Here is a 48,685-nt window from a genome sequence, read left to right as displayed (position 1 = left end):
AACCCGAAATTGCTACCCACCTGCTCTTCCAGTTATCCCCAGCCTCCTCGTCATCCGGCCAGCACACAGCGACAAGAGATCTTGGATAGCGCAAACAAGAGATCTCCCGGTACCATCGAGACGACTAAAGGGTTTCTGCTTCACATCAAAATAACTTCTTCACACTTTATACACACATCATTCACAAATAATACACAAACAGGTACCTTTTTGTGAATAAAGTGTGTACAATGTATGTACCATGTGAGCAGATGCTATAGCCAAAGAGGCTATTGAGTAGCCTCTACTATACTACAAGATATTGACAGGAATAAAGCTTCGGCATTCAAATGACTCAAACATTTAAACCCTGCGATAAGATGTTTTGAGAATAAAGGTCTTATTGTAGTATAGTATATATAGCCTTTCGAATTTTTTGGGGCCAAAACAACAACTTCACACTGCTTTCCTATTTAAATATTGGCAGTCAAGTTATAAAACAACAAATTCCCGCCTAAACTAAGGTTCATAATTTTCCGGCAACATAGTAGATATGCCATAAGCGAAGGAAAAAAAGCCATCTAAACCAAGTCCGTTAGAAATAACATTAACTTTAGCGTTAAGTACAATTTCTTTATTGGGTACAAACCTAATTCCAGATGTAATCAGCAATTTGAATGCACCAGACCGATTAACGAAACGACGCATTACAGGCAACAAAGGCTTATTATGAATAACTGCCAGCAACGTGTCGGGCGACTTGAATATGGTCTCTCCTTTTTCATTAACACCTTTTATGGCTTCTGCTTTTACCAAATTCGGTGATAGCACGTCCGGAAGATAATCCCTCTCAAATAAAAGTTTTCTGATATAATCAGATGAATCACCAAATAGATTCATTGTTTTGTTAATTAAAAATGATCTCTTTTGAGCTTGATCTAGTGTATTGAGCCTAGCAAGTGCCCGTTGTTTTTCGGTGTTTATTTTTCTTTCAATACTTCTTATTTCAAAACCTTCGATCTCATTAGTATTATTGTAAACAGACCTTAGAAAATGAGTTACGGAACCATAATAAGCATTTTCCCTCAACGTTAATACTTCATCTGATAGTTCCTTCTCATTTAAACCCTGAAAAAATGCCTTACCATAAAAATATCTTTTCCCTGGCGACATGCTGAAATGCTGCAGGTCATATTCAATAATGTATCCCAATGCTTTATTTATCACTATAATAGCGCCTTTTGCGGTAGCAAACATTTCCTGTGTATTTTTATTGAGCCTCAATTGTATGTCATCAATATTTTTTATGATACATTCCTCAGAGAAAGGAGTAACACCCAAAAACGCATTTCTAAACTTTTTTAAAACTTCGGGGTCACGTATATCCAGCTTTACAAAATCGCTTTTGATGGTAATCTCCTTCAATTCCTGATTTTTTTGTTTCATTTTAAAACCGACTTTCAAAGGCAATTGCATAGAGGAAAACGAGTATGATATAGTTTCATATCCTATAAAACTGACGGCAAGATCTTGCTTACCTTAGGGAATATTATCCAATTTAAATAAGCCATTGCTATCGGAGATCGTACGAATAGTTGTATTGTTGATGTAGATGTTTGCGGCAACTACAGCTTTTCCGGTTTCACTATCAGTTATTTTTCCTGAAATTATTTGCTGTGCATTAGAAACACCTATATTAAATATCAGGAAAAATAAAATGAGTGCGCTACGTGAATTCATGGGACAAGCCTGGTTTTTATTATTGAGCTATATTGAAGGGAGAAATTTACAACTTTTGTATATAACTAATAGCTGGTAAGATATATTTTATGACTAGATCACTGGTTCTGCCTATACTCTAAACCTGTTTCAACTAAAGCTTTGCGCCGTATTTGCTTAAGGGTTGCTGCGATTACAATCGCAGCAACCCTTAAGCAGGTGTGCAGAAACTCTTAAGCGGAAGCAAAGGCACAGCGTAATAGAGCCTTAAAAAGACGTACTACAATTGCTTTTGAAGAGCTTTTATAGATTTACCAACCATAAACACCTTGCTGCTGTCTGAAAGTTTATAATTGAGTCTGGCAATTTCGGCATTGTTCAGTTCCAGGAAACTCCCTCCCCTAATATCAAAGGTCGCAGTATCTATCTTGTTCTCCTTCATTATCTGCAAGGTGGAACTTCTGCCTTTATCACCAACCACAGCTTTAAGAGACCTGAATTGACAGCTGTCGAGTACCATTCTAAACTGATCACTAAGTACGATATCAAATTGCTTTTCTTTTAAATTTTTCAAGTAAATTTCACCTACCCTATCGCTGATCGCCTTATCATACCTGGGGTAATCGAAGGTGCGCAGCTTGTTCAAATGATTTAGTATGATCACGATTTCACTGGAACTATTTCCAAATTCCTTGTTCTTTTCATTCATGACCACGTCGATAGTCAATGATGCTCCGCTCTGGACTACTTTAACATCATCTCTGATCCTGTTGCCCAGCCAAATGCCTTCTTTCGCTCCGTACTCAACCTGTATATCCAGCGCATTTCCAGTTTTGACATATAGTTCACTTATCCCGCTAAGGGCCTTAAACTGGTGATCGTTGAAACGCTTTTTATGATTTCCACTCAGGTAAGTTGTTTTGAGCGAAAAATTATGTGCGGCCAAAGTTCCAATATATAAAAGGAATGCCGCAATAAATAACATAGTACTTAATTTCATATTCGTTATGTTAAAATGTCTTTAATTATTTTGATCGATAATTGTCGCCCACATACTGCCTGTAAAGGGTAGCAATATTGTCTATATCAATATCCAACAGGTATATGCTTTTGAAAAACTCGGGCAGGTCCTGACTTAGAAAACGTTCCTTATTGTACTCCCGGATCTTCTTTTTGGCGTCTGTTTCCACAAAAAACCCTATTCCTCTTTTATTGGATATTACAAACCTATTCTGCAAAAACTCATAGGCCCTGACAACCGTATTTGGATTTACCTGCAGCTCAACAGCTAGATCTCTTACTGAAGGTATCTTCTCCTCAACCGGCCATTTGTCCAGGGTAATCTGTTCGCCGACATACGCCGCTATCTGCAGGTATATCGCTTCTTTTTCTCTGAACTCCATCTTAAACCTCCTTTTCTTTCAACCTGTAATAAGTAGCTGACCAGATCAGACCGGCTACAATAAAAAAGATGTAGGACGATGCAGAACTGATGATGGGAGATTCATTAATGTGATAATAATCGTTGCCATCGATGAAAGAAACGCTACTAAATAATTGTCCTACATTTACTTCTGTATTGAACATAGCGGTCAATACAGCTGCATTTACATAGATCATTCCAAAATAAAGGACCAGCAATAGTGATCCTATTTTCAGAATCTGATGTTTCCTGAAAAAGACGGCACCAAAGAAAGACAGTGCATGCAATAAGGAAAATATTACCAGATCACTAATTAATCTATGTTTAGGGTCAAAAATATTGACCAGTTTTTGCGGTTGCTTTAAAGATGCATTGGCGATCTGAAGTACTACAGCATCGACCACATAAAAACACGCTATATATACTACAAGAAAAATTACGAAAGAATAGACCCAGGCTACCAGCCATTTCTCCAGATTAGAAGCAGGAAGCATCAAAAAACTGATTGATTTGCTTTGGCTGCCAAGTTCGGCAAAAATACCGGCTGTAAAGATAGGCGCGGACACAAATAAGCAGAGCTGAAACATAGTATACTGTTCTATGCTAATGAAACTGTTTGCGTTCATACTAGTATAGCCCAACGCAATAGAAAGTCCGCCTATCAAAATCAGCAACAACATGAGGTAAGGTTTGTAATTGGCTATTGAATGTCTTTTGAAAAGCTTTATAAACCGACTGAGATTAAATGTATTGTTCATCATCTTATTGTTAATGCGTTTAATAACTATTTATGGCCGCTGATGGCGGAATTGAATAGCACTTCCATATCCAACTTTGCGGAGGCCTCGCCGCGACTGATGGCCATTTCCTGTAGCTCATCAATACTTTTGTACAGTACGATCTCCTGCTGATCCAGCACCAGCACCACGTCAATCAGACTATCGAGATCTCGTACCTGATGAGTAGAAATGATGATACAACGATCTTCATTAAGCGCAGCTGCTATCGCTTTTCTGAATTGTACCTTAGAAGGAATATCCAGACCATTGGTAGGCTCGTCCATGATCAATAAGGAAGTATTGGTGGCCAGTCCGAACGCGATCATGATCTTTTTCTGCTGACCATAAGAAAGGTGCTTAATTTTGCTGATTTCAGGAACATCAAAATCGGACAGCACCTTGTAAAATGCGGCTTCGTCAAACTTAGGATAAAAGTGTGCCGTACTTTTTACAAATCCTGAGACGGTAACATCAGGAAGATAGAGCTCCTCGGGAATGAAAAATAGTTCCTGGAGAAAAGCCGGTGTGCGGGAGTCAGCAGACAATCCGTTGACTTTACAGTGGCCTTCCCGGGGATGCAACAGTCCGGCAATGTTTCTTAATAAAGTTGATTTTCCTGCTCCATTCTTCCCTAGCAAGCCATAGATATGGCCTTTGGACAGCCGGAGGTTAAGGTCTTTGAAAAGCAGCTGGTTCTTGCTGTATCCAAAAGTTAAATTAGATATTTCTATCATATTGAGTCTGTTTTAGTGTATTACTTAACTAGTACACAGCAAATGTATATATTAAATTGAATTGTACAAAAAAATATGTGATTTGTTAAATTATGTTAACCACTTGACAGGATGAATGCCTTTACATAGCTTAGCGTCCTATTATTTTTAATTGACGGTATCGTATTATTAACTTATCTTTGCAGAATGTTTAAAATTAAACACGTTTTATTATTAAGTTTCACCATCATTGCCCTTACTATTGCGGGTTGCAAAAGCCAGTTTGAAAAGCTCAGACTAAGCAACGATACCGGCAAGAAAATGAGCGAAGCATTAAAGCTCTACAACAAGAAAAATTATGCTAAGGCTTTAATCTTGTTTGAGGATCTTTCACAAAAATACAGGGGAAGATCAGAAGCAGAGGAGTTGAACTATTACTATGCAATGACCCTGTTTAAACTGAGGGATTATACTACTGCAAGATTTCAGTTTAAAAGCTTTGCAGATACCTATCCAACCAGCAGATATGCTGAAGAATGCAGGTATATGGGTGCTTATTGTTTTTACCTGGAATCTCCTAAACCTAGCCTGGATCAGGAAAACACAGTTAAAGCTATAGATGCACTTCAGTTATTCATCAACTTTTATCCAAAAAGTGAGCGTGCTGCTGAGGCAAGTAAATACATTGGCCTGCTTCGTGCTAAACTGGAGGACAAAGCTTTTTCAAATGCGAAAATGTACTATGAGCTTGGTGGTTATGACATCAGTAACTACAAAGCTGCCGTTGTAGCCCTTAAAAATGCTCAAATAGATTTCCCGGATATTAAATATGCTGAAGAGATGGACTTGCTAATTGTGAAGTCGCAATTTGCTTATGCAAAAAACAGTATTGAGGAACGTCAGGAAGACAGGTACAGCGAAGCCATTGGTTATGCTGATGAGTTTGCTGAAAGTCACCCGGAAAGCAAGTTGCTTGCTGAGTCTAAAGAATTAAGAAAAGATAGTGAAAAAGGAATTGCCAACGCTAAAAGTGTTTTAGCAGCAAGAAAAGCTGACTATGAAAAATATAAAGCGCAGTTAGATAAAGAAGGTAAAAAAGATACTACTACAATTAAAACCCCCAACAAATAATGAATACTAATAAACCCGCTATACCGAACACAACGGTTACCAGAAATGTTAATGATTTAGATAGTAAAACTCAAAACATTTACGAGTCTTTAGTCATTATCTCAAAAAGGGCTAATCAGATTTCAAACAACATGAAAGAAGAATTGCACGGTAAATTAGCCGAGTTTGCTTCTTCAAATGATAATCTGGAAGAGATCTTTGAAAACAGAGAGCAAATTGAGATCAGCAAACACTATGAGCGCTTACCTAAGCCTTCCTTGATTGCTATTGATGAGTTCCTGAATGATAAAGTTTATTACAGAAATCCTGCTAAAGAGCAACAATAATTGTATGCATAGGGATTAAATTGCATTAATGCATTAAAAACCATGCTAAAAGATAAAAACATTATTTTAGGCGTTTGCGGCAGCATTGCGGCATACAAATCAGCAACACTGGTACGACTACTGGTAAAGGCTGGCGCAAACGTCAAAGTAATCCTCACGGCCGATGCGGCCAACTTCATTACGCCACTTACGCTGGCAACATTATCAAAACATCCTGTATATACACAATACTTCGAAGCCGAAACCGGAGTATGGAGCAACCACGTAGAACTTGGTCTTTGGGCCGACTATATGCTAATTGCACCGGCCAGTGCCAATACTTTAGCAAAAATGGCAACAGGACTGTGCGACAATTTATTGACAGCAGTATACCTTTCAGCTAAATGTTCTGTCCTTTTTGCTCCGGCAATGGATCTGGATATGTGGAAACATGAAAGCACCCAGCAAAATATAGTACAGCTAATTTCTTACGGCAATCTCCTGATTCCTCCGGGAAGCGGCGAACTGGCCAGCGGTCTCTACGGAGAAGGCAGGATGGCTGAACCGGAAGAAATTGTAGACTTCTTATCATCAACCATAAAAGAAGACCTCCCCCTGCTTGGCAAAAAAGTACTGGTCACCGCTGGCCCTACTTACGAAGCAATAGATCCGGTGCGTTTCATTGGAAATCATTCTTCAGGTAAAATGGGTTTTGCTATTGCTGATCAATTCGCTTTACTCGGTGCAGAGGTAACATTGATTACGGGGCCTACTGCAGAAAAAAGTCATCAAACAGTAAACAGGATTGATGTAGTTAGTGCTGCAGACATGCTCAAAGCTTGTTTAAGCGAGTTTACCCATAGTCAAATTACAGTAATGAGTGCTGCTGTAGCGGACTATACACCTGTAGTTACCGCGGATCAGAAGATAAAGAAAACTGAAAATCAGTTTAGCCTGGAACTGAAGAAAACTGAAGATATCCTAGCTACTTTGGGTAAATTGAAAACTGCTGATCAACTGCTGATTGGCTTTGCCTTAGAAACTGAAAACGAAGAGGAGCATGCAAAAAGTAAGCTGATTAAGAAGAACCTCGATCTGATTGTCCTGAACTCCCTGAACGATAAAGGCGCAGGCTTTAAGAAGGATACCAATAAAATCACTATATTTAATAAAGCATCTGAGAAAACTGTTTTTGAAATGAAGTCAAAGACCGAAGTTGCAAAAGACATTTGCCTTGAAATATTAAAGCTGGTTTAAAAGCATGAAACGCTACTTATTTATCTTAATATCCTTTGCATTTTATCAAACTGCCGCGACAGCCCAGGAATTGAATTCCAGGGTGCAAATTCAAGCTCCTACGGTTGCCAATATAGACAAGCGGAACATAGAGGTACTCCAAACTGCCGTAAGGGATTTTTTGAATAATAATAAGTGGACAAATGAGACTTACACCCCTCAGGAGCGTATCGAATGTAATTTTGTTATCACCATAACAGACTGGGACGGAAACTCAGCCTACAAGGCGGAAGCTCAACTGCAATCCAGCAGACCAGTCTATGGCTCTGCATATAACAGCACACTACTGAATTTGAGCGACAAAGACTTCGATTTTAACTATACTGAAGGACAGTCACTCGATTTCTCAGACCAGAATTTCATTTCCAATCTCAGTTCTTTGCTTGGATTCTACGCTTATACCATTATCGGACTCGATAAAGACAGTTTTAGTAGTCTGGGAGGAACCCCATACTTCAAAAAGGCACTCACTGTGGTAAACAATGCCCAGACGTCCGCCAATAAGGGATGGAAGGCTTTTGATGGCCTGAGAAACAGGTATTGGCTAAACGAAAATCTGTTGAATAAAGGTTTTGAAGAACTACGCGCCTTTATCTACGATTATCATTTTAACGGTCTGGATCGTTTACAGGACAATGCTCCCCGCGGTGTAAAGAAAATGATCACCCTACTTTCTGGCTTGAAACAGATGGACAAGCAAAAGGTAGGTTCTATTTTCCCTAACTTCTATTTTGCCAGTAAGGCAGATGAAGTGGTAAATATATTCTCCATTCCTACGGGAGATGTTTCTGATAGCATTAAAGCTTATAACCTCCTTGCGGAAATAGACCCCGCAAACCTCAACAAGTATGAAGCTTTAAAACAGCTCAATAGTACTGCAAAGCAAGGACTTAAAAAATAATCAGTTAAATTTTGTTAAAACATTTTGTTTATACGAATAGATTCGTACATTTGATTACGAAACAATTCGTATAAACAAATATGAGTACAGGAGAATATATTAAGCCGACCGAAAGTGAACTGGAGATCTTGCAGATCCTGTGGGAAAAAGGTGAATGTACGGTAAGGGATGTTCACGAAATTTTAGAAAAAAGTAAAGATGCCGGGTACACTACTACCCTAAAGCTCATGCAGATCATGCATGAAAAGGGCCTGGTGTCTCGCGACACATCAGCAAAAACACACATCTATAAAGCATCGGTAAATCAGGAAAAAACCCAGCAGCAACTGGTGAATAAAATGATAGACAATGTATTTAACGGCTCTGCTGCCAGATTGGTCATGCAGGCCCTTGGCAACCACAGTGCGAGCAAAGACGAGATTGATTCTATAAAAAAATATTTAGATGAACTAGAGAAAAAATAAGGTTATGGAGGTAATAGTAAACAACCTGATCAAAGCAATTGGATGGAGCATATTCCATTCATTATGGCAAGGAGCCATCATTTATGGAATACTCCTGATGCTATTGAGTCTTTTTCCCAAACTAAACGCAGGAGTAAAGCATAACCTGGCCTACGGCACACTGTGTTTAATATTTGTAGGATTTTGCATTACCTTTTCTTCTGTGTTCAAATTGCCGGAAGAAAGTCAGACAATGACCGCTCAAATCCTTGTTGAGGGAAATTACACGGAATCAGTTTTTACCATCCCTCAGCAAATTAAGAACAGCACCGAACACATATTTCCCTACCTATCGGGCATATATATAATAGGCTTGCTTTCACAATTATTCATATTAACCGTAGGCTATAAGAAGGTTTTGAGGCTAAAACAAGCAGCAAGGATTGCCGTACCGAATGAATGGCAGGTTGTATTCTCCAGTATGATCGACCGCTTAAACATTCGGCGAAACATTAGCTTTTATTTATCAGACAAAGTAAACGTGCCCCTTGTAATTGGTTATTTGAAACCTGTGGTATTGTTTCCGGTGGCTCTTGCCACACAGCTTGACATCAAGCAAGTTGAAGCAATATTGATACACGAGCTTTCGCACATTCGCAGAAATGATTATTTGCTTAACCTGATCAAAACAGGAATTGAAACTTTATTGTTCTTCAACCCTTTCATCTGGCTGACCAGTAAACTCATCGGTGTTGAAAGAGAGCATGCCTGCGATGATCTGGTACTCAAGTTTACCGGCACTCCTCTGACCTATGCCCATGCTTTGTTAAAATTAGAAATCCTTAAAGATAAAACCACGCCTACCCTGTCGATGGCAGCTACGGGCAATAACCAACATTTGTATCAACGCATAAAAAGAATCACAGATATGAAAACGAACTACATGAATGCAAAGCAAAAATTCTTTGCGATCACACTGACTATGGCCACCGTAATTTCACTGGCCTGGATCAGTCCGGAAAAAACAACTGCAGCTTCAACAAAAAGCCAGCCGCCTAAAAATGCAACTCTTGAGGTTAAATCAACACAGTCTAAACCTTTGGTAAAGCTCGTTGAAATTAAACCTGCCACAGGTGAAAAAGTCCCGGCTGATACGACTAAGAAAAAAAGAAAGTTTAAAATTGTGACTATAGATGCGCAGGGCAACCAGAAGGAGTACAATTCTGTAAAAGAAATGCCGGACAGCTTAAGAATCGATGTCATCAAAGACACATTCACCGACAATGACCTGAATGCAACTTTCAAAGCGCTTCCTGCAGATTTAGATAAAGCACTTATAAATTTTGAATCCAGTTACAACTTTAAGTTTGATACCATTTTAAACTCCAAACAAAAGGGAAAAATGAGCCCTGAAGAGCAAAAGCGACTAAATTCGATCAGGGTAGAATTAAATAAATCAATAAAGGCGGGAACTGCAAGATCCCTGTCAAGTTCAAAAGAACTGGCAGAAGCTTACAGAAAAGTTGCGAGTGCTGCGTCAAAAACAGGGGCTTATACTTACAGTTATAAAATGAAACAAAATTCCGATAAGGACGGCGACATTGTGATTATGACCAAACCAGGTAATGACACTATAAAAGTAAGGGGTTATAGTTATAAAATGACTCCAAAATCTGATCATGTTGTTACGGTATCTGGAATTGAAAGAGCGGTTACATCAGATCTTTTGGAGGCCAGAAAAAGAGCGGTGGAAAACACGACAGTAAGCTTGCAAAGGCGGCTCAGTAGTGCTGAATATAAAAAAGAATTTGAAGCCATGAAAGAAATCAGGGAGTCCGAAGAATATAAGAAAGCAAAAAAGAAATTCGATAGTGAAGTAGAGAAGATGAAACGGAAAAAAGGTATTAAAACAGATAGCAAGACCAATATTAATGGATTAGATATCGATGCCTATCATGAGTATATGTTACACAACATAGAGAAACCGTAAAATCGAGAACCCCCACAATAGTTTTTGGTTTAGGCAGAAGTATCATCTTCTGCCTTTTTTGTTTATAAGATTGTTAACACCCATTGCTTAAGTTTTCCTAATTTAGCAGTGTAATATGCTACAAAAACTTTCGATTCGTAATTACGCTTTGATAGACAGTGTTGATCTGGAACTCGACAAGGGTCTGAACATCATCACTGGCGAAACTGGTGCTGGTAAATCCATCATGCTAGGGGCACTTTCATTGATATTGGGCCAGCGTGCAGAAACCAGGTACTTTTTCAATCAGGACAAGAAATGTATTATTGAAGGCTTATTTTTAGTGAATGATTCACTTCAGTCCTTCTTTGAAGAAAACGACATTGATTTCTATAAGGAAAGTATTTTAAGAAGAGAGATTTCTACCGATGGCAAATCCAGGGCTTTCATTAATGATACCCCGGTTAATCTGACGATCATGAAGCAGGTTGGAGAAAAACTGATCGACATACATTCTCAGCATGCCACGCTTGAAGTAAATGACGCTGGATTCCAGTTGTCGGTAGTAGACACGCTGGCTAATCATCAACCTGTACTACATCAGTATCACGAGCTTTACAAGACTTTTAAGAAGAAACAGCAAACACTTCTTGTGCTGCAGAACTCGGCTACTGAGGCACGCAGCAAGCAGGACTATGAACAGTTTTTATTTAACGAACTGGATGCTGCAGCACTCAAAGCCGATGAACAGGAACTTCTGGAAACAGAACTCCAAATGCTCAATAATGCAGAAAATATAAAAAGAGGGCTGCTAAACAGTCATCAGTTGCTAAGTGAGCAGGAAACGGCGGTGCTCCCTGTTTTAAAGGAAGCAATTTTACAATTGCAGGGTATAGAGAAATTTAATCCCGATTACACCGTATTGGCGGAACGTATGCGCTCTGTTTCCATAGAATTAAAAGACATCGCTCAGGAAACAGTAGCACTGGAAGAAGGAATTGTATTTAATCCTGCCAGAATAGAAGAAATTACCGCCCGTCTTGATTTAATTTACAGCTTGCAGCAAAAGCATAGGGTAAATAATATTCAGGAACTTTTAAGTATTCAGGATCAGCTCTCCAACAACCTGAATGATTTGTTAAACAGTGATGAAGAGATAGAGAAACTATCAAAAGAAATTAGCCAGATCAAAGGTGTACTGGACGAACAGGCAAATCTACTTTCTAAAAACCGCAGCAAAGCGATAGTGCTCACAGAAAAGCAAGTTGGAGAAATACTGGTTCAGGCAGGCATGCCAAACGCCCGCATTAAAATAGAACAAACCCTATTACCAGACCTGAATAAGGATGGTAAAGACCAGATCGCCCTGTTATTTTCTGCGAATAGCGGTCAGGCTCCCGCACCTGTCGGCAAAGTTGCTTCGGGCGGTGAGCTATCCAGACTCATGCTGGCAATCAAATCTATTATGGCGAAACATACCTCATTGGCTACCCTGATTTTTGACGAGATTGATACAGGCATCTCGGGTGAAACTGCAGTACGTGTAGGTGAGGTAATTGGCAACCTTGAAAAGAACATGCAGGTCATCTGCATTACTCACCTTCCTCAAATTGCCGCCAAGGGTGATTCACATTATTTTGTTTACAAAAATGAACAGACCAACCGGACTACTACGGGAATCAGAAAGCTAAAATCTGATGAACGTATAGGCGCTATCGCTGAGATGCTTAGCGGCAAGGATCCAGGTGCCTCAGCGATGAAAAATGCCCAGGAACTGCTTGGCTTAAACTAAATTGTCTGTTCATCTTACTTTCTTTCCATCAGATATTTTGTACCTGATTGCTTTTATAGCTATCTTAAATTGATAAAATAAAAAAAGCACAACAAAAACAACAAATATGTATAATTTACTAAAAGGTAAACGCGGTATCATTACCGGTGCATTAGATCAGAATTCAATTGCCTGGAAAGTGGCAGAAAAAGCCCATGAAGAAGGCGCAGAATTTGTGTTGACCAACGCCCCTATCGCTATGCGTATGGGAGAGATCAATGCTCTTGCAGAAAAGACAGGTTCTCAGATTGTTCCTGCCGATGCAACAAACATGGAAGAGCTTGAAAACCTTTTTACCCAATCGCAGGAAATATTAGGTGGCAAGATAGATTTTGTTTTGCATTCAATAGGCATGAGTGTCAACATCCGTAAAAAGATACCTTATACAGAGTCAAACTACGATTACTTCATGAAAGGCATAGATGTATCGGCCATGTCGTTCCACAAGATGCTTGCTGCAGCTAAAAAGCTGGATGCCATAAGTGAAGGTGGAAGTGTTGTAGCCCTGACCTATATGGCAGCGCAAAGAACCTACCCTTTCTATACAGATATGGCAGATATCAAAGCAATGCTTGAATCTATAGCCCGCAGTTTTGGTTATCACTATGGACTCGAAAAGAAAGTAAGGATCAATACCGTATCACAGTCGCCTACTAAAACTACTGCCGGTACTGGGATCAAAGGTTTTGGAGATTTTTATGATTATGCAGATGCCATTGCGCCGCTTGGTAATGCAGATGCCGAATCATGTGCAGATTACTGCATCACCTTGTTCTCAGACCTCACCAGAATGGTTACCATGCAAAACCTTTTCCACGATGGCGGTTATTCATCGACAGGAGTAAGCGACATAGTCATGCAGAAAATGGGATTGGAATAATAAAGCAGTTATTAAAAAAGGGGATTTAAAAAGATCCCCTTTTTACCAGACTAATGAAGTTTTTATCAATTAACAACACCCGCAAAGGCCTGGTTTGATTTTACAGACAAACTTCCATTAAGTCCTTTTGCAATCACATAATAGTAATTGGTGGCATCTCTTTCAAACGTAGTATCGTTGAAGCTCACATTTTCACCACTATTTTCTGCTATTTTCACCGGCTCTTTTCCCCTCGTAAATCTATAAACCTCATATTTAGATACACGGCTTTGAGAAGGCTGCCAATTGATCCTGATTAGTTTTTTATCTCCCGATAAAAATGCTTTTAAAGACACCGGAGGGTAAACCTGCGATTCATAAGCCGCCACATATTCCTCACTTGTACTCTCCTTTCCCAACTGGTCCAGCGCTGCTATCTTGTATATAATTTTAAACCCTTTACTTTCCACTGAATCCGTATGACTTGATTTAGCATTCTCGAGCGCTACTTTATTGATCTTTACAAAACCCTTATCATCAATTTTCCTGTAAACATTATATCCGGTGATCAGATCTGCAGTAGCAGCATCATCTCTCCAAAAAATATGATACTTATTTCCTTCCTTCGCCGCGTCTACGATTGTAGGGGCTGCTACGGGTATTATGCCAACTTTTTGCTTTATATATACAATCGGCAAAAAATCACTACGTACATTACTTAAACTTTCAGAAACTACAGCATAGCCCGTTATTCCTCCATTTTTTGTAGTATCCGTAAATGAGTAGTCTTTCTTTTTCTCCTCTTTAAAAATAAACTCAGAACTAAGAACGAGTTTACCTTCAAGCTGATTGGTTTTATAAACATACCATCCTCTGGTGCTTTGTTCAAAGTCCTGCCATGAAATCACATTACCTGAATTTGTCTTTTGCACCTCCACGTAAATAGGTGCAGATGGCCTTTTAGCAGTATGTAACAGGGAATAAATCTTCGCACTCCGAAGTGAATGTTGTCCAAGCTTGTCATTGATAACCAGATAGTAATAGTATTTTCTTCCTGTTACTGACCTTCTGTCTACAAAAAATCCGCTGGACGAAGAACCGATATTCTCATAGCCATCTTCATATTCTGCTGACCTGAAAACATTAACCACACTAATCAGTTCCGGTCTCATGAACTTCCAGTTCAGGTTAATCTGATCTGTCACAGAATCTGCTGTGGCGGTAAATTGGAGGGGAAGCAGTAAATCCTTATTGATCAGGGTTGCGGACACTGTGTCAGAAATTACTTTACCCCCCCCTCCAAATCTGGTCACTGGTGTGATCGTATATTGATACACTTGTTCAGCGTTGACATTTTCATCAACCAACGTATAAAATATACTATCCGCAGTTTGTTCTATGGTGTAAAATGTTTCAATTCTTTTAAATTCCGACTTCATGCCTTCCCCTCTCCGGATCAGCAGTGCCTCTGTAATGGGCTGCGTTGCCTTCGCCTTAAAAGTAATGTTGAAATTACCACCACGTGTCAGCCGGCTTTTTATTTTTGGCTTGGCGGCATTTACCGCCTCACTTCCATTCACAGCTACGGTAGTATATTTTAAGCCTTCCGTATTGTCTCTTTTGATTTGAATAACCCGGTACTGATAAGCTACATTTCTATTGATGCCGCTATCGATCAGCAAAATATTGAATGCCGCAGCCATGTGTTGCTGAGTCAGGTAAACTGACAAAGAATCATAACTGAACGTTTTTTTAAATATTGGCCATATGCTTTCCACGCTATATGCCGTTGCAGGATTGTATTCATAAACCTTTGGAATGGCTTTGGAAACGTTATTCAACAGTTCCACATAACTCTGAGGTGTATTAAATTTCTGCAAAGTTTGCCAGTCACGTTCGGTAACAGCTTTTCTATCCAGCCTGAATCCCACCACATCACCATCCGGATGTTCAGGAGAGGCCGGTTTAAAAAGGTTATAGATATAGTTCCCTTTATAGCCGCTAAATGCTACACTTGCATCTTTCTGAGCAAAGCCATTCATGGCTACTACAAGGATTAATAAAGTAATAATAATGCTTCTCATCGCTATATTCTATTAAAATGCTTCTATTTAGATTTTAAACTAATTGACTTTTCTGTCATTTCTGCTGCTACCCCTACAGTTATCCCTTCTTTGATACCCACTTTAACACACGGAATCGGGCTGCAAATTGTTCCGACAAACAAGTCTACACAAGGAGTTTCACAACGGCTGTTGCAAATACCGGCCCCCACATAGGCTTCGCCTTCCAGTGTGAAAGTAAGTGCGAGTCCCAATTGTATTTTGGGTCCCGACTTTGCCAATGGTGTAAGGGTGCCGTTTACATCAGCATGAATGTCTGCATGTAAAGAGACACTCGCACAGGCCAAACCTATACTTGCTCCCGCACCTACCTTCACATAACCTCCAAGCCGGCCTCCTATCGTTAGCGACAACTCTTCAGGTTTTGTACTAAAAACAGATTCAAAGAAGAAGTTCCCATAGATTCCATGCTTCAGTTCGCAATGTGCTACAGGATCGAGGTCTATGTCGAATGTAGGAAGTATTGGAATCGGCACATCAATAGAAGTAATCAATAGTACGCCACTTACCTCATTGATGATCTGCTCAAAACTGGCAGGCACATCGTTCTTGAAGTGGGTCTTGAGTGAGGCTTTTTGCTCTGCCGTTAGCTGTGCATTCCCCACCATCATGCCAATACCCGCTTCTTTGATAGGAGCTCCGGTAATATTCCTTGCAATCCCATTGGTAAAAATATACCATTTGCTACCGCCGATATACATTTCGATGTCCGTCTCCAGATCAGCAAAGTCGGTCGACTGGCTCAGGTGGCATGAGCCCACCAGCGCACTTTCTTTAAAGTCGTAAGTTAGGTTCAATCCGGATACCCCACCGGCACCCATGTTTTGTACACCGATCTTCGACTGGTCTGCCACAAGATCTCCCTTGACTATGAATTTTAAATGACTGTCTTTTTCACTGATGCCTTTCGGCGTGACCAGATCTCCTTCAAACGCAAAGTTGTTCCAGGTCTGCCCTGTGACTGTCATTTCTCCTGTGACTTTATTTAGATAGCTATCCTTACTCTTACTGTTCAGGTAAACTATTTGATTTGTACCGGGTGCTACGGGGACAAATAGCCGGGTATTGTCTTTCGTTTTATTCAATTCCACATTGATGCTGTAAGCATCTGGTTTATCCTTATCCCTCAGTGTGCCTTTAAGAACCAGGGTATTGTTAGAAAAACGTTGGCCCTGATCGCTGAAGGTAACCACAATTCCATTTGCATCCAGCTTCAAATTCTTAAATACTCCTGCTGTATCGTGCTTGAATTTGCCGTCCAGCAGTTTATATACAAGTTCATACGACTCGGTTTTTAAGCCCGAAAGGTTTGGCACATCCAGATCAAGGGCTCCTTTAAAGCTCACATAGTCTACACCTCCGGATACTGTTCCAGGTGTAAATTTCGCAATCTTGTTTAAGGTTACAGGAGCCTGGTCCTGAACCAGCAATATGCGGGTGTCATTGGGATCACCGGTATCATACAAATTAATATTACTGATCCTGATCTCATCTGTCGGTTCTAAGTCCGGCAGGCCTTTTAATGAAGCCAAAGCAGTATTATTGGAATTTGCCAGGATGGACACTGACCAGGCCCCTTTAGTTTTGGAGTATCCTTTATCAAAACCAAAGCTAGTCATGGTCTGGCTGTTATTCAGCGTCACGTCAAAGGAATTCAGCAATTTAAGCTTGGTCACATCAAACTTCCCAAAGCCAACTTTATCGTAGCTAATGGTCAGGTTTTCAAATGGTATGGTCAGCCCCTGAGCATTCAGTACTCCGGCCGATACTTTCAGTCCTGTTTTGTTCAGTGTCCATTTGGCAAGTTCCAATCTCCAATTGTTCAGCATTAAATTAACCGGCTGCTCATCAGTGGAGGAATAGCCCCTGTTGTCAATAATAAAGGTCGCCGCAGCTTTGATGTTATTTTTACTGGCACTAATGTTATCGAGTTTGGTATTGACAATACCTTTAAATTTCATGCCCTTATCGGTAAATAATATCTTTTCCTGCGGAATGAGCTGTAAATCATCTGCGACCCTGAAATCCAGCTGCCTGCGCTGACGGTTAGATACCATCAATGGCTTGGTCAGGATATCAGAAGCTGATGTAGAAAAAGTCCGCAGGTAATCTGTTAAGGGGTTATTACCATATGAATAGTTAGATGCATAGCTGGTCTCTTCTTTATTCAGGTACAAGCTATTGTCATCACCCTGACTATTAGAAGCTGAGGTTTTCAGGTCCTGTGCCAGACTCGCAGGATCCAGTTGAACGAAGCCTTTAAGGCTAGCTCCTCCATTCTCTGCGTCCAGACTCAATCCACTGTTATCTACTATATTTACAGTATAATTTGTATATAAAAGTGCTTTCAGCTCATTCTCCCGGAAATATACCTTTGATAAGATAGTTTGCGGACCACCACTCTGCCCGGGCTTGATCAATACGTTATAGAAAGTAAGCCAATCGGACTGATTCGCCGGCGTCAGACTACTCTTATCGGCATTTCCCTTAGGATTCAGTCGCCCGGTAATGTTGTAATTTCCATTACCCGCGGGTTCGTACGAGCTGATCAATACCGGGAAATTATACAGGTTTTCCTGGATGCCTGATGGAAGTTTTTTGAAGGTAAAATTCACATAAGCGGTAGTTTGATCTACCACCTGTGTCCATTGCGTATCGCCCAGATATCCAGACACCCCTGCCGACAATATGGTAATCAATCCACCGGCACCCCCATCATTCAGCGGCAACCTGCTGATCATATATCCACCTGTGCCACTCCTGTCCACAATGTATTCGTCATCATTATAATTCGATACCGCAACATTAAATATACCTGTAGATTTTTTACTTCCGTTATCGGCAACCGTTGACGCCGTGGCCTTTATCCTTCCGGCTGGATTTACCCTTACCGTAACAGATACCGTCCCGCTCATATCAGAATAAACCTGAGTTTTGGCAATCGTATAGTTGTCGACAGGAATGACCTGCAAATCAAACTGAGTTCCTGCCGCAGCAAATTCCAGCAAGGTAAATTTACCTCCAAAAAAGCCCAGGTCCATCGGTTTTTGTGTGGCTGTAATGTACTTATTGGTCAGGTATACATTTGCAGCTATTTTCTTACCGGTATGGTCTATACAGGTTACCGCCACGCTGTGCATATTTCGCATCACCTTAAGTTTTCCTCCTGAGGTAGTGGATTTGCTGATATCTTTTAATGTAACAACCGTAGTTTTATAAATGGCCTTATCCTTAGGGATGATGGTCAGCTTTACCTCCCCATTAGGCGTTTTTAAGCGAACGGACTCATATCCTCCTACCAGACCGTTTAGGGTCACCCTGCCTCCTATTCGTTCACTATCAGACCAGCTAAAATCATCACCGACAATCACTCTGGCTGCAACAGGCTCGCCGATATCATTTTCAATAGTAGCATCAAACTCGTTTGGCAGTTCCAGAAACAGCTTAGCGAGATTGGCCCTGTCGCCGCTTTTCAAAGGAATACCTGTATTGACAGGGAAATAAGTGCTGATAAAACCTTTCTTAGAAAGTTTCAGCAACTTCCAGCCGGAGGTAACACCATACTTAAAAGTATCAAAAAAAAAGCGCCCATTACTCCCATTGACGGTACTGTCCTCAGGAACCCTGCTCTTTATACTCGAGGTATAAGTAAGCATAGAGAAAAATCCCGTACCTGAATAATTGACCCCTGTCATGTCGTAAAGCTTTATATTTACCCCAGACAGCACCGAAGTAGAAGTGTTGCTATACGGATACACAGCCCCATCGATGATCGGTCTTTGGGGAGCCACTCTTACAAATGCAGCTGGCATAACATATTCTATGTTAGGAATGGTCTGGTTATCTGAGAAATAGTTTCTCTCGGAATTTGAGATCTGTAATAGATTAAAGAACCTGGTATTACCACTCAATGGAAAAGGATTCTCTGTAATGTAATTGTACTGGCTGGCACTCGTAGGTTCCGCACATAAAAAGTATTCATTATCCTTGCCCTTCAAATTAGGCATGATCATCCTCGTAAAAGAAACATATCCGTCAGCAGTAGTTGCTGCCTGGTCAAGAATCTCATATTGTTCTTTGGTCTTTGGATTTTCCCATACCGTCTTGAAATAAGACTTACGCTGTGGATCTCCATCACTGGTCGGAAAATCAGAGGTCAGTGCTGCTCCTTTTTTGCGGCAGAGGTAAACATTCAAATCCTTTACCCCAACTATTTTGTTATCCTGAATATAGCCTACCCGCGTCCTCAACTTAAATTGTTTTACTGTCGCCAGTAGTTCATTAACCTGTACATCCTCCTGCTGATTATAAGAAATACTCTTTGGCTCTGAATTAAAATATGGACTGCGAACGATGATCACCATTTGCTTGGAATCATTATTGAAGTTATTGTAGTCCTTAACGCCAATATTAAAACTAAATGCACCATTCTTACCCACAATAGCGTGTTCTACGAACTGCTCTTCATTCAAAATACTTCCATCCTTCAACAGGTCTTTCTGTGAGATATAGCCTTTCATCAACACCAGTTCTGTACCTTCAGGCAGAGGCAATCGCTGACTTACCGCTGCTTTTCCCTTGTCCTTCCATTCGTAAACATACCTTCCCGAGATGCGCATGGTCAAAAACTTAGGCCCCAGATCTACGCTCGTTTGAAGATTTTGATTGTTAAATACAGTCCTGGTATAACCAATTTTTGCAGGCAGGTTCAGTCCCACCCTTTGCAAATCGAAGTAAAGGGAATTCTGCGAATCATCAGGTTCAAAATACACCACATAATTCTCTGCTGATCCATTCTCATTGACCAGATTATCAAACACAAATTCCTTAGTACTCGCCCCTACAAGATTTACTCCCCTGGAACCTACCATGTTCCGATTTGCATTCATCACTGCGTTGTACATTGCCGGATTCACGAAGGTGGTCTTTTTTACCTGTCCCAGCAGATTATCAACTTCGCCGGTCACCAGTTTTTCCTTAGGTTTTAACAGATACAGCTTACCCTTATAGTTACGCTGGTATTTCTCCGTAAACTTAACATTCAATTTATAACTGCTGATCTTAACCGTCTCTTCTTTAACCACCACCTTTTGCTGTGTCTGATTGGGCACGATAAACCAGTTGGGATCAGTAAAATGATCGTCGTTGATCTTCACCACAAGTCCCTCCACAATCGCATAGGTCTGCTTATTATTTCCGGTTCCGGTAACATAAGCCGCCGAATCTATTACTTTATACTGGCTGACATTAATGGGCACATTCGCTGTGAAGTTGCCGAGCGAGTCAGTCGTTGCGAACCCAACTACCACCGCATTATTGACATTAAAAGCGCCGGGATAGGCAGACAGGTTATTGACTACCTGTGGTACCCTTTTAATGTTGTAATGCTTAACTTTTTTGCCATTCTCCACAACCTCCAGAGAGTCCTTGTCGGTAATCATCTTCGCTAGCAGACGAACCTTAATGATCTGCAAGCTTTTGTTTGAAAGGTCGAAACCCTTTTCTGCTTCTGTCAATATTGGTTCTTTTCCTCCAGCCGCAAGTACTTTAGCCTGGGCCGATACATAATTGGAGTAATAATTATACCTGATCTTTCCATTGATAGCAAGGATAAAGTTCTTTACATCGTTGTCTTTAATGATAGTGAGGTTGCGTATCTCAGATTGAGCTCCGGTTTCCTGATCCCTTACATACCATTCGTAATTCTCCCCTGGTTTGATGTAGGCTACCAGCTCTGGTGTCGTTTTATAATTTACCGTTTCACTTGTAGTTACCACAACAACACTATTGTCTATCACCACCGGCGCCAACCTTGTTCTACTTTTCCTGGAAATTGCTGCAGCCTTAGCCTCCGCATCTTTTTCATCTTTGGTTTTAACCCGGTTAATCCGTAATTCATATTTTCTGTTACCCGAAACCTGGGCCTTGTTCAGAATCTTCCAGTTAAAGCTAAGTGTATCCAATGTCACCACCCCATCATTTGCCTTCGGTTTGATTAATGTGAAAATTGGCGATACCTTGCCACTGCCATACCTGAACTGAGAAGCCCGGCTTACTCCATTGTTTTTGAAGACCGTCTTGCCTGTAGGGTCGACCGCTTTTATACGCCAGGCATATAGCTTGCCGAATTTCAATGGCGGATCTGAAGGCGAAAGCACATAAGCGAATCCATTTACATTCTTATTGATCAATGGGAAAGATGCAGAATTTAAAATCTGGTTGGGATCAGACGGCACGTCCGGCATTTCAGCCAATTGCAATACATATTGGGTACCCATAGGCACCACGCCCGTATTCATCCAGTTGAATACCATGCTCTGCGGGTTCGTCTCTCTTACCTCCTCATTGATCCGCGGACCAATCAGCACTGGTGCTTCCGGATAAGTGATACTCAACGATGTACAGCCCAATGGTGCATTAAATGAAAGCAGCTGATTCGTATTGTAATCTACAGCCTGAATACAAAAGGTATAATTACCTTCCGGCAAACGCGAAGTCTGTACAATTTTCACCTTATCTACTCCGTAAACGTTCAATGTATTGAGATCGAAGATATCTTTCAATGCCAGCCCACTCAGTTGTTTTGTTTCGTTTGGGTTTAAAATAATGGGTTTTAAGGGTACATAGCTAGATTTTGTGGTGATCTTTATCCCATTATCGCCTTGAAGCTGTCCTGTTAGTTTGATCGTTCTTTGTACCGCACTCTGGTTCTGAACAATCAATAAAACTTTAGCTGCATTGGCACCAGAATAGTCTGAATAATATGGAGAATATGGAGGCACAATATTTACAGTAATATTGATGCTGTTCACAGATTGACCAAAAACATTGACTCCTGTAAGAATACCGGCAATTGTAATCAACAACATGACAAGTGCCTTCTTTGCTCCCGGAACCGTTAATAGCTTATTCATTAGTTTATTTTTTATAGGTTAAAAAGAATGTGTTAAGCTCAGACTGCTCCTAAGCTCATTGAAAGAAGGCAGGGTGATGTCCTTTGAATTGCTCTTTAAATACATCAGCGAAACATTGGCAGCGTCTCTTTTGGAAATGCGGTAAGAGCCGTTCAGGTTACCATTAAATATGCTTCCCGCATTCTTATCGTTATTTTGCTGTCGCTGGTAACTCATTGAAGCATTCAGACCATACTTACCTTTTTCAAACTGCTTGTCTAATCCTACTGACGGGCCGTAGAAAACTGTTCGGCCAAATGAAATATCTGCCACTGTATAGTTGAAATTTGTATTCACTCCAAAAGCCCGGGGTGCAAAAGTCAACTGATAGGATAGGTTGGCCGTTTTGCTGTTTGATTTATTCTGCGACGCAGTAAACCTGTTCAGGTCTACCACAGATTGAATATTTCCAACCAATATGATCCCGTGCGAGACGACCTGCCCCGGAATATTGTACCGAAGCATTGCATTGATATTATGATTGGTTCTGGCCACCCTAAAAGTATCGATGATCGGGTTTAACCCCCTGTCCTGGGTAATTCCATAATTAGAGTACCTTAGATCAATACCATAATCGCTCTTATTATAAGAAAGGTTTAAGGAACCAATCTTACGGTTAGAACGATAGGATTTGTCTTTCAGGATATTGTCGTTTTGCAATCCCAAGGTGGCATTGACCTGCATTTGCCCTTTCAATAGCCTCACCCCACCCTCTGCAGTATAGTTCTGAACATCTGTTTCAAAGTAATAAGCACCCATGGATTTATAATCCGGGTCTACCCTTCTGTACCTGAACAATACATTGTAAGTACCACCCTGGTAGCCCAGACTGGTTTGCCCGGCAGTAAGAAACTGGGTAGAAGTATTCAATGTGACCAGCTTTCTGATGATGGCAACTTTTTCCAGCTGGATGTTATCTATTGTGTCCGATAGCTTATTATTGGTATAAATGCTGCCAGATACGTCCAGATCAAAAAGAAAGCGCTTAAAGAAAGTAAACTTGGTAGACAAGCCCAAAACCAGGTTTTCAGCAGGCTTAAGTCCTGCGGCCGGAGTAGGATTTTTAAGTGAATTTACATCGTCCTTAGCGTTCAGAAATATCAGATCCACATGGTTTCTCTCTGTACCCAGTCCTAATTTGGCGCTGTACCCAGTTCTTTTGTAAGCAGGCAGTTGTCCAAAACCAGAAGATTGAATTGGTTCTTCCTCTATCGCTTTATTGAATCTCCCATAAATAAATCCGAACCTCAGTTTGCCGGGATTCAGCTCTACGCCTCCACCCAGGAATGTATGACCCGCAAGTGTAAAAGGCGAAAACTCTATGCTTCTCCAACCCGCATGAAAAGTAGCCCATTTATACGTCGGACTAATTCCATATTGATTAAATGGTTGTGTATAGCTTCTTTGCTGATCACTTACCACCACGGAAAACGGAAAGGATACACCATACACAGATAATGTGGGTGCGCCATTAAGAATATAAGAAAAAGCCCGTTGCCTGTCGGGAATTCCATTGGCGTTATAAGTACCCAAACCAATACCCAGTGAGCCATTAATGGCAAATGGTTTTTGTTTACCCATGTTATCCAAATCCTGAGCGGCTGCATCAAAACAGCTTATGCCCGCGAGAAATGAGGAAACATAAAACAAAAGGGATGTAAGTTTCATGAATTTCAGGTTTAATAAATGAAATAAAGGATTACTTTATCGTTATAAAATCCTTATCCTGAACATTAAGCTTTTGCAAGGATCTAAGCATAGGCTCGCGGTTGGGTCCCGATACACTGAGTACACCGACAGAGCTTTGCGGGACAATCACAATCCTGACCTTATCAACCAGAAACGGCATATAAGCTGTACCGGGATTGTTATGATAAATCCTTACCGTTGCGTTTGTGGGATTAATCCTCAAGTTATACCTGTATACGATGCTAAATCCTGTAGGGATATCCGTATAGTTCAGTTGCTGCCAGTTATAGCTGCCGCTACCCAGACTTCTGCGCATATATACCAGCACTATTCCCTGCTTCACTGCATTTAAATTTGCGGCGGGTATGGTAAACGTGGTGGTAGTATCATTTACACTTACCCCGGTTTTCCTCAGGTAATAATCTGTAGTTATTGGTTGCCCTACCCAGGTAAATGTATTGTCATCTGCTGTTTCCAAAGCAATTACATTTGAATTGCCATCTGCTCCATTCTGACCTTTCAGGGAAGTTCCGGAAAGCAGGTTCCAAACACCGCTGGCTTTAGGCCCATACATGATATAAGTAGAAAGATCAATGTAGAAATCTCCATCGTTTCCAAAGGTATTTTGTGGCAAACCTCCTCCATTTAAAATAGATTTCCCACTGGTTCCATTGCTACCATTGGTTCCATTAGTTCCATCTGCACCCCTCAAAGAGACTCCTGGTCCCCAGCCGGATGCTGTTTTAGGACCAAACATCATGACTACCATACGGCCGAAGTAGAAATCTCCAACCTTACCCAGATTGGGATCAGGATTATAATCACCACTGTAAATCACAGTTCCATCAGCACCTGCGGGACCAACAGGCCCTTGAGCACCATCAGCACCGCGCAACATCATCGGAGAGCCCCATCCATCTACAGACTTGGGACCATATAACAAATAACTCGTTCTGTCTAAATAGTAGTCACCCACCGCCCCTGTACTTAGGTCGGGAGCACCAAGTCCATTCACTATAGTACTTCCATTCGTGCCGTTGGTTCCATTTGCACCATTGGTGCCATTCGTGCCATTAGTCCCATTTGTACCTCTCAGCACTACAGGAGTTCCCCATCCCGTCGCTATTTTTGGCCCATATAGATTGCCTGTATTTTTATCAAGATAATAATCTCCATTGATACCTATCGTTGAAACAGGTATACCCGGTCCGCTATAAATGATGCTTCCGTCTTTTCCTGCCGCCCCCGTAGGGCCTTGTGCACCATCAGCTCCTCTGAGCAAAATGGCTATGCCCCAACCCGAAGCTGTTTTTGGCCCATATAGCAGATAGTTTGTTTTATCCAGATAATAGTCGCCGTTTGCACCTAACCCCGCCGCCGGTGCGCCAGACCCGCTTAAGGTTGTGCTTCCATTGGTTCCGTTTGCTCCATTAGCACCATTAGTTCCGTTCGTTCCATTGGCGCCATTTGCTCCATTTGCTCCATTTGCTCCATTGGCGCCATTTGCTCCATTTGCTCCATTTACTCCCATCAGTGTAATCGGTGAACCCCAGCCTGATGCGATTTTTGGGCCGTAAAGATTACCTGTGGTACGATCCAGATAATAATCACCGGCATTTCCGGTAGCAACAGACGGACTTCCTGTTCCGCTATACATGATACTGCCGTCTTTACCGGCAGCGCCCACTGGTCCCGCAGCACCCGTTGCTCCCTGAGGTCCGGCAGGTCCCTCAGGCCCAATTAATCCTTGTTCCGAACAAGAGCTGAACAGAATGCCAAGGGTTAATAGCATGATCATTAAGTAATGTTTTTTCATAGGTATATGATTTGATTTTCAAGATAAAGTCATCATACTTTAACAATGATCAACGAACGTATTCATCTGATCCATTAACGGATAAAAACTTCGGAATGAAGGTAGTGGACTGCACTACTCATGCATAGTAAAAATCGACGGATTTTAAAATTGATGGTGCTGATTCTGGCGGGAGTGCCACTCAGAGGGCGTACAGCCATAAAAGCGTTTGAATTCTTTGATGAAATGATTCTGATCAAAGAAACCAAAGGTATAAACCAGTTCCTGCCAATTGACAAAATGATTCTGACTGATGAAATTATTAATATTATTGAAACGAACAATCCGGCTGAAAGCTTTGGGAGAAAAGCCTACCTTTTCCCGAAATTGCTCTCCCAGGGTAGTGGTTGACATGCCTACTTTTCTACAAAGCTCCTCAATCCGAACCAATCCACGGTCTTTCTGAATTTGTGCGCAGGCAAAAGCGACACCACTAACATCGGTTTTTGCAGTCAAAGTTAAGCGTCTCAAAAGCCAGGCCTCCAATAAGGAAATGGCCTCGGCAGGCGAATTTGCAACCTCCAGGAGCTGCTCTGTTAAACTGGCCGTTTCAGGAAACAAAAGGTGCACATCCGTTCCCTGGTTGCAAAAATACCTTTGTGGGATCCCAAAAAGTTTAAAAGCACCGTAAGGCTTAAACAATATCTGAACTGCTTTTTTAGGAAAAAGGTCAAAACATCTGCCCTGATCAAGCAGCCCTACAAAGCAAAGCCGATAACCATCAACCCTTTCTGTCCCGGATTCACGAAATTGGTGGTATTCATCCAAAACAAATGAAAGCTGCGTATACTCTACAGGGTACATATCCAAAGCGGGCATTTGGGTTTCACCTGCGCCAAGGCAAAAGTAGCTGTAATTCTGTACATAGTCCTGCAATGCCTGATGTGGAGCAAATACATGGATAGAGGCATCACTTTTAGTCATTCACAATAGCGTTGAGTCCTTAGACAATATGAAAATACATAAAAAGAGCAACATAAAAATTATTCTTTTCATTCAATGATTACAGTATCTTATAATCGATATAAAGAAAGCTTCATTTTTTATAAGAATAATTCCAAATTACTAATATTATTAGTATTTTTAACTAATGATATTAGATAGCAAGACCCCAGACAATTACTTCAAAGGAAGAGGCGCCCAGTTTAATCCCCACAACCGTTTCGCTAAAAATGAATATGCGAAGGAACATGATGAGGGCATCGACGACTGGGAAGAAGAAGATCAAAAGACCTCATTCATATTCGGAAAATCAAAGACTATAGTCAATAAAGTCGACAGCCCTGATGTAGGCATGGCTTATTCGCTTAATCCATACCAGGGCTGCGAACATGGCTGCACCTATTGCTACGCCAGAAATGCTCATGAGTATTGGGGCTTCAGCGCAGGATTGGATTTTGAACGCAAGATCATTGTGAAAACGGATGCTCCGTTGTTGTTTAAGAAATTCCTGGAGCGCAAGGGCTGGGATGCCTCCGTTATATCGCTATCCGGAAACACCGATTGTTATCAACCTGCAGAAAGGAAATTCAGGATTACAAGACAGCTACTCGAAATTGCACTGGAGTACAAACAGCCAATAGGTATGATTACAAAAAATGCGCTCATCCTTCGCGACATTGACTTCTTACAGGAAATGGCCAAACTAAATTTGTGTATGGTATACGTTTCTATCAATAGTCTGAATGAAAAATTGCGGCAGAAAATGGAACCCAGAACCACAACTGCCAAACAGCGCCTGAAGATCGTAGAAGAACTGAGCAAAGCCGGCATTCCTATGGGTGTTATGGTAGCTCCGCTCGTACCGGGTCTCAGTGATCATGAAATACCTGTAATCTTAAAAACAATTGCCAATTGCGGAGCCATATCCGCAGGATACACCATAATAAGACTCAATGGGGCCATTGGCGGAATATTTGAAGACTGGCTTCGAAAAAACTATCCTGATAGGATCGAAAAGGTCTGGCACATGATCCAATCCTGTCACGGCGGCAATGTAAACGACAGCAGGTTCGGAGATCGCATGAGGGGCGATGGCAATATTGCGCAGCTGATCAAGGATAATTTTAAACTTCATTGCCGGCTCAACGGACTGAACGAAAAAAGAATAGAGCTGGATTCAAGCCTATTTAAAGTACCTAAACCGCAGCTCAGTTTGTTTTAAGAAAGAAAATTATCGACTTCCCGATAAGCCTGAATCACCCGCAGCTCACCTTCTTTGCCTGATTTGGAATTTCCATGCTCCATGCCCATTACACCTTTATACCCTTTATTATAAATATGCTTAAATAGGTTCTTATAATTGATTTCTCCCGTTGTAGGTTCCTTTCTCCCCGGGTTATCACCAATCTGTATATAGGCAATTTCATCCCAGCACCTGTCCATGTTCACGATAAGTTGTCCTTCTGTCTTTTGCATATGATAAATATCATACAATATTTTGCAGGATGGGCTGTTCACAGCCTTACATACCGCATAAGTCTCATGCGTCTGTTGCAGGAACAATTCCGGCGTATCACTCAGGGTTTCCAATACCATCACCAAACCATGCGGTTCGAAGATCTCAGCACCTGCCCTCATGGCATCTATTACATTAGCAAACTGGTTACCATAAGGTAGTTTGCGTTCATAGAATCCCGGAACTACTGTCAGCCACTTTGCATTGCATCTTTTTGCAGCTTCCACTGAGCGCTTGCAGGTCTCCACAAATTTATCTTTAAACTCTTTTTTACCGGTAGTCAGAGAGGTTTTCCAGTTATCTCCGCCATCTACTACAAACACACCCATTCTCATGCCCAGTTTGGCAAGCAGGTTTCCTATTTTGGTCTGATCTTCAACAGATCTTCCTAAATATCCATTGTCTTCAATAGAGCGAAAACCCTGGTCGTACATGTACTGGATCTGATCCAGGAAAGTCGCACCTCCTGAATTTTTAAACATGCCCTCGTGAGGTGCATAATCCATGTTAAAAGTTTTACCCGCAACTGCAGAGCTGCTTGACTGATCCGCAGCCAGGGTATTTATAGAAGATCCGGCGACAAGAGCACCGGCGCCAAATAAGCTATTTTTTAAAAATTCTGTTCTGTTCATTTAGGTTTAGTCGGTGATCAGCTTTCTAAAGCCTTTGCTCAAAGTATCGGCCACATTGCCATCCTTGCGATGGTAAATGATATAAGCCTCCATATCTTTTTTCCTTTCCACAAAAGCCAGGGCTTGCTTCACATCCATTGCCATTAAAGCATTGTCATATCCATCAGCAGTAATGGCATCTTTAGCATAAACCGTCACACTGATCATCTCATTATTTAAAGGGTATCCTGTTTTTGGGTCTATAAGATGTGTTACTTTTTTAGATCCCTTCTGCAAAAACTTCCTGTAATTGCCTGAGGTAGTAATAGCACCATTATTGATGCTGATGACATGCCGAACTACAGGTTCAGCACCCGCAACCGGCGATGGGCCTTCTATGCCTATCCTCATGGCTGAGCCATCGGGCTTAGGGCCTTTCATGCGCAGCTCTCCTCCGATCTCCACCACAAAAGCTTTTATTCCTTTTTTCAAAAGATGATCTGCCACAACATCTACACTGTACCCCTGCGCAATTCCATTCAGATCTACCTGAACAGTTTCACTGTTCTTGGTAAGGTAATTTCCCTTTAAACGGAGATGTTTCATACCTGTAGATTTCAACAGGTTCTTAACTGCGGCAATATCTGGAAATTCCTGAATTGGCTTTGCTCCAAAGCCCCATGCCTGCACTAAAGGTGCTACCGTTACATCAAATTTTCCCGAAGTAGCTTTATTGATCTCGAAAGATTTAGCCATCACATTTTTAAAATGAGCATCCAGTTCCAATCCATTTTTTGAAGCATTGAATTTGCAGATCCGGGAATAGGGTTTGTATAAGGACATGGAGGAATCAATTACTGAAAGGATGCTGTCTACAGCGCCTTTTGTAATGATACTGTCCAGGGCGAAATACTTTACAGTATAATCCGTTCCCTGTGCATATCCCTGAATGGTAAATTGCCGCTGATCATCCTTCCCAAAAAAGGAGGAGATCAGCAGCGATATACTCAATAAAATAGATTTGTTTACAGAAAACATGATCAGGTTTACCTAGATCACTTTAGTTTGTCCAGGTGTTGGTATCGGATATAGTCCATTCGCATCAGGCATGATCTTCGGATTTGCATCCCATGCTAAACGATCAGGCATCAGGTTGTTATCAGCATTTAAAGCATCATCCCATTTAATCGTACGACCTGAATATGTCGCATAACGGCCTATGATAGAAGTTAGACAGCTTTTAGCGCCACGCTCTGCATCCCAGAATTTATACTCACCCTTCGCAATTGCCTCAAAGAGTTCATCATGCTCTGTCTGGTACGGATTAGGGTTATTTTTAGAGGAGTAGTTATAGATCTGATTTCCTTTGTGGTCCCAAAGTTTACCCTGGTTACCTGCCGAAAGGAAAACCCTACCTTTAGTACCCTGAAAAGTCTCATCTACCCTGTTTGAAATTCCTTCAAAGTGACGACACTGACTGTATACTACTGCACCATCCGCGTAGGTTAATTCTACCGCGTGGTTGTCATAGATCTCGCCATAATCTTTTCCTGTTCTCCATGCACGGCTACCCGTACCCTGAACAGAAACCGGATAGGCATTTTTCACCCAATTGGCAATATCTATATTGTGAACATGCTGTTCTACGATATGATCACCACACAACCAGTTGAAGTAATACCAGTTGCGCATTTGGTATTCCATTTCAGTTTGTTCTGGTTTACGTTTATTTACCCAAACACCACCACTGTTCCAGTATACCTGTCCGCCAGTGATGTCGCCTATCGCGCCATCTTCAATGCGTTTTACCGTTTCTCTGTAATTGGTTTGGTATCTGCGTTGCAGTCCAACCACCACATTTAATTTTTTCTTTTTAGCAAGTTCGGCAGTCGCCAATACTTTACGGATACCCGGTGAATCTACTGCCACAGGTTTTTCCATAAATACGTGCTTTCCTTTATTGATTGCTTCCTCAAAATGGCTTGGTCTGAATCCCGGGGGAGTTGCCAATAAAACAACATCAGCTAAAGCAATTGCTTTAGCATAAGCATCAAAACCAACGAACCTGCGTTCCTTAGGCACATCAACTTTGTCTTTAAATTTCTCAGACAGTGAATTGTAGGTTTCATCCAGTCTGTCCTGGAATGCATCAGCCATCGCAACAAGCTTGATGTTTTGTTTGGTGCTTAATGCCTGTGTTGCCGCACCGGCTCCACGGCCTCCACATCCAATCAATGCGATTTTAATGGTATCGTCAACAGAAGAATGCCCGCCAGCTGCAAAGGCTACTCCATTCAACATAACACCTCCGGCTACCAGAGCTGAAGTTTTTAAAAAGTCGCGACGTTTATTATCACGCAGTTCTTCATTATTCATCTTAATTCAAGTTTATAAAAGGTTATTTTGTGGTTGTTTTCTAATTATCTTTAATTGGCGCCCTGTTGTAGTAAGCTTCTATTTCGGCTTTTGAAGGCGGATTAACAGGCCTTACGAGTCTCATCCCCACAAACGGAGCTTCAGGAAACCACCAGTTGCTTTTAGGGATTTGAGGATCTAATTGCTTCCATGAAGGATTAGAAGGTAATCTCGAAGCTGAACGCATATCATTCGGTTCATCGTTATACGCCCCACCTCTCACCGCATGCGGATAAAGTTTTGAAGGCACTGCTACGGGATTATTGGCTTTATTGCCTGTTACCCCTGCATAAAAATCCTCCTGGTATTGGTCGTACGTCCATTCCGCTACGTTCCCATACATGTCGTAAAGGCCCCATGGATTTGCTTTTTTCTGACCTACAAGCTGTGTTTTATCTCCGCTATTTGCTGCATACCAGGCATAATCTCCCAGCTTACCTGCATCATCTCCAAATGAATATTCAGTAGTCGTACCTGCACGGCATGCATATTCCCATTCAGCCTCAGTAGGAAGCCTGTAAAAAACACCCGTTCTGGCATAAAGCCACTTGCAATATTGAATGGCATTATAATTTGTCATGGCCAGCGCTGGCTGACCTTCTTTGCCCATTCCAAACGTCATGTCCAGATAAGGTTTCGTTGGTCTCGTAACTGCATCTACATTTGCAGGGATAGCCGCTGTGCTATGCGATTTCTCGTAATCTTTATATAAAAAGGGTTCATAAATATCCCATGTTACTTCATGGACACTCATCCAGAAAGGATCAATCTTTACTTTATGAACCGGCTGCTCATCGGCCTTTCCTTTTTTACTTCCCATCATAAATTCACCGCCCTGGATCGCCTGCATCTCGAAAGACAACTTTGTGCCGTTGACCTCCTGCTTGTAAGCAGCAGGTTTTTCTTGTGCGGAAGTAGTCTGGACAGCTATCGCAATTAAGGGAATAAGGATTGATAATTTGTTGTTCATTTATAGAATTTTAATACAAGGATATTTATAGCCTAACCTATTTGTAATCCCTAAATTAGAGGCTATTATCCATAAACCAAAATCTACAGGCATTTAATTTCGTAAATTGTGTAAAAACAACACTAAGTTGTTACATTTTGCAAGTTTTTATGTAAAAAAACAAACCCCCGGACTGATTGAACAGCCGGAGGTTTACACATTTTATCCTGGGCAGATTACTCTACACTTCCCTCTTCTTTTTTCTTTTTCTTACCCGGACTTCTATTTTCTACCACGATCTGATCACTCTCTTTATCGTAGTCAATCTCTAAAATATCCCCATCATGGATTTCACCTTTCAGGATTTCTTCAGCAATCGGATCTTCAAGATATTTCTGAATCGCACGTTTAAGCGGTCTTGCACCAAAGTTTGAGTCGAAACCTTTATCAGCTATGAAATCTTTTGCAACATCTGTCAGTTTCACTTCGTAACCTAAGTTATGAACACGACCGAACAATGATTTCAATTCGATATCGATAATTCTGAAGATTTCTTCTCTTCCAAGGGAATTAAACACCACCACATCGTCTACACGGTTCAGGAATTCAGGAGCGAAAGCACGTTTTAACGCATTTTCTATTACACCTCTTGAATGCGTATCTACCTGATTAACTTTAGCGGTAGTAGAGAATCCTACACCCTGACCAAAGTCTTTCAGCTGACGCGCACCAATGTTAGATGTCATAATGATGATCGTATTTCTAAAATCAACCTTACGCCCTAAACTGTCGGTAAGCTGTCCCTCATCCAAAACCTGCAACAGGATATTGAATACATCAGGGTGAGCTTTTTCAATCTCATCCAATAAGATTACTGCATATGGCTTACGGCGAACTTTCTCAGTCAGCTGTCCACCTTCTTCATAACCTACATATCCCGGAGGCGCACCCACTAAACGTGATACTGCAAATTTCTCCATATATTCACTCATGTCGATCTGAATCAGTGAATCATCACTATCAAACATGAAACGTGCAAGCTCTTTAGCCAGCTCAGTTTTACCCACTCCGGTCGGACCTAAGAAGATAAACGAACCGATTGGTTTTTTAGGATCTTTCAATCCCGCTCTTGTACGCTGAATCGCTCTTGTTAATTTCTTAATCGCGTCATCCTGACCAATGATTTTCTCGGCAACAGTATCGTACATGTTCAACAGTTTCACACTGTCTGTTTGCCCTACACGCTGTAAAGGAATACCAGTCATCATAGAAACTACCTCAGCCACGTTATCTTCCGATACCGTATAACGTTTGGTTTTCGTTTCTGCTTCCCATTCTGCCTTCGCACGATCCAGATCTTCCAGAAGATTCTTTTCAGTATCTCTCAGTTTCGCTGCTTCTTCGTATTTCTGGCTTTTAACCACCTTATTTTTCTCAAGCTTGATTTCTTCAATCTTGTTTTCAATCTCAATGATGTTTTCCGGCACGTGAATGTTGGTCAGGTGTACCCTTGAACCAGCCTCATCCAAGGCATCGATAGCTTTATCCGGAAGGAACCTGTCGGTAATGTACCTTGAAGTAAGGGCCACACAAGCATTGATCGCTTCATCAGTATAAGTTACGCCATGGTGGTCTTCATACTTCTCTTTGATGCGGTTCAGAATCTCAATGGTCTCATCCGGAGTAGCCGGCTCAATCATTACCTTCTGGAAACGACGATCCAAAGCGCCATCTTTTTCTATATACTGACGGTATTCATCAAGTGTAGTTGCACCTATACATTGAATTTCTCCCCTTGCCAAAGCAGGTTTGAACATGTTAGATGCGTCTAATGAACCTGAAGCACCACCGGCACCTACTATTGTATGAATCTCATCAATAAACAGAATCACGTCTGTAGATTTCTCCAGCTCGTTCATGACTGCTTTCATACGTTCTTCAAACTGACCGCGGTATTTCGTACCCGCCACCAAAGAAGCAAGGTCCAAAGTAACCACACGTTTGTTAAACAACACCCTCGAAACCTTACGCTGAACGATACGCAAGGCCAGTCCTTCTGCAATTGCAGATTTACCAACTCCCGGCTCACCAATCAGGATCGGGTTGTTCTTTTTACGACGCGACAGGATCTGAGACACGCGCTCGATCTCTTTTTCACGTCCTACTATTGGGTCTAGCTTACCTTCTTCCGCAGCTTTTGTCAAATCCCTTCCGAAGTTATCCAATACCGGCGTCTTAGACTTGATATCAGAAACTTTTTTAGGGCTGCTAAAGCTTTCCTCCTCACGATAATCGTCATCTCCGGTTGAAGCACTATTCTGAGTTTCATCTCTGAATCCGTTCTTATTCACTTCTACCTCCTGTTTAAATATTTCGTAATTGATATTGTACTGCAGCAAAATCTGCGAAGCAATGTTATCGTCATCGCGCAAAATAGAGAGCAACAGATGTTCTGTTCCTATTAAATCGCTTTTGAAGATCTTAGCTTCCAGATAAGTGATTTTTAATACTTTTTCAGCCTGTTTGGTCAATGGAATATTACCCAAATTTACTGTAACACTTGAGGTACCTCTTACCGAGTCCTCGATCGAACGGCGAAGTTTTGATGTATCAACTCCTAATGATTTCAATATCTTAATGGCCATACCATCGCCTTCGCGAATAAGGCCTAACAAAAGATGTTCTGCGCCTATGTAATCGTGACCTAATCTCAGGGCTTCTTCCCTGCTAAAAGAAATCACGTCTTTTACTTGTGGAGAAAATTTAGCTTCCATATATAACCTTTCTAAATCCGGGATGCCCTAAACTAAAAAATTTGTTTAATAAAAGCATCCCTGATTTTTTTATTTTATCAACAATTACGCCATTGGTTAATAAATAGATGTTGCAACTGCCGTTATTTCATAAATGTTACTATTTTCTGACTAATATAGTCGAAATACAAATAAAGGCTACCCCTATAAAACGCCTTTAAACTTTATACAAGATACCTTTTTTTATTGACGAATATGGAAATAAAAACGTATTGTCCTTAAATTGTAAGGATTTGAATCCTGTCTGCGCCTGTCAAAATGCCCATTGAATTACCATTATACCCGCAAAATGTCAGCATTCCGCACATGCGCCCGCCATACCCTTGGTGCAATACCTATTTTCTTTTTAAAACATCGACTAAAATACGGCGGATCCTGCATCCCAAGCTCAAATGTAATTTCCCTTATTGTCAACATCGTATTTTCCAACAAATGTATTGCTTCTGAAAGAAGCCTGTTTTGGATCATTTCATACACAGTCTTTCCAAGGTAGCGTCTCGTTAAGTTATTTAAGCGACAAACGGTACACCCGATATCCTCTAAATAGAAATCCCAATGTTTTTCTCGTCTGAAATTCTTTTCAATAGATTGTTTCAAATTCAAGATAAGCCTTAAATCTGCCTTTAGGTTTTGGCGATCCCCAATTATTTCGTTTATAGTAGTCGTAATCATTAATAAATAGCAATGGCGTTTTGAGATAGGCAAAGATAATAAAAACAAGGTATTTAACCAAAAAGAAATTTATTGTAAAAACAATCAATATTCTATTTTATTATTCACAATTCTTTATCTCATCTACGAATATAAGCTACTTTTTTAGTAAAGCTTCTCCTTCAAAAACAACCCCATCCCATCCATTGGCTATAAACTGCCTGATGTTTTGATGGTCTGCTGCATCGGGTGTATCTAACACCGACTGGTAATGTTCTGCAAACAGCTGCAGGGTATCAGCTTGAGAGAACTCATTCAACTGTGCAAAGGTAAACACCTTGGCACTCCCTTGGTTTTGAGTCGCTTCGTTATAAGCTTCGCCATTTTTAAAGGCAGTTGGTGTATGCGTATAATGCGCTTCTATAAAAGTGATGACGTCATTAAATTTGATTTTCTCTGATCTTAAGTCGGCTAGTAAAGCGGCTATTTGTTCCTGCATTCTTAACGTGTTTTGCTGTGAACTGCAAACATATTACTATTTGCTTATTTTTAGAAGAATTGTCCAAGACAAATCGTCAATGGCATGTTTCAATGATGTCTTCTCACTCCGGTTACACTGCGCTTATACTGTCTTTAAATTTCAGACGGATTTGCAGCGGGTCTGGTACGGGTTTGGTACGGGTTTGGTACGGCTAAACCCGCTCAAAACCCGTCTGAAAGCCGCTTCAAATCCGTCTGAAATATGTTTGTGACATAACCACATCCCCTAAGCATGCGCGACGGAATCCATAACCAACTGAATGTTAAGTCAAATAGGGTATTGAAAAATGGTCTGCATCACGGACCCTGACCAAAACAATCGATCCAAATCCAGATTGCTAAAACTATTTTTTAACTTGCAGTATGAAATTATCCTTCACAACGATTAAGGCATTAATTACGATTACTTTTCTCAGTTTTAGCATTTGCAGCTTTGCTCAGCAAAAAACAAACCGGCAAAACAACATCTTTTATTACCCGGATTCTAACTCGGTGACAGATTCGTATATCAAATCTCAGTGCCGGCTGGATTTTTATTATCCTTCAAATGTGAAAGACTATGCTACTATCGTATGGTTTCATGGTGGCGGAATCACAGGCGGAAGCAAAGAAATACCAAGGGAACTGATGGACAAAGGAGTTGCGGTCATAGGCGTGGGCTATCGCCTGTCGCCGAAGGTTAAGGCTCCTGCTTATATTGACGATGCTGCTGCGGCAGTAGCCTGGGTATTTAAAAACATCGAAAAATTTGGCGGCAGTAAAAAGCTGATCTTCGTATCAGGTCATTCAGCAGGTGGTTACCTGAGTACAATGATTACGCTGGATAAACAATACCTGAGCAAATATGGGATAGATGCAAACAGCATCGCTGGGATTATTCCTTTCAGCGGACAGGCTATTACACATTTCACTGTCAGGCAAGAGCAGGGCATTAAAGACATACAGCCCACGATTGATAAATATGCGCCTGTATTTCACGTAAGGGCCGATGCACCTCCTATGCTGCTCATTACCGGCGACAAGGAGCTGGAAATGCTTGGGAGGTATGAGGAAAATGCCTATTTTAACAGGATGATGAGCCTGGCGGGCAATAAGACCACCAGGTTGTTTGAACTCCAGGGTTTTGACCATGGAGGGATGGCGCGGCCGGCATTCCCACTTCTGCTTAAGGAAGTAGCCCGGCTGAAAAAGGAAATCCAGAAATAACAGGTTAAATCCCTGCTTTATAAAACAAGGTTTTAAAATTTAGCCGACTCACCAGGTTTTGGCAAGGCTTTCATAATGAATGACCTGATGTGCTCATTTGCGGTCTTTAGGTCTTCTTTACGCAGGTACATCATATGCCCGCTTCTATAGCCCTCCCAGCTCATCCTGTCTTTTAATTTCCCGGCGGCGTCAATTTGCCAAAGGTTGTACTTGGCGTTGAAATAATCACATGCACCATCGTAATAGCCAGATTGCACCAGCAAATGAAGGTAAGGGTTTTGTGCCATCGCCTGTCTCAGGTTTTCACCAGTACGGTCGCCCGTATTGTCCCAGGGAGAAACAGAGCCGAACATGTTGTATTTTAAATCTGTTTTATAGTTCAGTTCGTTACGGATATACATATTGATGGCCGGAGTAAAGGAATGCAGCCATGAAGTCAGCTCGGAATTGTAATCCGGCCCGTTGCCCGCAGCCATTTTATCTACACCACGGTAACGGGAATCCAGACGGCCAACAGTGTATCCCTTATCTCTCAGCAGTTCCTTCCAGAAAAAATTGGTAGGCACATCCAGATTATAATCTGAAATTACTTTTTCTGCCAAACCTGAATAACGCGACATCTTTGCAATGATGCTCTTTCTTTTATCCGGACTCAACATACCTCCCTGAGCTATTGCAGGGATAAGTTGATTTATGGTGAAGTTCTCTACCTCAGGTAACATCGCAGTCAGGTCTTTACTCTGAAGATCAGCCGGAAGGGCTTTATGGTACCATGCTGTAGCTGCGTAATAAGGTAATCGCAATGCGGCCTCTACTGGTCCGCTACGGTCTATACCCAATTCAGTAGGCGAAACCAGCACCACACCATTCAAATACATCCACTGGTTGTTTTGAAGTTCTAAAGCCAGGCCAGACACACGTGTAGTCCCATAGCTTTCACCAATTAAGAATTTTGGTGAAGCCCAACGGTTGTTGCGGGTCACAAAGGTATTGATCCATTCGGCAAGGTATTTAATATCTGCACGAACACCGAAAAATTTACTGCCAGGGATATCCTTGCTAACAGCCCTGGAATAACCGGTATTGACCGGGTCTATATAAACGATGTCAGCAACATCCAGAATGGAATAAGGATTTTCTTTATAGCCATAAGGCTGCACCGGATATCCTTCATCATCAATATTCAATACAACCGGCCCTGTGTAGGCGATGTGCATCCAGACTGAGGCAGAACCTGGACCGCCGTTGAAAGAAATGACCAATGGTCGTTTTTCGCGATTGGAAACATTACTCCTTTCATAATAAGTATAAAACAATCCTGCAATTGGTTTTCCTTCCTCATCCCATACCGGCAATGTACCGGTGATGGCTTTGTAAGGTACAACCTTGCCATCTATTGTGACCGAATGGCTGGTCTCTACTGTGCTTTCTACCTTAATGGTACGCTCATTGGCACCAGATGCGCGGTCAGCGGAAACTGGTTTTATTTCTGTCGTTTGTCTTGTTTCTGTTCTGTTTGGAGCTTGCGGACCTCTTGGCGTCTGCTGTGCCTGTACCGTCACAGCGGAAAGCATTAAAATGGTAAGTATCGGTTTAATTTTCATTTCGGTTTGTTTGGTATATAAATATCAGACAATTACACATTGAATCATAAATAGCGTCAGAAATGTTACTGTAAATCCAGCCTTGGGAGATCACCCCCTTTTCTTATCTTTGTTCCAGACATAAGGTTTTCTAAACCCTATCATTTACTAAATACCAAGCATGGACGAAAAGATAATTTTTTCAATGGCGGGGGTAAATAAGATTTACCCACCTCAGAAGCAAGTTTTAAAGAACATATACCTTTCCTTTTTCTATGGTGCTAAAATTGGCGTTATCGGTCTTAACGGATCGGGTAAATCCTCTCTTTTAAAAATCATTGCCGGACTGGATAAATCCTTCCAGGGAGAGGTGGTTTTCTCACCAGGATACAGCGTAGGTTACCTTGCACAGGAACCGCAATTGGATGAAAGTAAGACAGTAAGAGAAGTTGTAGAAGAGGGTGTAGCAGAGATTACTGCCATCCTTAAAGAATATGAAGAAGTTAACGAGGCCTTCGGTTTAGAGGAAAACTACTCAGATCCGGATAAGATGGATAAACTGATGGCCCGCCAGGGTGAACTGCAGGATAAAATCGATGCGGTGAATGCCTGGGAACTGGACACCAAACTGGAGCGTGCCATGGATGCATTGCGCTGCCCTGATCCTGAGACTAAAATCGGGGTACTTTCGGGAGGTGAGCGCAGACGTGTGGCCATGTGCCGCCTGCTGCTTCAGGAACCGGACGTACTTTTACTGGATGAGCCTACCAACCACCTTGATGCGGAGAGCATCGACTGGCTGGAGCAATTCCTTCAAAATTATAAAGGAACAGTTATCGCTGTAACCCACGACAGGTACTTCCTGGACAACGTTGCGGGATGGATCCTTGAGCTTGACCGTGGTGAAGGTATTCCATGGAAAGGAAATTATTCTTCATGGCTGGATCAGAAAGCGAAAAGATTAGCTCAAGAAGAAAAAACAGAAAGCAAACGTCAGAAAACATTGGAGCGTGAGCTGGAATGGGTGCGTATGGCACCAAAAGCCCGTCATGCTAAGTCAAAAGCGCGTCTATCAAACTATGATAAACTGGCTTCGGAAGATTCAAAAGAAAGAGAAGACAAACTGGAGCTCTTCATCCCTGCGGGTCCAAGACTCGGAAATGTGGTGATTGAAGCGACTAATGTAACAAAGGCTTATGGCGACAAATTATTATTTGAAGACCTGAGCTTCTCACTACCTCCTGCGGGTATAGTAGGTATCATCGGGCCAAACGGCGCCGGTAAAACGACCTTATTCCGACTGATCACGGGTCAGGAGACTGCTGACACAGGTACATTCCGTGTTGGAGAAACTGTTGAACTAGGTTATGTGGACCAGATGCACAATGACCTGGATGCAGATAAGACGGTTTATGAAAACATTACTGATGGTCTGGATAGCATTCAACTGGGCAATAAAGCTGTGAACGGAAGGGCCTACGTTTCTAAATTCAATTTCAATGGTGGCGATCAGCAGAAAAAAGTAGGCATCCTATCTGGTGGTGAACGCAACCGTGTACACCTGGCCATTACCTTGAAAAAGGGAGCAAACGTATTGCTGCTGGATGAGCCTACGAATGATATTGACGTAAACACGTTGAGGGCACTGGAAGAGGCATTAGAAAACTTTGGTGGCTGTGCAGTTGTGATTAGTCACGACCGCTGGTTCCTGGACAGGATCTGTACGCACATCCTGGCTTTCGAAGGCAACTCACAGGTTTACTTCTTTGAAGGTAACTACAGTGATTACGAAGAAAATCGTAAGAAAAGATTAGGTGATGTGACTCCTCACCGGATCAGGTATAAAAAACTAGTGTAATTAAAAAGGGGGCTGCGAGCCCCTTTTTTTATTTATACAATTCCTGAATTTTCAGCAGCAGTTCCTTCGTTTTCCTGATCCCCTCGTCTTCAGGAAGCCTGGACCCTTCATATTCTATCCCTACAATTCCCGTCCATTTCGCGGCCTTAACCATTTTAAAGATGCGCTCATAGTCCATCGCTATTTCATTGCCATTATCGTCAAAGTCGTGAGTTTTAGCACTCAGCCCCTTCGCGTATGGCAATAACTCTTCTATTCCTTTATACCTGTCGTACTCCCTGGTAGCACTGATTTTGAAGTTTCCAAAATCAGGAAGTGTACCGCAATACGGATTGTTCACCTGTTTGATCACAGATGAAAGCCAGCCGCCATCTGAAGAATAGCCCCCGTGATTTTCTACAATGACATTGATCTTATTTTTCTTGCCGTATTCAGAAAGTCTGCCCAGACCGTCTACAGCTGCAGCTTTAACTTCTTCTTCTGTTCCCCCGCCTCCGGCATTTACACGTATGGTCTTACAGCCCAGGAATTTTGCGGCATCAATCCACTTGTAGTGATTTTCTACAGCCTTGATCCTTGCGCTTTCATTCTTGTCTCCCAGCTGTCCTTCACCGTCGATCATGATCAAATGATTTTGTATGCCTTCATTTTTAGTCCTGGTGAGCAGTTCTTTTAAATAAGTCTGATCGGTTTCCTTCTTATTGAAAAATGGACTTACGTATTCTACGATATTGATACCGAAATCATTCTTAGCTTTTAAAGGGAAATCCAGATTGGTCAGTTTTCCTCCAAAGAGTGTTTTATGAAGCGACCATTGCGCCAATGATATCTTAAAAAATTCATTCCTGGGTGCGGCAAATGCATCCAGCGGCAATACGCCCGATATTCCTGCGGCGGCAGTGAGTAAACCAATATCTCTGAGAAAACTTCTGCGGTCTTTTGTTTCCATAATTTATTTGTGTGTAGGGGGTTGATTTTAAGTTCCTATTTACAACTAAAATAAATAATCTTTCTGGCGTTTACTTCGCTTTATTAAAAAAGTTACTGAAAAACATCAGTTGAAAGCCAATGGCATTTTTCCAGTAATCCCAGTTATGAGCACCAGGCCTGATGGTAAAATCATGAGGGATATTGCTGTATTGTAGTTGCTCATGAAGTTTCATATTGACTTCGTAGAAAAAGTCCTCCTTTCCACAATCAATATTCAGGGCAAGTCGATTGGGAACGAGTAAATAAATCAGGTCTATAACGGAATTTGCTTTCCATCTTTCGGGATATTTATCCATAGGGCCAAGCCTTTTGGCGATGTCCCAGTTTAAAGGAAAGGATTTTATATCAACACCGCCACTCATACTCCCGGCTGCGCCAAATACATCCTGATGTTTAAAGGACAGGTACAAGGCGCCATGCCCGCCCATGCTCAAACCGGCAATAGCTCTCCCCTTCCTATCCTTCAAAGTCTTATATTTCTGGTCGACAAAGTTTACCAGTTCGGTTGCCACATACGTTTCATATTTCCAGGCAGCGTCTTCCTGACTATCGAAATACCAGCTGGTTACATTTCCGTCCGGACAAACAATGATCATCTGGAAATCATCGGCATACTTTTTTATAGCAGGTACTTTATTTACCCAACCAGAGTAAGCATCACCGGCACCATGCAATAGGTATACCGTCGGGAAATTTTTATTGTTTTCATAACCCTGTGGAGTAATGACTACCGCCTTAATGTTCTTTTTCATCGCAGCACTGTAGGTAAGTACTGTATCAACCTGAGCAGCGTGAACAAGCTGACAGCCGATAAAGGTCAAAAGCCCTGTAAGAAAAAGACGTATTTTCATTTTTACTATTTATTAATCCAGGTACATGCTGCACCGACAAGTGCTGCATCCTCCCACATTTCAGTTTGCTTGATTACAACAGTCTTATCGACTATTTTATCCTGCAATATAGTAATAAAATGATCCCAGGTCTTGGCAATGTTACCCCCAATGACCAAAACTTCGGGCTTTTCGTCGGCAATAAAATCATTTAAGAATGAGGCAAGATTGGTAGCGAATTCATCAAACAGCTGAGCTATGATACCTGCTTCTGCTGTCGAAAGCAATTCTTCTACGTTTTTAACTTCTTTATCTGAAAGTTCCTTATACCTTTTCAGAAACCATCTGGTAGAGATATATTCCTCTGCTATACTGTCAAGAAATGGTACAAATGCCCTGTTTACATCAATGGTTTCACCCTTGCAGCTACTTGTAGAGCCCAGACCTGTACCTAGTGTGACTCCAATAGCTTTCTCAAAATCAGATGCTGCTCCTGAAGCAAGTTCACCACGCAAAAAAGCTTCTGCATCATTGATGAAAATAATATGATCTCCCGGAATACCCAATCGTTCAGATAATACTTCACGAACATTTAGTCCGTATAGTGAATCGTATTTCTGCTGGTTCTTCATCAGCGAAATCCCATGCTCATAATCAAAAGGCCCCGGCATTGCGATGCCAATCCTGGTACGCTGGTCGCCTTGTTTAATGATCAATGATGACAAAGCGTCTATCCATGAGTCGAATATGACCTCAGCAGTATCCATAGATGCCACCCTAAGGCGCGTCATGGTTTCATCAATAACTTTATATGATTTACAATCTACATGCGCTGCTGTGATGTGAGAGCCACCTATATCAACCCCTATGAAAGGAAGTTCGGCCGTTTTTATGTTCATTTTAGAGATCTATTTGGTTAATGACAGAATAAACTAGCATTCTATAAGTCAAATAAAGTCATTTAAACCGTTTTAGCAAAATTTATTTATAAATTAATTGCAAGGGTTTTGTCACTAAAATAAAAGTGCGGGAGAGTTGAGAGAAAAGAGGCTGTTCGGAAAGGTACGTTCGTATTAAATTACCTTTCCGGATAGCTTCTTTATTAAAAATAACGAGGACTCAATATCCTGTCCCTCTGTCCAGGGAAGGTTATACTTAGTGAAACCTCATGTGATCCCTGCTGATAATTTGCCAGCTTACTCGTCGTATAATCAAATGAATATCCTATACGAAAACGGTCGCTCAGGTAAACCTCAACAATGCCGGAAACTGCATCACTTTTATCCAGACCACTTTGAAGGTTCTTTTTATCCCATAGTGCTACACCTGTCCTCCAGGATGCCCCTATCCAAAGCTTTTTACTGATTAGCAAGTAACTATTCAGATCCAGACTGGTAGGCCCCTTGAAATCTTCTTTGATCATAAATGTCGGTTTAAGATCCAGGCTTTCCGTCAAGGGTATCATCACGCCTCCTGTCAGATACAAATGGCGCACCTGCTTTAAAATCGTATAGCTATCAGTAGTTGTTGTCTTGTCTGTTATTCCTGAAAGAAGGTCTATTACAGATACACCGAGATAAAACTTAGGTGTATAGTAATACACACCAAAACGAAAATCAGGTGAGAGCTTACTGTCATTACCAACAGGAATACTACCATCACCCTGATCAGTGGCTATAAACTTAGAACCATCTACACTGTATTGAGTTGCACCAAAGGCAATACCAAAGCTTAGGCGCCTGGTATCTTCTGCATCAAGTTGCAGTCGGTAGGCATAATTGGCATAAACCGCAGAGGTATTTTGCGGACCAAGTCTGTCGTTCGTAGCGATGATGCCTAACCCGACTTTCTTACCGGGATTGCCTGTAAGACCATCAAAGGATGCTGTCGCTGTTCTTGGTGCACCATCTATCCCGGCCCATTGCATCCGGTAACTCATACTTCCCGTCCAGGCCTCCTTATAACCTGCATAAGCTGGATTCACAGCAAGGCCATTAAACACATACTGACTGAACTGTATGGTTTGCTGTGCTTTTGCGTTCAAAAAGCCGACAGTGAATAGTACTAAAAATATATATCCTCTTGAAATTCTATTTGTTCTCATGTTCCTATCTCTTTATAAATACCCAGCCTCTAAATGTAGTGAAGCCCCCTGTTTTCTCCCTTCGTTTCACAACGTAGTAATAGGTACCCTCATTCAACTGCGAACCATCCCAGTCATTTTTGTAATCACTTGATTTATATACTTCATTACCCCATCTGTTCACCATGTAAATTTCTGTACCAGGGTAATTTTCTATGCCCTTGATTTTAAATACATCGTTTGAACCGTCTCCGTTTGGAGTGATCACATTTGGAATGATAAAGTCTGCATAATCAATGATCGTTTCTACAGTGTTACTTTGTGTAGGCGGCACACCTGCCTCTGATGGTGTAGCTGTTGCGGTATTTGTAATCCGTCCTGTAAATGATTTGGAAACAATACCTGTCACTGTAATGATGATTTTATTGCCTGTTCCTGTAGGAAGATCAGCCGTTACATTCAGGTTGTTACCGCTTCCTGTGCCTCCTGTATTGATTTTAGCCGTACCAGATACCACAGTACTCCATTCCACATTTGTGATGTTGTTGCTGATTATATCCGTAATGGTTAGGTTTTCTGCATTACTCAGACTGTTATTACCTACCTCAATAGTGTATGTAATTCTTTCTCCTGATTTGAGCTGTGCCGGCCCTGTTTTGATCACGGATACCCCTGGATTTCTCTTCACGTTTGTTTCCACAGGAGGTGTTACCACTGGTAAATTACCTGGTTCTGAAGGTGTCGCTTTCGCTGTATTGATTAGCTTACCTGCAAAGGCTGGGTTAATTGTACCTGTAATATCAATAATCAGTTCATTTGCCACACCTGCAGGAATAGTAGCTGTTACGCTCAATGCATTTCCGGTTCCCGTAGATCCACTTGTGATTTGTACTGCACCTCCCGCACTTGCTGTCCAGCTTACGTTGGTCAGTGCCTGAGGAATTGCATCCGTGATCACTGCATTTTGTGCAGTACCTGGACCATCATTGGCTACTTTAATCACATACTTCATTTGCTGACCAGCTATTGCTTCTGCAACACCTGTTTTTGTGATTCTGAGTGCCGACACGTTTTTAACAATCGTAGTTACCTGAGAGCTAATGGCTGGTTTACCTGCTTCAGATGGCGTGATCGTTGCCTTATTAATCAATGCACCAGAATATACCGCATCTACCTTACCCGTAACAGTTACGAGTATTGTTCCATTTGCAGGAACTGTTGCTGTAAGTCCTACTGTATTTCCTGTTCCGCTCGCGCCTGCACTGACTACAGATCCACCAGTTACTGCACTCGTCCAGCTTACATTTTTAACTTCTGCCGGAACAATGTCGCTAAGTTTAGCGCCAACTGCTTCAGATGGGCCGGCATTGCTGATGGCGATGGTATAAGTAATTGCTTCACCGGAACTAATGGTTCCCGGACCGTTTTTCAGTACTGACAATGCTGAGTTTTTAACGATCGAAGTGGTGATCTCATTAGAGGTTACCGGTGGGTTACCTGCTTCTGATGGGGTAACTACAGCAGTATTGCTCAGACTGGTCAGTACCGTGTTTGCAGGAACCAAACCAGTGATCTGAACCCTAACACTTCCCTGTCCTGCCGGAAGGTCTGCTTTCACATTTACTGCATTACCTGTACCTGCAGCACCGCTGTTGATCACTGCTCCTGATGAAGCAGTTGCTGTCCAGCTTACGTTGGTCAGTACAGCAGGTACCTGGTCAGTAATGGTCGCATTGACTGCATTACCAGGACCGGCATTGTTTACATCAAGGGTATAAGTAACCGTCCTGCCCGCATCTACGCTTCCAGGTCCTGATTTTACAATGCTGATGTTAGACTCATTAACCACCGTAGTCGTAACCGCACCCGAATTTACAGGTGGATTGCCTGCTTCTGATGGTGTAACTACCGCTGTATTTACCAACTGTCCTACAAAACCAGCGTCGATTGTTCCTTTAACAATGATGTTTATCGCATTGCCTGCACCGGAAGGGATATTTCCAAGAACTGATACTGCATTTCCGGTTCCCGTTCCCCCGGTGGTAACCACTGCGGCACCACTGCTCATTGCTGTCCAGCTTACATTCTTAATACCTGCCGGTACAGCATCTGTGATGACTGCCTGTATTGCATTACTTGGTCCGTTGTTGATGACACGGATTGTATAGGTGATAGCAGAACCTGATACCCCGCTTTGAGGGCCAGACTTGCTCACCGATAAACCGGTCAGCGTGGTGATGTCTGTTTTTACCGTACCGGCGTTATTTGAAGTGTTGAAATCTGTAACCCCTGCAGGTAACTGTACATCTGCTGTATTGCTGATACTGCCTGTTGCCGTGCTTGCTTTTACTATACCATTTACAGTAATGGTGATGTAGTTGGCTGCTCCAACAGGGATATTTGCGGTCGTCTGGATATTGCTGCTGCCTGAGGCGCCTGCGGTAATACTTGCAGATCCACTCGCTACTGCTGTCCAGCTCAAACCTTCTATTGCTGAAGGGACATTATCTCTGATCAATAACCCGGCAACATCAATAGGTCCGGAGTTACTGACTTTTATGCTGTAAGAGATTGCTGAACCTGCTGCTACCGTTTGCGGACCCGATTTCTGTACCTGGATATCGGTACTCTGGTTCACCGCAGTGACTACTGAACTCTCCCTGACACCATTGGCCGTTACGGTGACCGTATTGGTAAAGGTAGGATGAGCTGAGGTTGAAACTTTACCAATTACATTTATGGTAATCGCAGTATTTGCATTTCCGTCAGCAGGAATATTTGCTACACTGGTAATGTTATTACCTGTGCCGCTTGCATTACCTGTTACGGTTGCGCCGCCTGTAGCTATCACATTCCAGCTGGTGACAATCACATCTGCCGGCACCGGATCTGAGATCTGTGCAGCGGTAATGTTTCCTGCCCCACCATTTCTGATCACGATGGTATAATTGATCGGATCACCAATATTAATTGTTGCCGGACCACTTTTCGACACCTTAAGTACCGGATCGTTGTTCACTTTGGTCGTTACAGAACTGCTGTTTGAACTTGGATCCGGATCTGTTACAGGACTTCCCGCAGGGAAGTTTGCAGTAGCTGTATTCGTAAAGACCGAACCATCTGTATTCGAAGCTTTAGCTCTTCCTTTAATTTCTATATTAATCTCTCCTGTTCCTGATGGAATGTTTCCTGTGATGTCCACATTTCCGGTTCCGCTTGCTGCGCTTACCGTTGCTCCATTCTGAACAGTAGCTGTCCAGGTTGCATTTGCTTCTATTGCAGATGGTAACGCATCTTTAATTAAGACTCCTGGTGCATTACTTGGTCCATCATTTACAACGCGCAGGTTGTAAGTCAATATTTCTCCCGCTCCTATATTGGCAGGTCCGGATTTGATGATCCTCACATTGGCTGTTCTGCCCACAGTGGTAGTCACCGTACTGCTGGCCGGACTTGGGTCAGTCACCCCAGCTCCAGGAACTGCCGTAGCTGTGTTCACCAGGCTGCTGCCGGCAAAGCCCGCATCAACTGTTCCATTCACCGTGATCTGTACCAATGCACTGCCCGCCGGAATGTTGGCCGTTACGCTCACATTGCCCGTACCGCTGGAAGCGCCCGAGAGCACAGCGCCGTTTGTACCCACTGCTGTCCAGCTTACATTTGTCAATCCCGCAGGTAACACATCACTGATGTTTACCACTCCTGCATTACTTGGCCCTGCATTGCTTAC

Annotated in this window: 36 protein-coding genes; 12 read left to right on the top strand and 24 right to left on the bottom strand. The window is 41.9% G+C overall.

Going from position 1 to position 48,685, the window contains the following annotated elements; genetic code table 11:
* A partial coding sequence (locus tag FA047_RS20710) for a hypothetical protein (protein ID WP_205943363.1) occupies nt 1-216 on the top strand: 216 nt, incomplete at its 5' end.
* 282 nt (nt 217-498) lie between these two features.
* On the opposite strand, the gene FA047_RS20100 is transcribed toward FA047_RS20710, so the two are convergent.
* From FA047_RS20100 to FA047_RS20075, 6 genes are all read right to left on the bottom strand, one after another.
* Nucleotides 499-1,425 carry a hypothetical protein gene (locus FA047_RS20100; RefSeq protein WP_136837891.1) on the bottom strand — a complete coding sequence of 309 codons (927 nt, stop codon included), beginning with the start codon at nt 1,423-1,425 and terminating at the stop codon, nt 499-501.
* Between the two features lie 93 nt (nt 1,426-1,518).
* Nucleotides 1,519-1,719 carry a carboxypeptidase-like regulatory domain-containing protein gene (locus FA047_RS20095; protein WP_136837890.1) on the bottom strand — a complete coding sequence of 67 codons (201 nt, stop codon included), beginning with the start codon at nt 1,717-1,719 and terminating at the stop codon, nt 1,519-1,521.
* Between the two features lie 259 nt (nt 1,720-1,978).
* The gene (locus FA047_RS20090; RefSeq protein ID WP_136837889.1) at nt 1,979-2,698 is read right to left on the bottom strand and encodes a hypothetical protein; all 720 of its coding nucleotides are present in this window, start codon (nt 2,696-2,698) and stop codon (nt 1,979-1,981) included.
* 25 nt (nt 2,699-2,723) lie between these two features.
* Nucleotides 2,724-3,101 (bottom strand): GntR family transcriptional regulator, encoded by a 378-nt coding sequence (locus FA047_RS20085; protein WP_136837888.1) that lies wholly within the window; start codon nt 3,099-3,101, stop codon nt 2,724-2,726.
* Between the two features lies 1 nt (nt 3,102).
* Nucleotides 3,103-3,882, bottom strand: coding sequence for a hypothetical protein (locus FA047_RS20080; RefSeq protein WP_136837887.1), 780 nt, complete (start codon nt 3,880-3,882; stop codon nt 3,103-3,105).
* Between the two features lie 23 nt (nt 3,883-3,905).
* Nucleotides 3,906-4,634, bottom strand: coding sequence for an ABC transporter ATP-binding protein (locus FA047_RS20075; protein ID WP_136837886.1), 729 nt, complete (start codon nt 4,632-4,634; stop codon nt 3,906-3,908).
* 186 nt (nt 4,635-4,820) lie between these two features.
* On the opposite strand from FA047_RS20075, the gene FA047_RS20070 reads away from it, so the two are divergent.
* The 8 genes from FA047_RS20070 to FA047_RS20035 all read left to right on the top strand — a co-directional run bounded on the left by FA047_RS20070 (nt 4,821) and on the right by FA047_RS20035 (nt 13,369).
* Entirely contained in the window at nt 4,821-5,744 is a 924-nt protein-coding gene (locus tag FA047_RS20070; protein ID WP_136837885.1) for an outer membrane protein assembly factor BamD, read from the top strand.
* On the top strand, nt 5,744-6,070 hold the full coding sequence (locus tag FA047_RS20065) for a DNA-directed RNA polymerase subunit omega (protein ID WP_205943362.1): 327 nt from the start codon (nt 5,744-5,746) through the stop codon (nt 6,068-6,070). The genes FA047_RS20070 and FA047_RS20065 overlap by 1 nt, the downstream gene beginning before the upstream one ends.
* Nucleotides 6,071-6,112: 42 nt before the next feature.
* Nucleotides 6,113-7,306: a bifunctional phosphopantothenoylcysteine decarboxylase/phosphopantothenate--cysteine ligase CoaBC gene (gene coaBC / locus FA047_RS20060; protein WP_136837883.1), complete on the top strand. Its 1,194-nt coding sequence runs from the start codon at nt 6,113-6,115 to the stop codon at nt 7,304-7,306.
* A 4-nt stretch (nt 7,307-7,310) separates the two neighbouring features.
* Nucleotides 7,311-8,246, top strand: a complete 936-nt coding sequence (porD, locus tag FA047_RS20055; protein ID WP_136837882.1) for a type IX secretion system protein PorD — start codon at nt 7,311-7,313, stop codon at nt 8,244-8,246.
* An 80-nt stretch (nt 8,247-8,326) separates the two neighbouring features.
* Nucleotides 8,327-8,710, top strand: coding sequence for a BlaI/MecI/CopY family transcriptional regulator (locus FA047_RS20050; protein WP_136837881.1), 384 nt, complete (start codon nt 8,327-8,329; stop codon nt 8,708-8,710).
* Nucleotides 8,711-8,714: 4 nt separating this feature from the next.
* Complete coding sequence (locus tag FA047_RS20045; protein WP_136837880.1) at nt 8,715-10,679, top strand: M56 family metallopeptidase; 1,965 nt, start codon at nt 8,715-8,717, stop codon at nt 10,677-10,679.
* 115 nt (nt 10,680-10,794) lie between these two features.
* Nucleotides 10,795-12,450, top strand: a complete 1,656-nt coding sequence (gene recN, locus FA047_RS20040) for a DNA repair protein RecN (protein ID WP_136837879.1) — start codon at nt 10,795-10,797, stop codon at nt 12,448-12,450.
* 106 nt (nt 12,451-12,556) lie between these two features.
* A complete protein-coding gene (locus tag FA047_RS20035; protein WP_136837878.1) occupies nt 12,557-13,369 on the top strand; it encodes an enoyl-ACP reductase FabI in 813 nt (270 codons plus the stop codon).
* A 65-nt stretch (nt 13,370-13,434) separates the two neighbouring features.
* On the opposite strand, the gene FA047_RS20030 is transcribed toward FA047_RS20035, so the two are convergent.
* From FA047_RS20030 to FA047_RS20010, 5 genes are all read right to left on the bottom strand, one after another.
* The gene (locus FA047_RS20030; RefSeq protein WP_136837877.1) at nt 13,435-15,432 is read right to left on the bottom strand and encodes a fibronectin type III domain-containing protein; all 1,998 of its coding nucleotides are present in this window, start codon (nt 15,430-15,432) and stop codon (nt 13,435-13,437) included.
* Between the two features lie 23 nt (nt 15,433-15,455).
* The gene (locus FA047_RS20025; protein WP_136837876.1) at nt 15,456-22,385 is read right to left on the bottom strand and encodes a hypothetical protein; all 6,930 of its coding nucleotides are present in this window, start codon (nt 22,383-22,385) and stop codon (nt 15,456-15,458) included.
* Nucleotides 22,386-22,403: 18 nt separating this feature from the next.
* Nucleotides 22,404-24,092: a hypothetical protein gene (locus tag FA047_RS20020; RefSeq protein WP_136837875.1), complete on the bottom strand. Its 1,689-nt coding sequence runs from the start codon at nt 24,090-24,092 to the stop codon at nt 22,404-22,406.
* 31 nt (nt 24,093-24,123) lie between these two features.
* Nucleotides 24,124-25,929: a collagen-like domain-containing protein gene (locus tag FA047_RS20015; RefSeq protein WP_169304470.1), complete on the bottom strand. Its 1,806-nt coding sequence runs from the start codon at nt 25,927-25,929 to the stop codon at nt 24,124-24,126.
* Between the two features lie 144 nt (nt 25,930-26,073).
* A complete protein-coding gene (locus FA047_RS20010; protein WP_136837873.1) occupies nt 26,074-26,892 on the bottom strand; it encodes a helix-turn-helix domain-containing protein in 819 nt (272 codons plus the stop codon).
* A 166-nt stretch (nt 26,893-27,058) separates the two neighbouring features.
* Between FA047_RS20010 and FA047_RS20005 the strand changes: the two genes are divergently transcribed.
* Nucleotides 27,059-28,132 carry a PA0069 family radical SAM protein gene (locus tag FA047_RS20005; RefSeq protein ID WP_136837872.1) on the top strand — a complete coding sequence of 358 codons (1,074 nt, stop codon included), beginning with the start codon at nt 27,059-27,061 and terminating at the stop codon, nt 28,130-28,132.
* Here FA047_RS20005 and FA047_RS20000 read toward each other — a convergent pair.
* The 7 genes from FA047_RS20000 to FA047_RS19970 form a co-directional block, all read right to left on the bottom strand.
* Nucleotides 28,129-29,058, bottom strand: coding sequence for a hydroxypyruvate isomerase family protein (locus FA047_RS20000; RefSeq protein WP_136837871.1), 930 nt, complete (start codon nt 29,056-29,058; stop codon nt 28,129-28,131). The genes FA047_RS20005 and FA047_RS20000 overlap by 4 nt on opposite strands.
* A 6-nt stretch (nt 29,059-29,064) precedes the next feature.
* Entirely contained in the window at nt 29,065-30,075 is a 1,011-nt protein-coding gene (locus FA047_RS19995) for an FAD:protein FMN transferase (RefSeq protein ID WP_136837870.1), read from the bottom strand.
* 12 nt (nt 30,076-30,087) lie between these two features.
* The gene (locus FA047_RS19990) at nt 30,088-31,413 is read right to left on the bottom strand and encodes a Gfo/Idh/MocA family oxidoreductase (protein ID WP_136837869.1); all 1,326 of its coding nucleotides are present in this window, start codon (nt 31,411-31,413) and stop codon (nt 30,088-30,090) included.
* A 40-nt stretch (nt 31,414-31,453) separates the two neighbouring features.
* On the bottom strand, nt 31,454-32,422 hold the full coding sequence (locus FA047_RS19985) for a formylglycine-generating enzyme family protein (protein WP_136837868.1): 969 nt from the start codon (nt 32,420-32,422) through the stop codon (nt 31,454-31,456).
* 215 nt (nt 32,423-32,637) lie between these two features.
* Nucleotides 32,638-35,175, bottom strand: coding sequence for an ATP-dependent Clp protease ATP-binding subunit (locus tag FA047_RS19980; protein WP_136837867.1), 2,538 nt, complete (start codon nt 35,173-35,175; stop codon nt 32,638-32,640).
* A 315-nt stretch (nt 35,176-35,490) separates the two neighbouring features.
* Entirely contained in the window at nt 35,491-35,817 is a 327-nt protein-coding gene (locus FA047_RS19975) for a helix-turn-helix domain-containing protein (protein ID WP_169304469.1), read from the bottom strand.
* A gap of 205 nt (nt 35,818-36,022) precedes the next feature.
* Nucleotides 36,023-36,364 carry a HopJ type III effector protein gene (locus tag FA047_RS19970; protein ID WP_136837865.1) on the bottom strand — a complete coding sequence of 114 codons (342 nt, stop codon included), beginning with the start codon at nt 36,362-36,364 and terminating at the stop codon, nt 36,023-36,025.
* 404 nt (nt 36,365-36,768) lie between these two features.
* Between FA047_RS19970 and FA047_RS19965 the strand changes: the two genes are divergently transcribed.
* Nucleotides 36,769-37,611 carry an alpha/beta hydrolase gene (locus tag FA047_RS19965; protein WP_136837864.1) on the top strand — a complete coding sequence of 281 codons (843 nt, stop codon included), beginning with the start codon at nt 36,769-36,771 and terminating at the stop codon, nt 37,609-37,611.
* A gap of 32 nt (nt 37,612-37,643) precedes the next feature.
* On the opposite strand, the gene FA047_RS19960 is transcribed toward FA047_RS19965, so the two are convergent.
* Entirely contained in the window at nt 37,644-39,215 is a 1,572-nt protein-coding gene (locus FA047_RS19960; protein ID WP_205943361.1) for a S10 family peptidase, read from the bottom strand.
* A 160-nt stretch (nt 39,216-39,375) separates the two neighbouring features.
* Here FA047_RS19960 and ettA point away from each other — a divergent pair, with 160 nt between their 5' ends.
* A complete protein-coding gene (gene ettA, locus FA047_RS19955) occupies nt 39,376-41,052 on the top strand; it encodes an energy-dependent translational throttle protein EttA (RefSeq protein WP_136837863.1) in 1,677 nt (558 codons plus the stop codon).
* Between the two features lie 28 nt (nt 41,053-41,080).
* Here ettA and FA047_RS19950 read toward each other — a convergent pair whose 3' ends face one another.
* The 5 genes from FA047_RS19950 to FA047_RS19930 form a co-directional block, all read right to left on the bottom strand.
* Nucleotides 41,081-42,001, bottom strand: a complete 921-nt coding sequence (locus FA047_RS19950) for a TIM barrel protein (RefSeq protein WP_136837862.1) — start codon at nt 41,999-42,001, stop codon at nt 41,081-41,083.
* A gap of 70 nt (nt 42,002-42,071) precedes the next feature.
* Complete coding sequence (locus FA047_RS19945; protein WP_136837861.1) at nt 42,072-42,893, bottom strand: alpha/beta hydrolase; 822 nt, start codon at nt 42,891-42,893, stop codon at nt 42,072-42,074.
* A 5-nt stretch (nt 42,894-42,898) separates the two neighbouring features.
* A complete protein-coding gene (locus FA047_RS19940) occupies nt 42,899-43,771 on the bottom strand; it encodes an ROK family protein (protein ID WP_136837860.1) in 873 nt (290 codons plus the stop codon).
* Nucleotides 43,772-43,974: 203 nt separating this feature from the next.
* Nucleotides 43,975-44,976: a PorP/SprF family type IX secretion system membrane protein gene (locus FA047_RS19935; RefSeq protein WP_225872805.1), complete on the bottom strand. Its 1,002-nt coding sequence runs from the start codon at nt 44,974-44,976 to the stop codon at nt 43,975-43,977.
* 4 nt (nt 44,977-44,980) lie between these two features.
* A partial coding sequence (locus FA047_RS19930; RefSeq protein WP_136837859.1) for a T9SS type B sorting domain-containing protein occupies nt 44,981-48,685 on the bottom strand: 3,705 nt, incomplete at its 5' end.

It is taken from the genome of Pedobacter frigoris (assembly GCF_005116445.1).
Taxonomy (GTDB): domain Bacteria; phylum Bacteroidota; class Bacteroidia; order Sphingobacteriales; family Sphingobacteriaceae; genus Pedobacter; species Pedobacter frigoris.
Note: the sequence above shows the minus strand (reverse complement) of the source record. Positions and strands in the feature narration are given on the sequence as shown.

Bases quoted from the DNA above. Each gene is read 5' to 3' on its own strand.
- FA047_RS20100 (WP_136837891.1), bottom strand. From the start codon at position 1,425: ATGAAACAAAAAAATCAGGAATTGAAGGAGATTACCATCAAAAGCGAT.
- FA047_RS20095 (WP_136837890.1), bottom strand. From the start codon at position 1,719: ATGAATTCACGTAGCGCACTCATTTTATTTTTCCTGATATTTAATATA.
- FA047_RS20090 (WP_136837889.1), bottom strand. From the start codon at position 2,698: ATGAAATTAAGTACTATGTTATTTATTGCGGCATTCCTTTTATATATT.
- FA047_RS20085 (WP_136837888.1), bottom strand. From the start codon at position 3,101: ATGGAGTTCAGAGAAAAAGAAGCGATATACCTGCAGATAGCGGCGTAT.
- FA047_RS20080 (WP_136837887.1), bottom strand. From the start codon at position 3,882: ATGATGAACAATACATTTAATCTCAGTCGGTTTATAAAGCTTTTCAAA.
- FA047_RS20075 (WP_136837886.1), bottom strand. From the start codon at position 4,634: ATGATAGAAATATCTAATTTAACTTTTGGATACAGCAAGAACCAGCTG.
- FA047_RS20070 (WP_136837885.1), top strand. From the start codon at position 4,821: ATGTTTAAAATTAAACACGTTTTATTATTAAGTTTCACCATCATTGCC.
- FA047_RS20065 (WP_205943362.1), top strand. From the start codon at position 5,744: ATGAATACTAATAAACCCGCTATACCGAACACAACGGTTACCAGAAAT.
- coaBC (WP_136837883.1), top strand. From the start codon at position 6,113: ATGCTAAAAGATAAAAACATTATTTTAGGCGTTTGCGGCAGCATTGCG.
- porD (WP_136837882.1), top strand. From the start codon at position 7,311: ATGAAACGCTACTTATTTATCTTAATATCCTTTGCATTTTATCAAACT.
- FA047_RS20050 (WP_136837881.1), top strand. From the start codon at position 8,327: ATGAGTACAGGAGAATATATTAAGCCGACCGAAAGTGAACTGGAGATC.
- FA047_RS20045 (WP_136837880.1), top strand. From the start codon at position 8,715: ATGGAGGTAATAGTAAACAACCTGATCAAAGCAATTGGATGGAGCATA.
- recN (WP_136837879.1), top strand. From the start codon at position 10,795: ATGCTACAAAAACTTTCGATTCGTAATTACGCTTTGATAGACAGTGTT.
- FA047_RS20035 (WP_136837878.1), top strand. From the start codon at position 12,557: ATGTATAATTTACTAAAAGGTAAACGCGGTATCATTACCGGTGCATTA.
- FA047_RS20030 (WP_136837877.1), bottom strand. From the start codon at position 15,432: ATGAGAAGCATTATTATTACTTTATTAATCCTTGTAGTAGCCATGAAT.
- FA047_RS20025 (WP_136837876.1), bottom strand. From the start codon at position 22,385: ATGAATAAGCTATTAACGGTTCCGGGAGCAAAGAAGGCACTTGTCATG.
- FA047_RS20020 (WP_136837875.1), bottom strand. From the start codon at position 24,092: ATGAAACTTACATCCCTTTTGTTTTATGTTTCCTCATTTCTCGCGGGC.
- FA047_RS20015 (WP_169304470.1), bottom strand. From the start codon at position 25,929: ATGAAAAAACATTACTTAATGATCATGCTATTAACCCTTGGCATTCTG.
- FA047_RS20010 (WP_136837873.1), bottom strand. From the start codon at position 26,892: ATGACTAAAAGTGATGCCTCTATCCATGTATTTGCTCCACATCAGGCA.
- FA047_RS20005 (WP_136837872.1), top strand. From the start codon at position 27,059: ATGATATTAGATAGCAAGACCCCAGACAATTACTTCAAAGGAAGAGGC.
- FA047_RS20000 (WP_136837871.1), bottom strand. From the start codon at position 29,058: ATGAACAGAACAGAATTTTTAAAAAATAGCTTATTTGGCGCCGGTGCT.
- FA047_RS19995 (WP_136837870.1), bottom strand. From the start codon at position 30,075: ATGTTTTCTGTAAACAAATCTATTTTATTGAGTATATCGCTGCTGATC.
- FA047_RS19990 (WP_136837869.1), bottom strand. From the start codon at position 31,413: ATGAATAATGAAGAACTGCGTGATAATAAACGTCGCGACTTTTTAAAA.
- FA047_RS19985 (WP_136837868.1), bottom strand. From the start codon at position 32,422: ATGAACAACAAATTATCAATCCTTATTCCCTTAATTGCGATAGCTGTC.
- FA047_RS19980 (WP_136837867.1), bottom strand. From the start codon at position 35,175: ATGGAAGCTAAATTTTCTCCACAAGTAAAAGACGTGATTTCTTTTAGC.
- FA047_RS19970 (WP_136837865.1), bottom strand. From the start codon at position 36,364: ATGCAGGAACAAATAGCCGCTTTACTAGCCGACTTAAGATCAGAGAAA.
- FA047_RS19965 (WP_136837864.1), top strand. From the start codon at position 36,769: ATGAAATTATCCTTCACAACGATTAAGGCATTAATTACGATTACTTTT.
- FA047_RS19960 (WP_205943361.1), bottom strand. From the start codon at position 39,215: ATGAAAATTAAACCGATACTTACCATTTTAATGCTTTCCGCTGTGACG.
- ettA (WP_136837863.1), top strand. From the start codon at position 39,376: ATGGACGAAAAGATAATTTTTTCAATGGCGGGGGTAAATAAGATTTAC.
- FA047_RS19950 (WP_136837862.1), bottom strand. From the start codon at position 42,001: ATGGAAACAAAAGACCGCAGAAGTTTTCTCAGAGATATTGGTTTACTC.
- FA047_RS19945 (WP_136837861.1), bottom strand. From the start codon at position 42,893: ATGAAAATACGTCTTTTTCTTACAGGGCTTTTGACCTTTATCGGCTGT.
- FA047_RS19940 (WP_136837860.1), bottom strand. From the start codon at position 43,771: ATGAACATAAAAACGGCCGAACTTCCTTTCATAGGGGTTGATATAGGT.
- FA047_RS19935 (WP_225872805.1), bottom strand. From the start codon at position 44,976: ATGAGAACAAATAGAATTTCAAGAGGATATATATTTTTAGTACTATTC.